A 54104-nucleotide genomic window follows, 5' to 3' on the forward strand; every position below is an offset into this window, starting at 1 on the left:
TGCAGGTCCCGGAGTACACGCTCGCTCTCCGCGAAGCGGCGCACCGGTTCGTCAACCCGAAGGTTCCCGCCAGCCGCACCGTCGCCGCTCGGCAGAGCTGCCAGATGCGGCTACACGGAGACGCTCCGCTTCAGGCGCACTTCCTGATCGACATCGCGGCTCTGCGCCGCGCAGTCGGAGGACCTGCTGCCATGTACGCACAGTTGCTCCACCTGATGGCGGCCGCGGCCCTTCCGAACGTGACGATCCAGGTGATCGGCGAGGACGCCGGCGCCTACGCCATCGACGGCGTGACCATCCTGAGCTTCGATGACGAGGACTTCCCCGACGTCGTCTACCTGGAGACCAGGGGAGGTGGTCGATGGGTGGAGAATGACGTTGACGTAGACAAGTTCCGCAAGTCGTTCAACGAGATCGCGGAGGAGCTGGCCTTCACGCCCGAAGAGTCGCTCCAGGTCATCCGCGAACAGGCTGAACTCTTCAAGGAGAGACTCCAGCGACATGACGAACCCTGAGAAGACGTGGCGCAAGTCCAGCTACACCGCACCCGACAACAACTGTGTCGAGCTTGCTGTCAGCGAGATGGAGACCGCGATGCGCGACAGCAAGGATCCAGATGGCGGGTCGTTCGCCGTCGGCGCGGGCACATGGCTCAGTTTCCTCGTGTACACCAAGGCTGATGGCTTCAAGTTCTGAGCATGCGCCGCCCCGCTGCTGCATAAGCTGTTGTAACATGGAAAGGAGTCGAACAGGGGTGATTCGGCGTGACGGCTGTCAGCTTATGAGGCGGCGTACGTGGCCCAAAATCCATTTCCACGTACCGACTCGGTGTCTGTCAGAGTTGGGCAAGCTTGAGGTCGGTTCGACCGCATCGGTCCGTTCATCGGCTAGCTTTTCGTTGTCGCCGTATTGTCCTTCAAGAAGGATGCGATCGTGCACCCTGTTTCGCTCAATCTCGCGTTCAGTGAAGCTCCGGGCCCAACGGATTCTGCCTCGGTCCACGATGTAATGGGATCGACACGGCAGGGACCAGTTGCCAACTGACGGCCATATTGAGATGTTCTCGCCGTCGTATGTGATTGACCACTGCGCTGGTGACAAGGGCGTGATTACCTCTCGACCGCACCCGCAGGCGCAGAGGTGTCCGCAGCTGTTGTACTCGATTGACACGTACATCACTCCGTGCTCCATGGGAGTGGGAAATGATGTGACGAACTCTGGTCGAAGATGAGTCTCCTTGGTCATTGGGCAACCTCGTTGGAGAGCTCGTTGACGTAGATGGAGTAGGTCATGGAGGTCTCCTCGGACCCATCCGCGTAGAAGTTGAGCCAGCGCTTCCATCTACCCACGGCGAAGGTTGCATTCAGAGCATTGAGATCTGCGATCTGGATGTTGCGGCTGTAGTCGTCCTCGTCGACATCGCCGCGCTTCGTTGGGATTTGAGCGTCAGTGGCGGTGGAGTCGGGCAGGCTCAGGGTTATGCGAAGCAAGCCCGAGAGCTTTCCGTCAATCTCCTCAACCCCCATTCCTACATCAATGAACGGGATCTTTCGTTCCCTGAGATGTTCGATGATGGCGGGCTTGGCTGAAGTGTTGTCCATCGACAAAAAGACAAAAGTGCGATCATCGAGCAGTGCGAGGTTGCTTTCATCGATGAAAACCGGATAGGCGGTGACGCCGGTGTGCATGTGCCCGTACACCTGCGCGAAATACTCCGCCTTATTAGGTCGAGCACGAAGAACCTCGATGTCGGCAGCGCCGGGTGCGCGAAATGCATTGTGGTTGTCGAAGGTGTCCCCATCATACAGTGCGATTTCGGCGACCGGTGTCTTCGCCACCAGATCGACGACATAGCCGCCCGTACCACCCGTGCCGACCACGCCAATCTTTTGGTTGAAGAAGACCTTGTTCAGCGCAGCTAAGCCAGCGCGAGCGGTGGCGGTGTCCCGGTAGCGGAAGGGCAGGTCGTCTTCGACCTCCTGCCACGCTGCGCCTGGGGTCGGGGTAACTGAATCGTCTAGCGCGACGGCTGGGTGGGACAGGATGCGGACGTACGCGGTCACCTTCTCGTATTCGCTGGCGTACCCGTTGGGCCTCGGCTTGCTCGACAGCATGAAGGTGGCGCGCATGTTGGAGGTGACCGCATGTTCTTCCGCGTTCGCGCACTTGATCGGCTGGCCGTGCTCGTCGCATGGAGTACTGCCGCCGAACCAGATGCGGTGATCGGTGCCGGACACGATGCGGTCGCCAGCAACCGTGACTGGGTACGTGAGGAAGCCGTACGCAACGGCTGCTTCGGTTGTGACGTATGGGATTTGGCGAACAACCAGGTGGCCCTCCTGGACGACGACGTCGTAGCCGTCGTCCAGAAGACGCCCCAGGTCGGTGTCACGAACGAGTGGTGAGGTAGACATCGAAGACCATCTTGTTCTTGACCTTCACGCTGTGGTTTGCAGTGAGCGAGCCCTTGGGCTTCTCGTTCGGGCCGCGTGAGTACTGGATCGTCACGGTCTCGCCGTCCGCGAGTTGGTGACCGGGGTAGGCGAGCTCGAATACCTGCTCGAACGAGATCTCCTTCTGGTCCCACGAGTGCTCGCGGGTGTTGACCACGATGGTCACGGTCTTGTCGTCGTGATCGGGGTGCTGCGTGTCGACTTCTGCGGTCGTCATTGACTTCTCCCTGCTGATGCTCGACGGCTCACGAGCCGTCGTGATGTGGGCTACTTGGTGTCGCGCGGGGGAAATGGGTCGCGGCCGGGCGCGATGGTGTCGGAGTCGCGGATCCGGCCATCGCGGCCATGAGTGACGACCTCGCCGCCGCCGGCGTTCTGGACGATCTCGCGGGCACGGTCGATCGCCTGCTGCTGCGTGGGTTGGTGGCTACTCGACCGTTGCGCGCCGGGCTTCTTGACGTCCCAGCCGCCGTCAGGGTTCGGCACGACATGCCGGTTGGTGCTGCTCATCTGGCTCTCCTTGCTCCAGACCCGCTTGGCGGATGCCGTCGGGCCAGGTCCAGTATATCATCGGTTTCATTGTGCACCGTGAAACCGAGTCCAGAGGAGGGTAGCTGTGAAGGTCTGTGAATCTCAAGGAGACTGGAGACATGGAGCTGAGCCTCATCGGAGACAAGCCGTTGGCTACGGCGGCCATGCTGAACTACGTGACGAGTCCCGGGGTTCTGGTGATCGACGCGAGGAAGATCGGTTTCGTCTGTCCGCTGGACCTGGCTGGCGTGCTTGCCATAGCGCACTGGGCGTCGGCGGCAGCGATTCCCGTGATCTTCCGCCTGCCTCGGGAGCCTGACACGGCCTCCTACCTCCAGCGGATGGACGTCCTGCGTCGAATGCCCCCGCGCACGCAGATAGTGGGGCGCAGCGCGTCTGAGAAGCGGGTGGACCTGGGTCACCGCTTGCTTGAGGTCTCGCCACTGACGCGAGCCACAGTGGACGATCTGGCTGAGAAAGTCGGATACCTGATTACTGCGTTCTACCCACCTTCTGTGGGGCCGGCTCTAGTGCGAGCATGCAACGAGCTTCTCGACAACGCCGTCGAGCATGGGGCGAGCGATGAGGGGGCCTTCATTGCGGCGCAGGCTTACACGGGCGCGACCACTAGGCAGCCGCGGCTGGAGTTGGCTGTCTGTGACAACGGGATGGGAGTCCTGCAGCACCTGAGGCAGAACCCGCTGCACCAGCACCTCAACACCGATGTCCATGCGCTAGAGGAAGCCATGAAACATGGCGTTACGGGCACCTCGGATACGCGGGGCAACGGTCTCGGCGATCTCATCGACAGTGGGCAGAAGCACGGCAAGATCCGCTTCCACATCCGGTCTGGCGCAGGTGAGATCACGGTGACTGCATGCGAGCAGTCTCGAACCGTGTCGCGCAGCCCTCGTCCAGACCAAACTCGTGGCACTTGGGCGTGGCTGTCCCACGAACTTCCGCAACACCCGTAAGGATGGTTCAATCGGTACAATGAAACCGGAGAAACCATGACGCAGGCAGTCGTCTTCAATGTCGTCCAGCTGGGAGAGTTCCCCGCTACGCGCAGCAAGGCACGCGAGGGGCGCAGTCTGCTTGAGGAGATCCTCGCAGGCAAGTCTGGAGTCGACCTCACCATCGACTTCACCGGTGTGACGGCGATGACTATCAGCTTCGCTGACGAGTTCCTCGGTAAGTTCCTCGCCTCCCTTGAGGCTGCAAGCCAGGACATGACGCTCAAGGTCGCCGGGTTGAACATCGAGAACGCCGAGGCGGTCACCATCTGTCTTGAGCGCCGGGATGCTCAGGTGGTTGTCCTCGACACCGACGGGGCGCTCAAGCTTGATGGTGCGTCACCACTCCCTGAAACTTTCGATGCAGCCCTGGAGCTAGGTGAGTTCAAAGCAAATGACCTTGCTCAACGTCTAAGTATCACTCCCCAGAATGCCAACAACCGACTAAAGCGCCTTGCAGCCGTGGGCGCGCTTCGCAAGACGAGGACGGTTGGTTCTCCGCGGGGAGGGAAGGAGTTTTCGTACGCTGCCGTCACGGCGAGTGTCCCCGATACGGACGGCCTTTCGACTGACGTGCCGCTTCCCGTTACATGACCGCATCCTGATCTTGTATTCACCTCGTGCGGTAGTGACGCGGTGTCGACGGCGTGTGACTGATCAAACACCTCGTCGTTGACCATTAGGGAGCATGTGCGCGATGAAGTGGTTCCGGGTGACCGCTGTGGTACTCGTGCTGGTCATCGGCGTCGGTTCCGTCTTCTTTTACTTCGTGGCCGCCAGGTTGGTAAACGCGCAGCCAGAGACCCAGCCGTTCGACGGCTGGGTGGCAGCTCTCCAGATGAGGGATGAGGCAGAGCCTGAGCAGGTTGTTCTGTGGGCGCAGCCGGCCGGAACAGGCGTTGCGGGAGACCGTCCGCTCTTGGAGTACTCCCTTCTTGTTTGCGGGAGCCGGCCGTTCCGTGGGGTGCTCCTGCTAGGAGGACAAGCCCGTCTGGACCAGCCTGTAGTGACGTCCTCGCGGGACCGGACCGCAGCCAAGTTCGTAGAGCTTGAAGGTGGATCGTTGACAGACACCCAGCGGACGATTGACCTTGGTCCGATTCAGATTGCAGAGGTCAACATCGCTCCCGCAACACCTTGCATCTCCGAGCCGGGAAGCAAGGACTTTGCAGGCTCTGGCTACTCGGTCTCAGGTCGCGTACGAGCGCCGATCCAACGCCCGGCGACCTATCTAGGATTCGAGACTGGGCGGCATAGCCAGGTTTGGCCTCGTGTGGGCGGGCTTCCTGGAGTGGCGGACGGACATCGTGGCCTCTTCGAGGGGAACGGGACTCTTCGGGGATCTTGGCTGATACCCATACGGTTACGTTCAAAAGTGACTGTAGGTCCTCTTCTCCCCAGAGCAGTCGTCGACGTTGCCGTTCCACCGCTGTCTAACACTAGTTCGATTGCCTGGGACCAAACTAGCCCGATCGCAGCGACGGTTCGGATCACGAATGTCGATGCAATGGCTGGTAAGCAAGACTTGCTCGCTGTTGCGGGCATCGCGTTGGGGATCGGCGGGTCCTTGTTCGCGAGCATGCTGTTCGAGGTGGTTAAGGCTCATCTCGGAGTAGCTGTGCCCTCTCCTGCCGCTGGTTCGGTCCCGAGCCAAGAGCAGTTGCCACGCGCGTCCGTATCGGGGCTTCCCAATAGCGCGCGGTCTCCCCGATGGGGCGCGTTCGCCGCCTTGCTCGGCTTATTGCTGCTCATTCGTGAACTCTGCCGTCGCTTTGGTAAGCGTTAGGGCCTGAGGGCCCATCGCCTGTGTACTTCACCGGGCGCACCCCTGCTTGATCGACTCCTCGTGCCCGCTGGCGATCGTTGACGCCCCGCAACTGGCGGATCAGCGGGCCTCGCGCACGTGAGTACAAGAACTACAAAAACTTGTATGATCCCGATGTGTCGGAGCCGCACGGGCCAATCAAGATCAGCGTGAATCGCCAGATTGCGCTGCCCAAGGCGCTAACCGACCGTGTGAGGTTGCAGCCAGGCGACCAGGTGTATGTCCTGGAAGACGAGCGAAACCCCGGAGTTCTGGCGATCGTGCCGGTGGAGCGCATCACTGAGTGGCTTCGCCTTGGCCGCGAGACCGAGGAGCGGCTCGACGTGGACGAGCGGGAGAAGGCATCACGCGATGACTAAGCAGCGGACCGCGATCGAGTGGACCGAAGTCACCTGGAATCCGACGACCGGTTGCGACCGGGTGTCCCCAGGCTGCGACAACTGCTACGCGTTGACGCTTGCGAAGCGGCTGAAGGCCATGGGCGCCGACAAGTATCAGAACGACGGCGACCCGCGTACCTCGGGACCTGGGTTCGGCGTCACGATCCACCCTGAGTCGCTCCAGGAGCCCTATCGCTGGCGCAATCCGCGGACCGTCTTTGTGAACTCCATGAGCGATCTCTTCCACGCGAAGGTTCCTCTGGGCTTCGTGCGCGATGTCTTCCAGGTGATCGCCGAGACCCCGCGTCACACTTACCAGGTGCTCACCAAGCGTTCAGTGCGCCTGAAGAAGGTTGCGGACAAGCTCGACTGGCCCGCGAACCTGTGGATGGGGGTGTCAGTCGAGAGCGCCGATGTCTTGTCGCGAGTGGATGATCTGCGAGCGGTGTCGGCTGAGGTGCGCTTCCTCTCCTGCGAGCCGTTGCTTGGCGCGCTGGACGGCATCAACCTCGATTGCATCGACTGGGTCATTGCCGGAGGAGAGTCCGGACCTCGCTACCGCCCGATGGAACTCGCCTGGGCGCGTGGGATCCGTGACGCGTGCCAAGACGCCGGAGTGCCGTTCTTCTTCAAGCAGTGGGGCGGGAGGACGCCGAAGGCGCTAGGGCGCGAACTTGATGGGCGTCTGTGGGATGAGATGCCTGGTGCCTTCGCTCTGTGAGATCTAGCCGATTAGCCAATCTCGGAGCTGCTTCGGCTTCGCATCCACTGCAACGCCCTCTGTCTGCAGCTCACGCATCGCCTTGCGGACTGTCTTCTCGAGCGCTGTTCCGTAGAAGCCTTCGAACACGGCCGTCGTGTGGTCGACCAGCTTCTGCCTGCGGCCCTGTGCCGCCAGTTTCCTCAGGTTGTCCTTGATCTTGACGAAGGAGGCTTCGGTCTCGGACTCGATCTGGTCCGCAACCATGTCGAAGAGCATGCCTTCGACCTCTTCGTCGCTGGGGCCTAGGACGTCGAGCCACTTGTGGCGGGCTTTAGCAGCAGCGTCCGCGAAGACCCAAAGCCCGTAGTTCATCCTCGTCAGGAAGACCAGGTGATACACGGGTTGGTGGTGTGCTTTGCGGCGCACTGGGGCAACGACGGCCTTCATCCGACATGCCTGCGCTAGGCGTCGTGCGTACTCGTCAACGACGGCCTCGGCGGCTGACTCCCAGTCAGAGGTTGGCGAGGTCGAGTGTGCCTTCAGCGCTGTTTCTTGCCACCAGGCTCCGCCGCACATGGCGTTCATCACGGGGACCGCGTCGTGGTCAGTGAGACCTTTGGCAACCGCGCCGGCAGCTCGGCGAGTCAGTTCTGCGCTTATGTTGAGCAGCGCCTCGGTCCGTGGCCACTCGGTGCGCCGGTCATGGCTCAAGATCTTGCTCAACGTCTCGAACGGCAAGTTCGCGCCGCAGGGATCGAGGAATAAGAACAGTGGGGCACCCGTCGCCCGTGTGAGTACCTCTTGAAGGTGGTCCTGAACGACGCCCTGGCGTGACTCGACCGCGACGCCGCGCTGCCGGTACTCGTCGGCGACGGCTGCGAGGAGCTTGAAGTCCTTCCTTGATCGCTCGACCAGGAACACCTCCACCTTCGTGGAGTTGCTCACCGATTCGGCAGCCCGCAGCAGATACTCCGCAGACGCGGGTCGGCCGTCGTCGTACCGTCCGCGGCCAGCGAATCCGTCGAGAAGGACAGCTCGTCGGTCAGGAATTTTGGAGGCGGTCATCACCGCGAAGGGAATGACGTAGCCATCGAGGATCGCGTGCTTGAAGACGGACTGTGCCTTCGGCGTGTCGAGTAGGCCTGACGTCGTGCCTTTCGACATGGCGCACCACCTTCACAAGGAGTACAGGCCGCTGACCACCTCTTTGACCATGACACGACACTGTCCGTGTGTCGTTCGATCCCGCAAGGGATCGCCCAACAAGTGCAACCGATGCACCGAGTACTTGCTCACACGTTCGAGTGGTTCTGAATCGCCGGTGTGCAGGCGTTCTCTGCGCGGCCGTCTTCCTTCCAGCGGCGGAGCAGCTTTCGGCCGTAGTTGTTGGTCCCGACAATGCGGTCGAGTTCGGCACCGCTCGGCCAGCGGCCACGGGCGCGCTGGATCTGGAAGTAGGCCCACATCTGCTCTTCAGCGGTTGGTTCGCGAACGGGGTCCGTGTCCGAGCCGTCTGCGAGACGCACCACCGGATCTGTCTCGGTCGTCTCGTCGCCGGTCTCGGTCAAGATCTCGGCTCGCCGGCGCTTGAGCGAGCGGTTCAGCAGTTCGACCGCGAGCAGCAGGGCCAGAGGTGGGCAGGCAGCAACCGCGACTGCGAACACCGTCAGTTCGGGAGCCGAGGCGATATTGGCGCACAGCGACAGCACGATGCCGACCCCGAAGGCCGACCACGCCTTCCAGCGGGAGCCGGCACTGCTCTTCCACAGCTCGACCGTCGCCGAGGTGAGCAACCCGTCCAGGATCAGCGGCCAGATCGCCGCGGTTGTCGCATCGGCGCCGTATCGGAGCGCGAACTCCCGACCATGGCGATACGACGCGTACGCCGCGCCGAGTGTCACCAGTCCGGTACATGCGCACTGGAGCCAGAGCGACCAGTCTTGGCACCTCATCGAGCACCACCGCGACGGCGCCGACGGCGATACGTGATCGGAACGGTGGCAGATATCTGCAGTTCACGGCGGGTGCGACCCCTCAAGGATTCAGTGCATACCGTGTCAGGGGCACTCCGTTTACCTCATAGATTCACCCCCTGAACAGGCACAACCCGGTCAGGGGGTGATCTTCTAACTCCCGGTGATACCCGGCTGTTCCCGGTGATACCCGGCAGTCCGCGCCCAACGGGCGCCCAAGTTAGGAGAGGTCGCCGCTCCTCGTCAGCTGCAATGTCAGCTACACAATACCCCCGTCGATGTGGGGTATTGTGTTAGTCATGCCTGGTGAGAGGCGTCGAGTTGACGGTGCTGACCAAGGACGGAGCGAGAAGGTCGAGTCGCCGGTCCGCGTTGATGGATGGCTGACAGTTTCCGAGGCTGCGACGGTACTCGGTGTTCAACCAGAGCAGATCCGTGACCTCGTGAGGGCTGGTGTGCTGTCCGCGGCCAGGCCTGCGCGCGGCATCGTGTTGGTGAGCCAGGAATCGGTGCGGAAGCGGCGTGCCTCGTCGCCTTCGGCTGGTAGGCCGTTGTCGGCGAAGAACGCGTGGGCGATGTTGTGGGTCGTAGGGAACCGCAAGCCCCAGTGGGTGAGCCCGGAGGAGTTGGTCCGTGTTCGCCGGTACGCTCGCCGACCGCTGTCGCAGTGGCCTGGGATGCTGGCCCGTCGCGCTCAGGTGCACCACGTACGCGTACCGGAGTTCGTCGCGAATCGCATCGCGGGCCTCAAGGGGGTAGGTGTGGGAGGCACCGACGCGGCGATAGCTCACGGCGCTCCCCTGGTGTCGAGTGACATGTACAGGCGGTGGGAGTTCTACCTCACCGCAGCGGCATTGGGACTGGCCCGTGAAATGCGCGGAGTCGGCTGGAATTCCAGTAGCCCCAACCTCATCCTGCGCGAACTGCCTCCTGAACTTCCTGGTGATGCGACCGGTGTGCTGACCGCCGCTAATGTGGTGCCGCGCGAGGTCGCTGCTGCCGATCTTCTGGACCAAGTCGACGAGCGCGCCCATCGCGTCGCTGCCGAACTGTTGCACCGCGACGACGACTAATCTCTGCGCAGTGTCGGCATCCATGACCTCCGAGCAGTGGCCAGATCTTCCTGTCCTGGGTAGTGCCACTTTGACGCCCCTCGCCACTCCGGTCGGCGAGTTGTGGCAAACGGTGCTCACTGTTGCTACGAGTTTGCCCGCAGATCACGTGCTGATCGGCGGAGTTATGACGTTCCTCCACGGTGCTGTTGTCGGTCGGCAACCAACGCGTGTCACCCGTGACGTCGATGTACTGTGTGACGTCGAAATCGCAGCCAGCTCCATTCGTGACACTGTCGCCGCACTACAGCAGCTCGGATACACCATCGCGGCGGAGGCCCCGAACGATTCGAGTCACCGGTACCTCGGGCCGAATGGTGAGCAGGTCGATGTCCTTGCCCCGTTGGGGGTGAAGCCACCTCCGGACCTGACCACGACACCGCCTGGTACGACCATCGAAGTGCCAGCTGGTCGTGAAGCGCTGCGGCATCGGGTCGTTGTTCACGCCACTTTCGGCGAACAGAGTGCCGAGCTCGTGATCCCGGACATGGCGCGGGCGCTGAAACTCAAAGCGGCGGCCTACAGTCAGCAGTACAACACTGCTCCCGCTAAGGCGTGGAACTCCCGCCACCTCGAAGATCTCGCGTTCTTGACCTCGTTGATTGCCGACCCCACCGAGGTCATCGAAGGCTTGAGCGAGGCTGGGAGCAACCTTCACCTCGCCGCAGTAATCGATGCACGGGGCCACGATGCCTGGGCTGCCGCCGGTGAGCGCGCCGAAGACGCGCACCTGATGTGGGATGTACTCAGGAACACCATCTGAACGTTGCGGCACCGCCGCGAACACGAGACCTGCGTCGCTGCTGATGAGCTTGGAGTCGTCAGCGCGGCAGGAAGTTTGTCGCATACAGATGCTCTCGCTCCGGAGTGAACCGTCGAGATGCTTCATCGGCCGCTACCCATACGGCGCCGACGGCGATGCGTGATCGGAAGGGTGGCAAATATCTGCAGTTCACGACGGAGGCGACCCCGCAAGGATTTAGTGCGTACCGTGTCGGGGGCACCACGCGCGTTTTGGTGCCTGAACAGGCGTTTCTCTCTTCACCAGCACGGCTTCGCCGACCCGTTCGGCCGTGTCCGACACCTCCGAAAGGTGCTCGGAGGGGAGCCGGAGAGTAACCAGAAGTTGATCTTGGTCATCGTTCAGGTGGTCGCTGAGCTGAGTGATCATGAACTGCGGTCGTCGCAGCAGGTCAGGGCCTTGCCGAGCGCTGCGGCGGTGGGTGGTGGCTCAGGATCGGCTCGTTCGGTCCCGGCGTGTCGCGCGGTGTGGGCTTCGTCACCGGTGGACGACCCTTGCGTGACAAGCTACTGTGTGTGGCGTGAGTGAGGAGCCCGTCACGACAGCGCTGCTCCGCGGCACGCTCGAGTACTGCGTTCTCGCCCTCGTGGCCGAGGAGGAGCTGTACAGCACGGAGCTGCTTCGCCGGATCAGTGACGAACTGCAGCTGACGGCCAGCGAGGGCGCGATGTATCCGTTGCTGTCGCGGCTGCGCAAGTCGGGGAAGATCGCCAGCGGATGGCGCGAGTCTGCGAGCGGTCCGCCGCGCCGCTACTACACGCTGACGCCCGAGGGTGCGTTGGCGCTCAACCAGTTCCGGGCGCGATGGGCGACCTTCCGCGCTGGGGTCGATCGGATTTTGGGGACGGAGACCGCATGACCGAGCGCAACGACTCACTGGTCGCCGATTACCTCGCGCGCGTGTCGCGGGCGACGGCGGGTCTGCCCGCGGATCGGCGGGATGAGCTGGCTCGCGACCTTCGCGAGCACATCGAGGCGAGCCGGGCGGACCTGCCGGCCGAGACGGAAGCCGAGGTGCGCGGGATTCTCGACCGGCTCGGTGATCCCGCGGTCATCGCCAGGGCCGCGGCGGAGGAAGCCGGACTGTCCGTTGCGCCGGCTGCTGTCGATGGTCGTTCGCCGCGCAGGCTCCGCTTGTGGCTCGTCGCGACGATCGTGGGTGTTGTCGTGTTGCTGGTGCTGGTCGCGGTCTTCCTCACGCGGGATTCTCAGGGCGGTGCGGCGATGATCGCGGGCTTCTAGCGCGTCAGCTGGATCGTGGTTTCGAGCGGCCGCACGCTCACCCGCTGGAACGTCTCCGGTGGCTTCCCGGGCTCGCCGGAGTCGGCTGAGCGAACCACCAGCACGACCAGCACCGCCACGGCGATCACCATCAGCGCGGCCAGCAGTGGCCTCATGCCGGCTCCTCACGCCGCTCAGGCAGGGCTGCGGTCGATGATATCCGCGGACGGGCCGACCGCCTCCTCCACCAACGAGAACAGCGTGCTGGTCAGCTCGCACGGCGTGCTGCCGGTCACCGTGCCGCTCAACAGGTACGTGTCGCTCGCCTCGTGGACCGGCGGGGCCAGCGTCAGCAGCAGGAGCGCGGCATCGGCGTCGCAGAGGTGCACTCCTCGGCCCAGTCGCCTGGTCAGGAAACCGAGTGCGCGCGCTCGGTTGAGCACGGCGCACATCACCGCGTGGGCCTCCTCTGGTCTGGCCCGAAACCTCGTCACCACGGTGCCCGTGCCGCCAACGAACATCTCCGCATAGTGGATCGTGGCGGGCGTTCGCGCGTGCCGGGTCAGCCCTTCGAGCTACCAGGTCGGGCGGGCCGTGACGCCGCCGTCCACCACCAGGTCGTGGCCGGTGATCCACGACGCCAGGTCCGAGGCCAGGAACACGCAGGCGTTGCCGATGTCCTCAGGAGTGCCGAGGCGGGTGAGCGGGGCCGCTACCTGCCACCGCGCAACGCCTTCCGGCCACTGCGACTCGATGCCGGGCCGGGTGATCAGGCCGGGCGAGACCGTGTTGACCCGGATGCCGCGCGGGCCGTACTCCAGGGCGGCCGCCCGTGCGTGCATGATCAGCGCGGCCTTCGAGGCGGCGTAGTGGGCGTGGCCCGGTGCCGGGTGCGAGCCCTCGATCGACGCGATGTGCGTGACCGAACCGCCCGCGGGCAGGTACGAGGCGGCCGCCTGGGTGACGGCGAACGGGCCGGTGAGGTTGATGTCCACAACGGACTGCCACTGCGTCACCTCCATGTCCGGCAACGGTTCCACGGGCTGCACGCCCGCGTTGTTGACGACGGCGTCCAGCCTGCCGTGGCGGGCGAAGGCCTCGTCGACCACGCGTTGGGCGGAGGTGCGGAGGTCGCCGTCCGCGACACCGTTGTGGCGCACGACGAGCGCGCCCGCGTCCGAGAACCGGCGGGCGATGCCGCCACCGATGGTGCCGCCGGCGCCGGTGACGAGCACGACCTTGCCGCTGAGATCGATCACTTGACGATGTCCTCCAGTCGATCGCGAAGCCAGTCGACGATCTCACCTCGACCGGCCGCGAACCCGTCGCGGCCGACCTCGTGGAACACCCCGCCCGCCTCGCGGACCAGCACCGCGCCCGCCGCGACATCCCACGGGTGGATGCCGAGGTTCGCCGCCGCGTCCGCCCTGCCCGTCGCGACCCAGGCGAGCGAGAGTGCCGTCGAGTAGACGCGGCGCACGTCAGCCACCTCCATCAACGAGCCCAGCAGCGCCAGCTCGCCGTGGTACGGGCTGCCGGGCAACGGGATGTCGGTCAGCACGAGCGGGCGCGGGCTGACGCCGGGCGTGATCGTCAGGCCGGTGGAGCGGACGGTGAACGGGACGCCCGCGGCCGCGGTGAACAGCTCGTCGCGGAACGGGTCGAGCACGCAGCCCGCCACCAGCACTCCGTCCACGGCCGCGGCGACCGAGAGGCACGACAGCGGGAGGCCGCGGACGAAGTTGCGGGTGCCGTCGATCGGGTCGACGTACCAGGTGATCGGCGCTGACGCGGCGCCGAGCTCCTCGCCGACCACCGCCGAGCCGGGAGCGCCGGCGGTCAGGCTCGACCGCAGGAACGTCTCGATCTCCAGATCCGCGGTGCTGACCTGATCGAACGCCCCTTTCGCGGAAACGTCGACCCGAAGCTCGTGCAACAGCTTCGCGGCGTCCACGCACGACTGCGCGGCGAGCGCGAGAAGATCCCCAGGAGTCACGGGCCCATTGTGATCGGTCACAAACACGACCCGCTGACTCTGGGCAACGTCCAACCCGCGGCAGTGAGCTGAGCCACCACGATGAGCAGACCTGACAGCGACGTTGGAGGTTCGGGATGCGAATCGTGGCCGGGTTGGCGGTGCTCGCGGCATTGGTCGCGGGGACAAGCCCAGCACAGGCGGACACCCTCGAGTACGTGGCGCTGGGCGACTCGGCCGCGGCGGGTCCGCTGGTGCCGAACCCGGATCCCGCGCTGTGGTGCCTGCGCTCGGACCACGACTACCCGCGGGTGGCGGCCGGTCTGCTCCAGGCGCGTCTCACCGACGCCACCTGTTCCGGTGCCGAGACCGACCACCTGACGAGCCGGCAGTTCGGCTTCGTGGCGCCGCAGCTGGAGGCGTTGAAACCGTCCACCGATCTCGTGTCGCTCACCATCGGCGGCAACGACATCGACCTGTTCCAGACCGCGTTGAGCTGCGTCAACCTCCTGCCCGAACCGGCGGGCGTCTCGTGCCGGGACCGCTACACGACGAACGGCGTGGACCAGCTCGCCAGGGCGGTCGACGCGTGGGCGCCTGAGCTGGGTGCCGCGCTGGACGAGATCAAGCGCCGGTCGCCGCACGCGAAGCTGCTGGTCACCGGCTACGGCACCTACAGCAGGCCGGGTGGCTGCTATCCGAGTCAGCCGGTGTGGGCACGGGACGCCGACTACCTGCAGAGCGTGCTGAACAAGATCAGCGCAACGGCCAGGACGGAGGCGGCGAAGCGGGGTGCGACGTTCGTCGACTTCGCGGCGGTGACGGTGGGGCACGACAGCTGCGCGGCACCCGCCGACCGCTATCTGGAGGGGGTGGTCCCGACGACGCTCGCCGCGCCACTGCACCCGAACGCCGCGGGCATGGCGGTGTTCGGCGCTACGGTCGCGCACGCCGCGCAGTCAGGGCAGCTGTCAGCAGCGTGACGTGCTCGATCCGCGTCGGGTCCAGCCCGGTCAGCTCCGCCACCCGCCGCAACCGGTAGTCGACGGTGTTGGGGTGCACGTGCAGCTCCGACGCCGCCGGCCGCCGTGACCCGCGCCGGAGGTAGACCTCCAGCGTCTGCACCAGCTCGTCCGTCAGCGGCGCCACGATCGCGGCCAGCGGTCCGAGCGCCGCGCTCGGGCGGGACAGCTGGTACTCCAGCAGCACGTCGTTCAGCCGGTACAGGCCAGGACCCGACCGCAGCGCCACGGCCAGCACCTCGCGGGCGAGCTTGGCGGCGGCCGCGACCCCGGGGGGAGGGGCCGCGACCGCCGCCACCGTCAGCGGCACGCCCGCGGCACGGGTCACGTCCGCCACGATCCGGTCCACCGGCAGATCCTCGCCGGGCAGCAACGCGAGACCGCCGTCCACGCCGAGCGACGACAGCACCGGCTCCCGGCTGTGCCGTTCCAGCTCGGTCCGCAACCGGCGCAGCTTCCTGCGCCCGGCGATCGCGGCGTCGACCTCGGTCGACAGCTCGTCCGGATGCGGCGGCACGTGCAGCGCCAGCGCCACGTACGGCCCGGACGCGATGATCGACCCGTCGAGCAACCCCGCCAGCAACGCGTGCCGCGCGGACCGCTCGTCGTCGAACATCGTCTGCCGCTCGTCGAGGTAGCCCGCGCTCACCGCGGGCGTCACGAGCTGCAGGTACCGCAGTGCCAACGCGTTGAGCGCGAGGACGTCCGCGACCTCCTCCGGCCGCGCGACCGGCACCAGCGCTTCCCACACGACCTGGATGCCCACGTGGTACGCGGTCAGCACCACGTCGATCGGCACGCCCTCCTCCGCCCGTCGCGCCGCCGACTCGCGGACGAACCGCAGTTCGTCCGCGGACGGCAGGTCACCCGTGCCGAGCACGGTGGCGAACGCCCGCAACGCGTGCTCGGTGACGCGCGCGATGTCACCGGACAGCTCCTCCGCGGGCAGCTGCCGGTACTCGGGCACGCGTTGCAGCAGCTCGTCGAGCACCCGGCGCACGAACGCGGGCAGCTCCGCGACGAGCCGGTCGGCCAGCGGCCGGCCACCGATCACATAGGGCATCAGCCGATTCTGGCGGCTGAACCCGGTGTCACGGCCCGTCGGCGCACCGGATCTTGCCGGGGCAGCCGCGCAGCAGCTTCACCGCGGGCGGCTTGGTGATCCGCGCCGGCGCGTGCGAGGCACCGCCCGGCCACTTGATCGAGATGGCCATCGACGACGCGTTGTTGTCGTAGTTCTTCTCCAGCAGCACGCGGTCCGGGTTGGCGACCGTGACGACGTCGTAGGTCCCGGAGGCGACCTTGGTGATGTCGAGCCACTGGAACTCGACCTTGTACTTGTAGTCGTCGCCCATGCCGACGGAGATCCCGAAGAACACGTCCAGTGCTTCCGGGTTGTGGTGCTCGCACTTGTGGCCGTCGAGCTTGTGCGCCAGCTCGCCGGTGGGGGTGTCGCGACCGCCGGGGCGGTGGGCCAGGCCGTCCGCGTCGGCGTTGACGTAGCGGTCGCCGAGGCAGAAGCCGTTCTTGCGGTCGGTCACGACCGTGTCGCCCGCGGGGGTGCGCAGCTGGAAGTACTCGAAGTTCATCAGGTGCCAGTGCTCGTGCGCGGCCGCCGGCTCGTAGTACGCCCACGACGAGGTGCGGTGCTGGGACTCGCTGAAGGACATCGGGATCGTTCCGTCCACACCGGACTGAACCGCCTGCCGGACGGCCATCCGCGGCTGGGCGGTGCTGTCGCGGTGGGCGTGCACGAGGAACGGTCCGTCGCCGATGTTGTCCACCGATGTGGTGAACCTCAGGCGCACGGCCTTGATGTCACCCTCGTCGACGCACGGGCCACCCGGTGCGGACGGATCGGTGACCATGCAGACGTCCCAGGAGTCGCATTTGCTTGCGTCGCCGTCATATCCGCCGGCGCAGCCCACCGGAGCCTGGCGCAGATCGGGCAGCGCGGGCTCGGCGGCGTGTGAGGACGCGGTGAGTGCGGCAGCGGTGATCGCGGCGACCACCACTGCGACGGGTCTTTTGAACACCGCCGCACATTAGTGACGCCACAACGGTTTTGTCGTGCCAGACTCCAGGCGCCTCACTCGATCGACTGACGCTCGGGAGGGCGCGTCGCGCCGAGAACTAGTGTGCGGCCGGTGAAAAAAGGCGTCATCACCATGGTGTGCGGCACCCGGCCAGAACTGATCAAGCTCGCCCCGCTCATCCGGCGGTTCGGCGACGACGCCGCGGTCGTCTACACAGGACAGCACTACGACAGCTCGATGTACTCGCGCATCCGCCAGGACATCGCCGAACCCGGCAGCTTCGTGGAGCTGGGGCTGGGCGGCGCGCGGAGCAGGGGCAGCCAGCTGGGCAACGCCGTCGCGGCACTGGACGCGCACTTCGCGGCAGAACCACCCGATGTGGTGATCGTGCAGGGTGACACCACCTCCGCGCTCGCCGGGGCGCTGGCCGCCAACGCGAACGACGTGCCGCTGGTGCACGTGGAGGCCGGGCTGCGCAGCTACGACCGCGCGATGCCGGAGGAGCACAACCGGGTCGCCATCGACCACCTCGCCGACCTCTGCTGCGCGCCGACCTCGGTCAACCGCGCCAACCTCCTCGCGGAGGGCATCGCGGCGGACCGGATCACGGTCACCGGCAACACCGTCGTGGCGGCACTGGAGGAAGCGCTGCCGGGTGCGCCGGAGTCGCTGCGGCTGATCTCGTCGCTGGGCCTGACGCCCGACTCCTACGTGCTCGCCACCGTGCACCGGCCGGAGAACGTGGACTGCCGCGAGAACCTGGAGACCATCCTCGGCGAACTCGCCCGGCTGCCCCTGCCGGTCGTGCTGCCGCTGCACCCGCGCACCGCGAAGCAGGTCGCGGCCTTCGGGCTGGAACGGCTGCTCGACCGGCTGCGGGTGGTCGAACCCCAGTCGTACCCGGGCTTCCTGTCGCTGGCCAGGTGGGCCGCCGTGCTGGTGTCCGACTCCGGCGGTGTGCAGGAGGAGGTCAGCGTGCTCAAACGGCCCGTCGTCGTGGTCCGCCGCAGCACCGAACGGCCCGAGATCGAGGGCACGTTCGGCACGCTGGTGCCGCCGGGGCCGCGGGTGCGGGCCGAGGTGCTCAGGTGGCTGGACGACGTGAGCGGGCACCGCACCCGGCTGGCGGGCATTCCGTCGCCCTACGGCACGGGTTCGTCGTCCGGGCTCATCGAGACCGCGGTGCGGGCGATGATGTCCGACACCCGGTTCGCCAGCCCGACGCTGGAGTTCCAGCTCGTGACCGAGGGGTAGACGTGGGCGGTGGTGGCGAGCAGCAACGGCGTGCCCGCCACCTCGACCGGCGGCCGTTGGGCGAGATAACCCAACGGGTACACGGGTTCCACGAACGGTGCGCGGAACACGTGCACCTCCTCGACGTCCTCGGCCGCCAGGCCGTGCAGCGATCGCAGCTGTGCGGTCCACCTGGCCGCGATGTCGCGAGTGTCCTCTTGGAACAGTTCGGAGTCGCGGCCGGTGTAGCGCATGACGTACGCGAGGTGCCGTCCGTCGACCGGGCCGGTCAGCGGTGACATCTCGACCACGCCGTCGAACTCGGTACCGGAGCGCAGCACCGGCGTCCAGTAGTGGCCCGACAACGGCCGGCGCAGCACGAACAGCGCGTTGACGACGCCCTGGTAGCGCAGGTCCACCTCGGGCAGCAGCGGTGTCAGTGCGGCGTCGGCGACCTGCCGCAACGCGGGCAACGGCAGCGTGGACACGACCCGGCGCGACTCGATCGTCTCGCCGCCGTCCAGCTCGACCTCGGCCCGCCCGCCGGACACCCGCAACGCGCGCACCGGCGCGGAGGTGCGGACCACCCCGCCGTGCGACTCGATGGAGCGGCTCAGTGCGTCGATGATCGACTTGTAGCCGCCGCGCGGATAGCCGCGCACGGCGACGTTGCGTTCGCGGCCCAGGCGCTGCCACAGGTACAGCGCGGGCACGTCACCGAACGCCGCGCCGAACTTCGACCCGAACAGCGGGCCGAAGAGGTTCTGCCACACCTCGTCGCCGTAGAGGCCGCGCAACCAGTCCTCGGTGCGCAGGTTGTCGAGGTCCTTGCCCCTGCCCAGCCGGCGCAGCAGCACCGAGACCACGCCGAACCGGACGCGGTCCGGCAGGCCGAGTGCGGTGAACCGCAACAGGTCCAGGCCCGAGTTGAACGGGTAGTGGCGGCCGTCCACGATCATGCCCATGCTGGTGCGCTCCCAGCGGACGTCGTCGCGCAGGCCGAGCTCGTCCAGCAACGGCAGCAGGTGCTCGTCGGTGGGCATGACGCAGTGGTAGAAGCGCTCGACCCACCGGTCGCGCCACGGGAAGAACGTGCCGAGCCCGCCGAGCTGACCGGTGGCCTCCACCAGCGTCACGGCGGTGCCCGCGCGGGCGAGGCGGTGTGCGACGGCGAGGCCGCAGATGCCACCGCCGATCACCGTGACGTCCGTCGTCATCACAGCTCCCGGTACGGCGCGGGGGTGAGCCGGTCGCGGACCAGCAGCCGGACGTACTGCACGATCGTGCGGCGCAGCTTCAGCTTGCTCGGACCCTGCTTGCGGTCGTAGCGCAGCTCCAGCGGCACCTCGGTGATCACCGGGTGGCAGTGCCGCAGCTTCAGCAGCAGCTCGACCATGCAGGCGAAACCGCGTTCCTCGACGAGCCGTTCGCCCCAGTGCGCGCTGGCGCGGGCGAGCAGGCTGATCCGGTAGGCGCGGAAGCCGCTGGTGAAGTCGTGCACGTCGACCAGGCCGAGGACGCGGCGGAACAGCACGGCCGCGCTGCGCGACAGCATGCGGCGGAACAGCGGGGCCGTCCGGTCGTCGCCGCCGGAGACGAACCGCGAGCAGATCACGACGTCGGCACCGGAGAGGATCTCGTTGCCCAGCCTGGTGATCAGCGCGGGGTCGTGGGTGTCGTCGGCGTCCATCACGACCACGAAGTCGTCCTCCGCGGCGTCGGCCAGCGCGGCCCGCAGCCCGGTCTGCACGGCCTGGCCCAGGCCGAGGTTCACCGGATGGCGGACCAGCCGGACGTCCAGGCCGGGCACGCCGGTCACGACCTCGCTCGTGCCGTCGGACGACCCGTCGTCGACGACCCAGGCGGTGACCTGTTCGGTGCGGGCGACCTCGGCGATCCTGCGCAGCAACGACGGCAGCGCGGCGGCCTCGTTGTAGGCGGGGAGCACCACGTGCGCCCGCCCCCGCACCGGCGTTGCGAGTGCCGTGGCGGGTCTCGGACCGGCCGTCGGCGAGGCCTTCGCCTCGCGTCCGTCGAGTGTCATGGAGCCCCCATTTCATCGGGCATCAGAGCGGCGGCGAGAATTATTCGCACGCCCGCCCGTAAATTCGGAGCGCCCCCTGGCTGGTTTTCGCTCTGCAGCGGGGGAGCGGAGCGCCCGACCGATTCTGGATGTAATTCGAAAGGGGTACGAATGTTCCTCGAACGGGTGACGACGGGGCTCGCTGCCGTCATTCTCGGGACATTTTCCTGCCAGATGAACTCGATCGGGTGATCTCGAATGGGACGTGGTGCTGAGGTGGAGACGAGCGTGGGGCTTCCCCTGGAAGAGTGGTTCGCCGGCGAGCTCACCGCGCCGTTGGCGCCGGTGCGCGACGACCCGCGGCCGCGCGGTCTGCTGGGCCGGGTCAACGGAGTGGCGGTGCTCCTCGTCGGGGTGGACGCGCTCGCCCTGGTCGTGATGGCGTCGCACGCCGGTGTGGGCCGAGGGTGGGCGTTCCTGCTCGCCTGCGCCCTGCTCGGGGTCCGCGCGTCCGGGCGGATCTACCGCCGGCGGCTGTGGCTGTCGTGGTTGCAGGAGCTGCCGCGCTCGCTCGCCACGACGGCGATCGCGGTCGCCGCGCTGGGTGCCGCGGTGCTGGCCCTCGGCTGGTCGCCGGACGTGTTGCTGCAGCTCAAGGCCGGCGTCGTGGCGTTCGTCGTGGTGAGCGAACCGGCACGGGCGGCGGTGTTCGCGTTCGGGCGGTGGTGCCGCCGCCGGTTCGACCGGTGCGACCGGACGATCATCATCGGTGCCGGTGAGGTCGGCGCGGACCTCGCCGAGGCGATGCTGCGCCACCCCGAGTACGGCCTGCGCCCGGTGGGGTTCATCGATCCCGAACCGCCGGGTGACCGCAAGCTGCCGGTCGCCCTGCTGCAGGAGGACCTGGCCACGGCCATCGACCGGCTCGGCGTCGGCACCGTGGTCGTCGCGTTCTCGCACGCCCGCGACTCGCCGTTGGTCGACGCGGCCGTCACCGCACACCGGCGCGGTTGCTCGACGCTCGTGGTGCCGCGGATGTTCGAGCTGCACCAGGACGGCCCCGACGTGGAACGCCTGCGCAGCTACCCGTTGCTGCGTCTGAGCACCGCGCCGACGAACCGGCCGACGTGGCACGTCAAGCGCCTGGTGGAGCGGTCGCTCGCGGCCCTCGCGCTCGTCCTGCTGTCGCCGGTGATCGCGCTGTGCGCGCTGGCGGTGCTGTTCGAGAGCGGCCGGCCGATCATCTTCAAGCAGGTCCGCGTGGGCATGGACGACCGCAAGTTCGTGATCTACAAGCTGCGCAGCGTGCGCCAGACCGGCCTGGACGACTCGGACGTGCGCTGGTCGGTGGAGGGCGACTCGCGGGTCGGCCCGGTCGGCCGGATCCTGCGCCACACGTCGCTCGACGAGTTGCCGCAGCTGTGGAACATTCTGCGCGGCGACATGTGCATTGTCGGACCGCGGCCGGAAAGGCCGGGTTTCGTTCGCCAGTTCTCGGCGATCCACGAACTATACTGGGCGCGCCACCGGGTCCCCACCGGTTTGACCGGCCTCGCGCAGGTGCACGGATTGAGAGGCGACACCTCGATCGTGGACAGATCTCGATACGACAACTACTACATCGCGAACTGGTCGCTGTGGCTGGACGTCAAAATCGTGCTGTTGACGGTGGGAGAGCTGTGCCGGAGAAGGAATCGCTGACGACCCGCGTGCTCGCGGTGGTGCTGCTGTCGTTCACGGCGGCGTGCACCTTCGTGCCGGTCTCGGAGAAGGCGGCCCAGGAGAGCCTCGGACCCACCGAGCCGTCGATCGTCAGCGCACCCCAGCCGAAGCCGCTCGCCCCGTGCGCGTGGTGGTACGGCATCGGCGGGAAACCCTCGGCGCTGCAGCTGAAGTTCGCCGCGGAGCACTACAGCCTCGTGGTGCTCAACGCGTGGGAGACGGCGGCGCTGCGCCGGTTGCGCCAGCTGAACCCCAAGGTGAAGGTGCTGGTGTACAAGGACTTCGCCAGCACCCGCAACTACCCGGGCACGGTCGACAACGGCGTGGACGCGAGGTACCTGCCGACCGGGATCGGGTACGTCGCCGCCGAGAAGACGAATCCGGAGTGGTTCGCCGTCGACACCGCGGGCGCGCGGATCGAGTGGAAGGGCTACGAGAAGCACTGGCAGATGGCCGTGTGGAACGAGACCTACCAGCGGGCCTGGACGACCGCGGTGGTCGACGAGGTCGTCCGCGAGGGCTGGGACGGTGTGCTGGCGGACAACGACTTCAGCTCGCTGCGGTTCTACTCGCCGGCGGTGCTGAAGGGCACCGCCGACGTCGAGGCCACCGACCGCGTGCTGCGCGACGGGTTCGACGCGTTCCTCGGCATCGCGGGTGACGAGCTCGCGAAGAAGGGCAAGATGCTGATCCCCAACGTGTCCGAGTCGCACCTGCGGCCCGGCCGGTGGACCGCGCACTCCCGCTACGACGGCGCCATGGAGGAGAACTTCGGCCTGCGCGACGGAGGCGGCACGGGCGACCTGCTCACGTTCCGCGGCAACGAGTGGAAGGAGCTGCGCGGCCAGGCCGCCCTCGGCGAGTCGTGGCTGCTGCTGGTCACCCACACCTCCGAGCCGCGCGAGGAACGCGTCGGGTACGCCACCGCCGCCCTGCTGGCGAGCCCGCACACCTGCTGGAACGGCGCGACCCCCGACTACCGCACGCCTGCCTGGTCGCAGTACCAGGAGGCGGCGCTCGGCGAGGCGGTCGAGGCCGCGAACCGGCTGACCAACGGCCTGTGGACGCGGAGTTTCAGCAACGGCTGGGTGGTGGTGAACCCGACGGCGACGACCGTGCAGGTGACGCCGCCGCCGGGGATGGTGGACATCGCGGGGACCCCGGTGGTGGCGCCGTTCGAGCTGCCCGGTGCGGACGCGAAGGTGCTCATCAAGGCGAAGGTCGGGCCGGTCGTGACGACGACGAAGCCCACGACGACCACGACCAAGCCCACCACGACCAAACCCACCACGACCACGACGACCCCGAAGCCGACCGGGTGAGTCCACCGGTCAGAGCAGGCTGCGGTACAGCTCCACGTGCCGCTGCGCGCACACCTCGGGGCTGAACCGCTCGCGCGCCCGTGCCGCCAGCAACCGGCCGGTGTGCGCGGGATCCGGATCCGCGAGCAGGGCCAGCAACTGCGCGGCCAGCGACCCCACGTCGCCGGGGGAGGCGAGGCGCAGTGCGGCCCCCGGCACGTCGAGCATGTCCGCGACCCCGCCGGTGTCCGTCGCCACCACCGGTTTCCCGGCCGCCATGGCCTCGGCGACCACGAGCGGCTGCTGCTCCATTGTGGACGGCAGCACCAGTGCGTCGTGCTTGCGCAGCAGTTCGGGCACGTCCGAGCGGAATCCGAGGAACTCCACCGGAAGCCCGGTGGCGAGCCGTTCGCACTCCGCGCGCAACGGGCCGTCGCCCGCCACGGTGAGGGTCGCGTCCGCGGGCAGGACGCCGGACAGTGCCTCCAGCAGCGTCGGCAAACCCTTGCGCTCCACCAGAAGCCCGGCGAACAGCAGCCGTCGTACCGGCGTGGTGGGCGGTTCGGCGTCACCGATCGGGACGCAGTTGTCGATGTGCGTCACCCGCTGGGCCGGCACGCGCAGCCGGTCGCGGAGGAACCGGCCCATCGCGGGCGCGGGGACCACCGTGCGGTCGACGCGCCGGGCGACCAGGGCGTCGGCGGCCAGGACGGTCATCGTGTACCTGGACGGCCGCGGTGCCCTCGGCGCGCCGCGGAACCACGGTTCGGTCACGTCGTCGGGCACGCCGTGGTAGGTGTGCACGACCCGGATGTCGCCGCCGAGTCCCACGCACACCAGGCCGCTGCGGCGGTCCTGCGCGTGCACGACGTCCGGGCGCCACGCGCGCAACGCCGCACGGGCCTGGCGGCCGGCGCGGAGGTCTCCCTTGCGCGGTACGGAGATCTCTTCGTGCAGGCCGTCGAGCAGATGCGCGTCCCTGGCGGGCTTCGGGCCGAACACCCGCACCGCCGTCCCGGCCGTCCGCAACGCGACGGCGAGCCGGACGGTGACGTCGACCGGGCCACCCCGGTCCTGCGTCAGCAGAAAAGCGATCCTCATCCTGCCTCTCCCACGAGCTTCTCCACGAGCGTGGTGATCTGATCGGTCACCCGGCCGCGGTCGAACAACGTCTCGGCCCGGTCGCGTCCGGTGCGTCCCTCGGCCTGAGCCAGCCCGGGATCCGCGAGGCGTGCCGCCACCGCGTGGGCCAACTCGGTGACGTCACCTCGTGCCACGACCGCTCCGGCGGTGCCGACGCTCTGGCGCACGCCGTCCACGTCGAACGCGACGACGGAACGTCCGCAGGACATGGCCTCCAGCGGCACCAACGCCATGCCCTCGGCGCGTGACGGCAGCACGACGACGTCCGCCGCCGCGTAGAAGTCCGCGACGTCGTCGCTGTGACCCCACCAGACGACCGACGTGTCGTCGCACGACCAGACCGTCCTCATCGGACCGTCGCCGACCAGTACGAGTTGTGCGTCCGGCACGGCGGCGCGTACGGCCGGCCAGCCGGCGAGCAGCAGGTCCTGGCCCTTCTGCGGGGCCAACCTGCCCACGCACACCGCGGTCGGCCGGTCGGTGAGCCCGAGCCGGGCGCGGGCCTCCAGGCGGTCCACCGGCCGCAGTCGCGCGGTGTCGACGCCGTTGCACACGACCTCTGCCGGTGCGTCGACGCCCGCAGCCCGGCCGGAAGCGAGCTCGTCGTCGCTCACGCACACCAGCTGGTGCGTCCACCGCGACGCGAAGGACTCCCAGGCCGCGCACACCCGTTGCAGCAGCCCAGAAGTCAGCCGGAACGACCACAGGTGCGGCTGGAAGATCGTCGGGATCCGGCCGCGCACCGCCAGCCTGCCCGTCAGCCCGGCCTTCGAGCTGTGCAGGTGCAGCACGTCCGGCCGCAGCTCCCGCACCAACGCGCGCAGCCGGACCGTTTCGAGCAGCGACCGCGGACCGGGAGAACGGGTCGCCCGCCACGCGCGCACGTCGATGCCCTCCGCGCGGAGCCGATCGGGCAGCCAGCCTCGCGGAGGGCACACGACGGCGACCGTCCAGCCGTGGTCCCGTTGTGCCACGGCGAGATCCAGCACCACCCTGGCGACGCCCGCCTCCACCGGCTGCGTCACGTGCACGACCTTCACGACAGACTCCCGCGCAGTTCCCGCACGGCTTCGCGGTTGAACGGCACCGCGACCGCCGCGTACACCCCCAGCAGCACCAGACCGGCCAACACGGCCCCGGCCACCCCGCCGCCCGAGGGCAGCAGCCGGGCCGCGAGCCAGCAGCACGCACCGGCGCCGATCACCCCGGCCGCCGCGCGTCCCAGCTCCCGCAGCCGGAACGCGAGCCCGTGCCGTGCCAGCACCCACCACGTGACCGGAACGAGCAGCCACACGATCACCGCCTGCGCGACCGCGACGGCGAGCACACCGTGCCGGGTGGTCAGCACCAATGCGGTGAACAGGGCGACCAGATGGGTGACTTCGAGAGCGAGGTACCAGCGCGCATGCCCACCCGCCCGCACGACCTGGTACCACGTGTGCAGCAGCCCGAGCCCGAACCCGTAGGCGCACAACGCGACCAGCACCACCGCCGCGGGCGCCCACCTCTGTCCGAACAGCACCACGCGGTCCGCGAGCAGCGCGGTGACCGTGTAGAGGCAACCGGTGACGAGCAGCGTCGCCTTGGTGAACCGCAGCACCGCGCCCGACACGTTCTGTCCACTTCGGACCAGTTCGGCGCACACCGGGAACAGCACGCCGCCCAGCACGACCGCCACGAGGATGTACGGCATCCAGGCGATCCGGAACGCGAGCGAGTACACGCCCACGGCGGACGGCCCGAGCACGCGCCCGATCGCCAGGTAGTCGACGTTGATCAGCAGGGTCGCGACCACGGCTCCCGGCCCGACGACGGCGGTCCAGCGCAGCGCCTCCGTTGCGGCACCGCGGTCCCAGCCCGGTCGCAGCCGCACCCCGGCCACCACCGCGAGCACCGGCTGGGCGACGGCGGTGCACAGCAGGCCGACCGCCATCGAGAGCGGCCCGAACCCCAGTGCCGCCAAGGTGATCGTGACCAGTGCGCCCAGCACCATGCCGCCCGCGTCGGGCAACATCCGGCGGCGGAAGTCGAGATCGCGGTGCATCAGCGCCATCTGCACGCCACCGATCGCGCTGAACGGCAGGCTGAGCGCGGCGATGCGCAGCAACCCGGCCGGCGCGCCCAACGCGGCACCGAGCGGTTCCGCGGCCAGCAGCAGCACCGCCGTGAGCGCCAGCCCACCGCCCGCGCTCAACGTCAGCACGGTGCCCGCGAGCACGCGCGGATCGCGGCCGGTGCGGCTGATCACGTCGTAGACTCCCGCGGACTGCACGACCTGACCGATGTTGACCAGTGACACGACGAGCGACACCGTGCCCAGGCCGTCCTCGGTGAGCAGGGCCGCGAGCACCAGCGTGACCGCGACCTGACAGCCCTTGCTGACCACGTTGACCGCGAACAACCACAACGAACCACGCACGGCCCGTTCGCCGACCCGGTTCGTCACGCGCGTTTCCTGGCCGCGACGACCAACAACACCCACGCCACCACGACCGCGACCCCGTCCACCGTCACGTCCACGCGTTGGCCGAACGCCCCGGCGACGTTCAGGAAGTACAGGTGCGCAAAGGGAACGACGAGCGCGGCGGTGGCGAGCCCCGCGAGCCGCCAGTCCCGTTCCTCCCTGCGGCGCCAGCAGATGACGCCCAGCGCGGCCATGGCGGGCACGGCGATCAGCACGTCACCCGGCTGGTGCACCATCGCCACCACCACGCCGACACACGTGAGGAGGTCCGCGATCGCCCGGTTGTCGTGGTCGCCGCGGTCGAGCCTCCTCGCGAGCACCGCCGTCACCGCGAGCACCCCGGCCAGCGCCACCAGTTCGGCGGCCGGCGGCAACCAGTCCGTGACGCGGAAGAACACGGCGGAAAGATCGACCCGTTGCGCCGTCATGGAATCAACCGCGCCGTAGCTCGTACCGCTCGCGTACTGGAGGTTCGCCCCGATCACGTCCAGGAACGGCCCCACGCCGCCACCCCGGTACACCAGCAACGCCACCACCGGCAGACTCGCGATCGCCGCGATGGCCGTGCCGCCGAGCGCCACCCGCCTGGACCCGCGGGCGAACAGCAGAACCGCCAGTGGCAACCCGAACTGCGGCTTCAGCCACGCCACCGCGAGCCCGAGCGCGGCCACCCGCGGATGACTCGACCGCGCCAGCAACGCCCCCGCGACCCCGACCGCGATCAACGGGTTCACCTGCCCCACGTACAGCTGCGCCTTGCCGACCTGACTCGTCACCAGCAACGTCCCGATCACCACCGTGCCGAGCACGAGCGGCAGATGCGCGCGCCGTGCCGCCAGCAGCGCCAGAACTCCCAGCAGCAGCAAGGAGGCCAGCGTGAACGCGACCGCGCCGACCCGGTAGCCGGGCAGCGCGAACGGCAGGTGCAGCACGAGGTGGTACGGCTGGTAGAGGTTGAAGTTCTGCCGCACCGGCCAGTGCGCGAACATCGCCGCCGGGTCGTACGGGTTGCCGCCGGCCAGGAACTCGCGGATCGGGAAGTAGGTGGCGTCGCGGAAGTCCTGCAGTCGTTCTTCCGGGAGGTTGGCGGCGGTCGGTGTGGGGACTTGCCAGGACGGGAGGAGTGCGCGGGCCGCGCTGAAGGCGCCTGCGGCGGCCACCAGGACGGTGATCAGCGTGCGGGTGCGCGGTTTCGCCTTGGCCGGCACTGCCTCGCCACCGTCGCTGGCAGCGCCGCCACCGCCACCGGCACTGGCACCGGCGCTGGCACCGGCGCTGGCACCGGCGCTGGCTTCGCCACCGCCACCGCCACCGCCGCTGGCACCGCCACCGCCACTGGCACTGGCACCGCCACTGGCACCGGAACCGGCGCTGGCACCGTCACCGCGACCGCCTCCCGCACCGGCCTCTCCGCGGGCGGCGGGCTCATCCGAGATGTCGTTCGTCGAGGTGGTCATGTCAGCACCACCGCCACCAGCACCGCACTGCCCGGCAACACCGACAGCGCCGCCGTCAGGTCACCCGGCCCGTTCTCGCCGTCGGCCACCGCGATCACCGCCGAACCCTCGCCGGGCTCGCCCGCCTTGTCCGGCAAGGCCCCCGCCAGGTACTCCGCCTGCACCGCGAGCCCCGGATCCGCCGCGATCACGCGCACCGGGCGCGCCGCCGCCAGGCACAGCGCGGTGAGCCGGTCGATCATGCCGGGGTCGTCCTCGCGCACCAGAGCAACGGCCCGGCGCACCCCGGCGGCCTCGATCGCGGCGCGCACGGCGGCCTCTCCGGTGCGCGGGCGGCGCAGTGCGCGGAGGGCGAACACCGCGATCGCCGCCGCGAGTGCCGCGGCCAGGGCCAGTCCCGCGGCCAGCTTCCAGTCCGGGACGACCCGGATGGTATCCGGGCGGTCGTCGAGGACCCGCAGCCGGCCCGCGGGGGCGAGGAGGTTCGCGTCCGCCACGGCCTTCGCCACGGCGGCCACGGCGGCGCTCGCCTGGGCGGCGGAGTCCGCCCGCACGGACAGGCGCGCGAGGCCGGACGCGGGCACCAGTTCGACGTTCACGCCCGCGTCGATCTCGCGGGGCGTGCTGGAGGCGGCTTTCGCGGCCGCTTCCAGCACGGACGTCGTGTGCACCAGCTGGACGATCGCGGGCATGGCCAGTGAGGCGACCTCGCCGTACTGGGCGGCCGAGTCGGTCTGGGTGGCGGGGACGGCCAGCACGGCGACCCTGCTCTCGTACCGCTCGCCGCGCAGGGACGTCACGGCCAGCACGAGCACCGCGACGACCAGTGCCACCGCGGCGGCTTCCAACACCGTGCGCTTGCTCATCCTCGGCCTCCCGCGATGGTCCTGAGCAGCTCGTCGTAGGACTTCATGAAGGTGTGCGGGTCGTGGTCGCGCTCGACGGCGGCCAGACCGGCGGCACCGGCGGCGGTGCGGGTCGCGCTGTCGAACAGGAATCCCGCCACCGCCGTCGCGGTCGCGGCGGGGGAGCGGCGCGGCACCAGCACGCCGCCGCCGCCGGCGAGCAGCTCGCGCACACCGTCCACATCGGACGCGACGACCGGGCGGCCCGCGGCCAGCGACTCCAGCAGCGCGATCGGCATGCCCTCCCAGTCGCTGGTGAGCACCGTGACGTCCGCTGCCTCCAACAGGTCTCGCACGTCGCAACGGGTGCCGAGGAAGCGCACGCGCTCGGTCAGGCCGAGCTCGGCCGCCTGCTGTTCGAGCTGAGCGCGCAGGCTGCCGTCGCCTGCCAGCAGCAGCACCGCGCCGGACACCATCGTCCACGCCTCCAGCAGCACGTCGTGCCGCTTCTGCGGTTCGAGCCGGGCCGGGCAGAGCGCGACGGGCACGTCGGGACCGATGCCGAGCAACCCCCTGACGGCGGCCCGGTCGACCCGCGGCGGCTCGGGGAAGACCGCGTTCGGGATGACCTCCGCGGTGAGTCCAGCCGCCCGCAACCGGTCCGCGCTCGCCTCGGCGACCGCCACCACGGCGCGCGAGGTGCGCCGCAGAATCCGTGCCGCACCACCGAGGTCCGCCTCGGCGACCCCGTGGAACACGGTCGCGATCGGTGTCCTCGTCGCAAGCCGGGACACGAGGCTCGCGGACACGTTGTGCGCCAGCACCACGTCCGGCCGGAACGCGCGGACCGCCGCACGGGTCGCGGACGCGGCGCGCAGCACACCGGTCGCCCTGCGGCGCGCCACCGGCACGTCGAAGGTGCGGAAGCCCAACGCCCGCAACGCTTCGGCACGGTGGCCGCCGCCGCTCGCGACGCCGGACTCCCAGCCGAAGTCACCGCCGGACCGCACCATGCCCGCCACGACGGCCTCGGCTCCTCCGGCGCCCATCTCACTGATGACGTGCAGCACACGCATCGCGCTCACTCTCCTCACGGCGCAGGTCAGCAGCGGCCGCCACGGCGACCAGCGACCAGATCGGCAGGTAGTACTGCTCGGACAGGAAGGTCGACGCGACCAGTGCGGCGAGCAGCGAGGCCTGAACCGCTAGTGCCGCGACCGGCAGCGTTTGCCCCGTATTTCGACGGTCAGACGGGTGCCGCGAGGCGCCCTGCTGGACGCCGGAAGACGCGGTGGAGGTTGCCGGTCGCGGCACTGGCATCGGCCTGAGGTCCCTGCGCGTGCGCAGGACCCGTTCCGACGCCACGAACGCCATCGCGACGGCACCGAGGAAGCACGCGAGGCCGGGCAGGCCGAGCTCCGCGCCGATCTCCAGGTAGATGTTGTGCGCCACCGGTGTCTGCTCGTCGATCTCGGCGTTGCGCGAGGCCGCCGCGTAGGAGCTGCGGAACCCGCCCAGCCCCACGCCGAGCACCGGGTGGTCCGCCAGCATGCGCGCGGCGGCCTGCCAGCGCAGCTCGCGAGTGTCCACATTGGTCCCCGCGATGTAGGTCTTCTCCGCGAGCGCCTTGTCCAGCACCGGGCCCGCGAACACGACGGCACCGAGGCCGATCACCGCGAGCCCGGCCACCGTCACCGCCACCGCGCGCACCGACACACCGCGCCGCACCACGAGCCACGTCGCGGCGCAGGCGAGTGCGATGCCGCCGCCGCGGGAGAACGTCGCCGCCGCTCCCGCCGCCAGCAGCGCGCCGACCGGCATCAGCAGCTTCCTGGCCGGCAGGGCGATCAGCAGCGGCATGGCCACGACCAGGAAGTAGGCGAGGTCGTTGGGGTCCTCCAACGGGCCGGTCGCCCGCGTGTCACCGCCCACGACCAGGCTGAACAACGCACCGACCGCCGCGATCACCGCGCCGCCGACGGCCGCCCCGAGCACCGCCCGGACCGGCACCTCCCGCGCGACGACGTCCACCAGCACCGCGGTGATCACGAGGAACGGCAGGAACCTCTGCGTGTAGTCGAGCGTGAACACCCCACCCGCGTGCACGGCCGACGACACCAGCAGCACCGCGGCGAACACGGCCAGCAACGCGTGCAGCGGATGCGCGGCCGGAAGCCGGCGTTCCCGCACGCGTTGGGCGGCCCACGTCAGCACCAGCAGCCCCGGAGCCACCTTCGCGAGGTGCGGGTGCACCTCCTGCAGATAACCCTCCAGCGGGGCCAGTGCCACCGTCGCGCACGTGAGCACCCGCAGCAGCAACGTCATCCGCACAGCTCCACCCGGCGTTCCCGGAGCAGTCCGGCGAGCCGGTCGACGTGCTCGCCGGTGCCGACGACCTCGAAGTGCCGTCGCAGCGCGGAGAGCACCCAGCCGAGCAGGGCCGCCTTCTCCGCGCCCGGCACGGCCATGCCGGGGAAGAACTCCATTCCCGGGGCCTCCGCACCGCTCAGCACGTCGGTCGGGTGCAGCAGCAACGACGGCGAGGTGCCGGTGAGCAGGCACAACCGCAACGCCGCGCGGAAATAGCCGCGGGCCAGCCGGGGCGAGACCTGGTGCAGCTGCAGCAGGTACGCGCCGTGGATCGGGACGCGCAGCAGCGGCATCGTCGTCACCGGCAGCTCGACCAGTCCGGTGTCGCGCCAGCGGTACGGCGTGTTCGGCGACATCACCTTGCCGAAGCCGCCGAACAGGTCGTCCTGGCCCGCGGCACGATGGCGCGTGGTGCGGTTGTGATAGGCGCGGGCGAGCGGACCGATCCACGTCGGCAACGTGCTCGCGTCGTAGCGATAACCCCGTGCCGCCAGGATCTTCAGCAGCTCGGGCGTGACGCTGTAGCCGGGGCCGCGGAACCCGCGCGGGCGGGGAGCGCCGGCGGCCACGATCGCGTTCTCCGCGCGGACGATCTCGGCCTCCAGCTCGGCCGGCGAGTAGCGGTGCAGCCACGGCTCGTGCCCCCACGAGTGGTTCGCCACCTCGTGCCCCGCCGCCGCGAAGTCCGCGACCGCCTGCGCGCCGTCATCGCGTTCGGCGTCGGCCCCGACCACGAAGACCGTGGTGGTGAGCCGGTGTTCGCCGAAGACGTCCAGCAGCCGCGGCACCGCCGTGGCGAGAAAACTGGGCCTGCGTTCCCACTCCGGGTCGCCGTGGGTCTTGAGGTACGCCCACAGGTTGTCCAGGTCCAGCGAGACGCTCGCGGTTCTCACCCGGCCGCCTCCGGCACGGGTGCGGCGCTTCGGACCGGGACGCCCAGCGCCAGCACGCCGAACACGACCAGGGTGATGCCGAGCCCGACGGCCCACTCCCATCCCGGCGTGATCCGGTCGCCCAGCAACGAGAGTCCGATGATCGACGTGAGCACCACGGTGGTCGCGTCCATCGACGCCACGGACGACGTGGCGGTGCCGCGTTGCAACGCCGTGGCGAGGCACGACTGGCCGACCAGCGCCGCCACGATCATCAGCCACGTCAACGGGTTGCTCAGCAGGTCGAGCACCGGCTCGTCGGCCACCGACCGGCTGATGATCGCGACCACGGCGAAGGCGATGCCGGCGAGCACCGAGACGGCCACGGCGTTCGACCCCTGCACCGCCCGCGTCGCCACGACCACGACGAGCAGCGGAAGCCCGAGCAGGACCAGCCCCGGCGTCACCGGGATGTTCTGCGCCACCGACGGTTCCGATGCGGCGGCGAGCAGCACGAGCCCGGTCGCCATCACGGCGAGCACGGCCACCTCCAGCGGCCGCACGCGCCACTTCAGCACCAGCAGGCCGAACGCGGTGGCCAGACCGACCGCACACGACGACCCCGCCTGCACCAGGTAGAGCGGCAGCGACGCGCGTGCGAGAAAAGCGAACCCGAAACCACCCACCTGACCGGCGAACCCGAGCAGGTAGAGGCGGTCCTTGGCCAGCCGGGCCAGCAGTCCCAATCCGGTTCCCGGCTTCTTGTCCGCCCGCTGCGCGGCGACGGTCTGGGCGACGATGCCCAGGCCGTAGAGCGTGGTGGAGATCGCGAGCTCGGGATATCCGGACACGGAGAACCTCCCTCGTCAACGGCTCGAAGAATACGAAGCCGCAATGGCGCTACCCATTGGAGGGATATGTGATCACTCAACGCCGAAAACGGCGGCGAGATAGATACACGAAAGTGGTCGAATATAACCGGAAAGGGTGACGAATTAGAGTTCGATGACCGTGCCGTCGAGCGGCACCTCGACACCCGCGGCGCGCACCTCCGCCGCCTCGGGTGACGCCGGGTCGAGCACCGGGTTGGTGTTGTTCAGATGCGTGTAGATCCGCCGCACGTGAGGGAATCGCCGCAGCTCGGCAAGGCTTTGCGTGATCGGCAGGTGGCCCATCGCGGCCTGCCCGGACGAGCTGCCGGTCGCCGACCCCATCTCGGACTCCGCGTAGAAGGTGCCGTCCAGCACCAGGCAGTCGGCGCCGGCCACCACCTCGTCGAACCCGGTGGGCCACGACGCGAGGCACGGCGCGTAGACCAGCACGCCACCCGTCATCAGGTCCTCGAAACGGTAAGCCACGACCCAGCGCCCGTCCACAGTGGACGAACGCGCGTATTTCGGGCGTTTGTCGCTGATCGCAATCGCCGAGACGCGCAACCCGCCGAGTTCGAACGGGTCCGCGTCCACCGAACGCCACGCCACGGGCGCGTAGCCGTCGATCACCGTGCGGAGGTCGAACTGGTCCTTCAACGCGTGCAGCACGGTCTCGGGCGCCCACACCGTCAGCCCCGCACCGCCGCGCAACGTCAGCAGCCCCAGCGTGTGGTCCAGCTCGGCGTCGGTGAACAGCGCGCCGCGCAACGGGGTGTCCCGCGGCCCGGGACCGGGGTCGAGCAGCGCGCAGGACGTGATCTGCGTGCGGATGTCCGGCGAGGCGTTGACCAGCCACCAGCCGGTGCCGTCACCGCTGATCGCCAGGCAGTCCTGCGACCGCGACGGCAACGCGCCGGAACGCGCGCGCACGCAGAGAGCGCACGCGCAGTTCCACTGCGGGAAACCGCCACCGGCCGTCGTGCCGAGCAGAACGGCCTTCAAGACATCTTCCTCATGGCCATGGCGGGCACCTCGGCGGGCGTCATCTCCGCCGCCAGAATCAGGTCCACTGTGGACCGATCAGGCGACAGCGAGCACACGGGGTCGGTGGCGGCGGCGTCGCCGGTCAGCTGGAACGCCTGGCACCGGCACCCACCGAAGTCGATCTCCTTGCGCGGGCACGAGCGGCACGGGTCGCGCATCCACTCGAAGCTGCGGAACGCGTTGAACGACGGTGAGTCGTGCCAGATCTCGGACAACGACGAGTCCCGCACGTTCTCGATCCGCAGCGATGTGATCACCGTGGCGGCGGGGCAGGGGAGCACGTCGCCGTTCGGTGCCACGGTCAGCTGCCGTGCACCCCACCCGTACATGCACGGCTTCGGATGCGCCTCGTGGTAGTCGGCGATCACGTAGACGATCTCCATCCGCCCGCGCAGCCGTTCCTGCGCGGCGGCGACGATCGGGCCGGCGTGAGCGAGCTGCTCGCGAGTGGGCAGCAGCACCGCCCGGTTGCGCAGCGCCCAGCCGTAGTACTGGGTGTTGGCGAGCTCCAGCCGTTCGGCGCCCATCTGCTCGGCCATCGCGATGATCCCCGCGATGTTGTCGAGGTTCTGCCGGTGCAGCACGGTGTTGACGGTGAGCGGCAGGCCTTCCTCGCGAACGAAGGCCGCGGCCTCCACCTTGCGGTCGAACGCCTTGATGCCCGCGATCTGGTCGTTGCCGGCACGAGTCGCGTCCTGCAGCGAGAGCTGCACGTGGTCGACACCGCGAGAAGCCAGGTCCCGCAACCGGTCCCGGGACAGGCCCACCCCCGACGTGACCAGGTTGACGTAGCAGCCCAGGCTGTTCGCGTGGGCGACCAGCTCCGGCAGATCCGTTCGCAGCAACGGTTCGCCGCCCGACAGGTGGATCTGCAGACAGCCCAGTGAACGGGCCTGGTCGAAGACGCTCAGCCAGTCCTCGGTCGGCAGCTCGGCGTCCCGGCGCACCAGCTCCACGGGGTTCGAGCAGTAGCCGCACTGCAACGGGCACCGGTGCGTCAGCTCGGCCAGCAGGCCGAAGGGCGCCTCAGCCATCGACGTCCACCACCCTCCGCTCCACCAGGCGCGCCACCAGCTCGGCGACGTCCTCCGGTCGCACACCCGCGTAGACGTCGCTCAACGTCAGCGCGATGTCGCCGACCGACCGAGCCCCGTCGCACAGCCCCACCACCGAGGCGGCGGTCTCGTTGAGCACGAGAACGCCTTCGGGGAACAGGACGACGTGCGCCTCGCGGATCTGGTCGTAGGTGCACTTCACACCGCGCCGGATGTGCGGCACGGCCTCCAGCGCGATGACCGGCGTCACGGCTTGCCCTTGCCCGAGTAGTAGTCGACCGCGTCCAGCACGGCTCGCAGCACGTCGCACTTGAACGACAGCGCGGCAACGGCCGCGAGCTGCTGCTCACGGGTGCGCGAGTGCTCGACGACGATGTCCAAAGTGGCCCGTCCCTCACCGGCGACCGCCTGGATGCGGTTGGTGAAGTAGGCGAACCCTTCCTCGGCGATCCACGGGTACTGCTCCCGCAACGCCGCCAAACGCTTGCGCATCAACGCACCCGAGAACATCTCGGTCAGTCCGGAGGCGATGGCCTCTACCCACGGCTTGGTGCGCGCGAAGTTCACGTAGGCGTCGACCGCGAACCGCGTGCCGGGCAGCACGTGGCGTTCGTCGAGCACCTCTTCTCTTGTCAGCCCAACGGCTTCCGCAAGGCGGATCCAGTTCTCCGCGCCGCCCTCGCCGGGCCGCGTGCCGTCGTGCCAGATGATCCGTTCCCGCCACTGCCGGCGGATCTCCGGCAAGGGGCAGTTGGAGAGGATCGCGGCGTCCTTCTGCGCGATGCAACGCTGGTAGTACCAGCGGTTCGCGGCCCACGCCTGCAGCTCGTGCTTGCTCAGCTGACCCGCGTGCATGCGCAGGTGGAACGGGTGGCTGTCCCAGTACCGGGGGGCTAATGCGCGGAGCTCGGCGACGAACTCCTGCGGTGCAACGGCAGTCATGGGCGGAACTCCTCGGACCTCAGGGACGCGCGGGCCGGGGTTCCCGGTGTGGCCGGGAACCCCGGTGAAAGCCGTACGTCAGCTGCGCGCTGCGTAGGCGGTGACCTCCATCGGCGTCTCGAAGTCGCGGAAGTCGGGCTTGACCCACTCGCGCTTGACCTCGGGAAGCCTCTGCTCGGGGGCGGTGACGACAACGTTCATGGCGCAACTCCTCGGGTCCTCGGCCGGGCGAGCCCGAAGCGGGCACGCGCGGCGCTCTTCCGTGGGGCGCGGCGGCGAACCACACGTTATGTCGTCGGGGCCGCCAAGGTCTAGACCGTACACGAAGTTACCTAAAGTCATCGGATGGGTGACCGCTTTGGTGACCCTCTGGAGTCAAGAGCCCATGCAAACATCGGGTCACCGTTGTGGGTTACTCCGAGCTGTGATTGGGTAACCACGCGCTGCAACACCGCCGCCGCCGCAGACCAAGTCACGAGCGGACCCAAAAGGAGAGCACACATGCGTGCTCGTCGTATCGCGGCGGCGGCAGCCTGCACTGCCGTGGCCGCATCCCTCTGCGTGATCCCGGCCTCGGCACAGGAAGGTCCGGCCGCACAGGCCGTGCGGACACTCGCCACGAAGCTCGACATCCCGTGGGACATCGAGTTCGCGCCGGACGGCAGCGGCATCTTCACCGAACGGGACACCCACAAGATCAAGCAGCTCAAGGGCACCACCGTCACCGAGCTGGACACCGTGGAGCAGGCGCAGACGACCGGCGGTGAAGGAGGCCTGCTCGGCCTCGCCCTGTCGAAGAGCTTCGCGACCGACAACACGGTCTACATCTACTACTCGACGGCGACCGACAACCGCGTCGGCCGGCTGAAGCTGGGCGGGACGCCGGAGCCGCTGGTCACCGGAATCCCCAAGAACAGGTACCACAACGGCGGCGGACTGGAGTTCGGCCCGGACGGCTACCTGTGGGCCACCACCGGCGACGCCCAGAACAAGCCCAACGCCCAGAACTGGAACTCGTTGGGCGGCAAGGTTCTCCGGTTCGACACGAGCGGGAGGCCCGCGCCCGGCAACCCGCGCTCGGGCAGCGTCGTGTACTCGATCGGCCACCGCAACGTCCAGGGCATCACCTTCGTCGGCAACACCGCGTACGCCACGGAGTTCGGCGACGCCACCACCGACGAGCTCAACCGGATCGAGGCCGGCAGGAACTACGGCTGGCCGACCTGCGAAGGCAACTGCAACACCGCCGGCATGACCAACCCGGTCAAGACCTGGCGCAACAAGGACGCCGGGCCGTCCGGCATCGACTTCTACAAAAACGCCCTCTACATCGGCGCCGTCACGGGCAAGCGCGTGTGGAAGGTACCGGTGAACGGCACCTCGCTCGGCACCCCGGAGTCGGTGTTCACCGGCTACGGCCGCGTGCGTTCGGTGGCCGCGGCACCGGACGGCACGTTGTGGCTGGGCACGTCCAACCAGGACGACAACGGCTCGCCCGGCGCGTCCGACGACCGCATCCTCTCCACCGACGGCTGACCCACCAACGGCTGACCCACCACCCGTTCGAGTGCTGCCGCACAGGCACGCGGGGCCCTTTCGTACTGCACGAGAGTACGAAAGGGCCCCGCGTGCGGCCTGCGAACACGGACGGGTGAGGGGTTAGTTGCGCGCTGCGGGCATGCGGCGGAGCTGGTCCAGCACCGCCGGATCCTGCAGCTGCATCCACTGGATCACCTCGGTGTAGGTGGCGCACACCGTTTCCGGCTTGTCGCACACGTAGGCGAGGAACTGCTCCATCGCGTTGGAGAACGCCGACCCGTTCCACTCGTTGAAGTGGTTGCCGACCACGATGGGCGCGCGGTTGCCGTTCAACGCGGCCTGGTGCACCGACTTGTAGGTGTCGAAGACGATCTGGGCGAACTCGGGCGCGCGCTCCGGCTGCTCCTGAGCGCCGTTCAGCGAGTACCAGAGGTTGAAGTCCATCATGACGACCTGCTTGCCGAGCGCGGGAACCTTCACCTCGGGCATCGGGAACTCGTACAGTCCGTTCTGGACGGACGGCCACTGCACGCCCAGCGCGACCTTGCTGGTGTCGTAAACCATCCCGTGCGCGGCCATCGCCGGGAAGGCCTGGTCCCAGATGCCTTCCAGGCAGGGCGTCCGACCACCGCGGACGGCGCCGTCGGGCAGCTTGAACCCGGCGGCCCGAGCCTTGTCCACGATCTGCTTGAACTGGTCGAGCTCGTCGTTCCACGCCTTGTTGTTCCACTTGTCGACCGACGGCTGGGTGCCGCCGGAGCAGAAGTGGCCGTTGTAGTGCGTGCCGATCTCGTGGCCCTCGTCGAGCACCTGGTTGAGGTACTGGATCCGCGCACTGATGTCCTGCCTGGTGCCGCCGAACGAGATGTCGGACGTGCCGCGCTGGAGGCCGGCCGGTGGCTGGTACTGCATCTTGTCCTGGTCGGACAGCATGTACACACCGGACAGCAGACCGGTGACGTGCGCGCCCTTCTGCCGCGCGATCGGCAGGACCTTGTCCCAGTGCTGCTTGGACACGGCGCCGTCGAAGGAGAACAGCACGAACTGCGGTGGCTTCTCACCGGGAGCGAGCTTGTGCATCCACGGCTGCTTCTGCAGCTGCTCGGGGGTGGGGACGGGCACGGTGGGCGTCGGCCCCGCATCCTTGGGGGCGGGCAGTCGCGGCGCCATCGGCAACGGACCGGACTCCGCCTGGTTCTGCTCGTCCTTGTTCGGACCGAGAGTCATCACCAGCACGAGAGCCAGCGCGAGCGCCACACCCGTGGTCAACCATCCCCACCGTTTCACACTTAAGGAGACGGATGGTCGCTCAAACGGGTTGCCCTCAGAAATTAACTGATTACGGAACGGGTTCGGCTATGACCACTCGGTTAGCTTCGTAACCCTGCCGGCCACCGATCCACGTGCCGCCGCAGGTGACCAGCACCAGCCGGTGCGGGCCGCGCGGGCCGAAGAACTCCACCGCCCTGGCCGGGAGCTCGTCCTTGCGGACGGTCTCGATCTGCGTGATGCGGAACCTGAACTCGGTGCCCGCGCTGTCGGCGATCACGACCTCGCGGCCGTTCTGCGCCTGCCACAGCTCGGCGAAGGGACCCTTGGCGCCCTTCCAGTCGACGTGCCCGGCCAGCACCGTCGCGCCCTCCGAACCCGTGAGCTCGGTGCCCCACCAGGTGGCCTCGCCGATGCCCTCCGGAACCGGCAGCACGCCGTCCTTCACCTCACGGCGGACCAGCGTGGCCGTGCCGCCCGCGGGCAGCCGGACCGAACCGGGACCGGCCTTGGGCGGCGCGGGTTGCTGCTGGGTCGGCTCGACGGGTTTGGCGTTGGCCGTGTTCGCCCCGCCGACCAGTCCGGTGAGGTCGGCACCGCGACCGGTGCTCAGGCTGTCCGCGACCGGTCCGGGACCGACCACGGGGATCTCGTCCGCGACCGCCAGCCCGGTGACGACCTCGGTCTCGGTGTTGGTGACCAGCACGCTGGTGGCGGCGACACCCGCCACCAGCACGCCGGTCAGAAACGCCTTGGGACTCACTGCCTGCGCCACACCAGGAAGCCTGCCAGCGCCGCACCCAGCAGCACCAGGCCACCCACGCCGAGCATCAGACCGGGACGCAGCTGCGTGTCGAACGACGCGGTCGCGACGGGCGTGCTGCCCTCCTGACCGGCCGGGATCGTGCTCGGCACGACCGGCTTGTTCGGCTTGTTCACCAGTTCGAGCGCGAGCGTCTGTCCTGCCGCGACCGTTCCGCACGACGCGGGCGGCGACTTCGGGTCGAAGAACTCCTCGTAACCCTTGGGCGCGGCGACCTCGACGAGGCAGATCTCCTGCGGGGTGCGCAGGTCCGGCACCTCGACCGTGCCGTCGGCGCCGGTCTGCAGCACCAGCGGCTTGCCGTCGGTGCCGACCAGGTCGGTGTCGTCCTGCTTCTTCGCGGCGCTCGTCTGGTCCTTGGCCGTGACGCGCAGGGCGACACCGGCGATGGGCTTCTTGGTCTCCGAGTCGATCTTCGTGATCTTCACGGCGCCGGGCGCGGTCTTGGCCTGCCCGTTGGCGGCAGCGGTCAGCTTCTTCTCGCCGCCCGTCGTGACGATGCGCTGCATGTTGTCCGTCGAGATCGGCTGGTGCACGACCGGCTTGTCGGCGGGGGAGTCCGCGACGGCCGCGATCGAGGGCTTCGGGCCGGTGGGGACGATCTTGATGGTGGCCGGGCTGCCGTCCGCGCCCGTGGTGGCCTTGCCGCCGACGCTGCCGTCGGCGAGCGTGGCGTCGTTCAGCGTGAACTCGATGGGCGCGTTCGGCACACCCTTGCCGTTGCTCTTGACCAGCGACACCGTCCAGGCGGACTCGGTACCGATGATCAACGGGTCCGCCGGTGCGGCCGCGCTGAGGGTCCACGGGCCGCGGTTGGCCTCGGCGTCGGCCTTCAGGCGCGCGACGGCGTCCATGACGGGCTGCGGCAGCCGGGCCGCGTAGAAGGCCGAGTCGTAGGCGAGGTACCTCGCCTCGGTGGCGTCGAGGTTCACCGCGCCGTCGACCGGGGAGGTCCAGGTGTGCAGCAGGTGCGCGAGAGCCGCGGCCTCCTCCGCCGACTGGGTCGTGGAGTAGCGCAGCAGGAGGTAGGAGATGTTCGCCGCGATGGCGGGGTCGAGCTTCTTGCCCGCCTTCGTGAGCAGCTCGTCGCCGTCCTTGTAGTCCACCTTGCTGTCCGGCGCCGGCAGCGCGTATTGCACGCACCACACCTGTTTGTTCTGCCAGATGTATGACCCGTGCCACTCACTGCCCTGCGTGGCGTGGGGCTGGAGCCCTGACGCGTTGTAGCCGATGCCCTTGACGCCGACCGCTGTCGCCGTCGTGGGCGCGGTCAGGAGCGCGAGGCCCGAGACCACCGCCACGGTGGCAAGACGTTTCCAGCCCATGTCGAATCGTGGTCCCCTCATGACCTGTGGTAACTCCGCGTGCGAGCCTGGCGGTACCCCACATCGGGGACAAGCCGCCACGAGGGGGAAGTGTGTCGTCACTCTGGGTGTGAACGTGATTGAAATGTGACGCGGCTTACTCACTTTGTGCAAGACACGCCGCGACACGCCGTAGTCTCATCACGCTCCGGAGTTAGCGCAGTATTTGCGCACGTGTGATCGTCGTCGGGGGTAAAGTCGCCTTTACCGACGGGGAACCCAGCACCGAACGTGCTCGTTGTACCCGTGACGGCGCGTAAAGCAACGCCCAGGAGGACCAGGTGCGCTCGAGCAGCAACCCGGCTTTCCGTAACCTGCCGACCGGCGGCGGGTACGGAGGCTACGCAGGCTTCGGCCAGCCACAGGCTGGCTACCAGCAGGCCCCGCCGCCGCTGACCAGCGAGCGGCCGATGACGATCGACGACGTCGTCACCAAGACGGGCATCACGCTCGGCGTCGTGGCAGTCGGTGCCGTCACGACCTACGTGACCGGGCTCGCCGGTCTCGCGTTCCCCGCGGCGATCGTCGGCCTCGTGCTCGCGCTGATCATCATGTTCAAGCGCGTGCCGAGCCCGCCGCTGGTGCTCGCGTACGCCGCCGCTGAGGGCATCTTCCTCGGGGGCATCAGCTACTACGTGGGCAAGGCGCTCGACAAGTACGTGCCGGGCAACGGCATCGCGGTGATCGGTCAGGCCGTGATCGGCACGCTCGGCGTGTTCCTCGGCATGCTGGTCGTCTACAAGACCGGCGCGATCCGCGTCACGCCGAAGTTCACCAAGTGGATCACCGGCGCCATCATCGGCGTCGGCGTGCTGATGCTGTTCAACCTGATCCTGAGCTTCTTCAACGGTGGCGGCGGCATCGGCATCCGCTCCGGCGGCACGATCGCCATCATCTTCAGCCTCGTCTGCATCGGCCTCGCGGCGTTCAGCTTCCTGATCGACTTCGACGCCGCCGACCAGGCGATCCGCGCCGGCGTGCCGGCCAAGTACGCGTGGCAGATCGCGTTCGGCCTCACCGTGACCCTGGTGTGGCTGTACACCGAGATCCTGCGCCTGCTGTCGTACTTCAACTCGGACTGACGTCCCGGGGGAGTCTCGGAGGGCGTTCCGCCGCGGCGGGGCGCCCTTCGGCGTTTCCGGGTCAGGCCCGCCAGCGCACGTCGGGAAGCTGGGTGCCCACCTTGATCAGGCAGGTCGTGCAGAGGGCGCCTGCCTGCGCACGCGACACCCGTTCGTCGGGGACCGAGTGCTCGCAGACGGCCTCGTAAAAGGTCCGCGAACCATTCGCCTGGTCGAGGGAGAAAGCATGGCATTGCAGGTCGTATTCGCTTTGCCACCACACGTACGGCATGTCCGACCCTCCTCGTTCATCGCTAGGGACGGACTCACCCTCGCCTGATGACGCCGTTGCGCGACGATTTACGTCATCGGCAGAAAGGTGGCTGACAAGTAGCTCCGTTCGGGTGAAGCGGAGCTACTTGCAAGCGTCAAATTGCAGATCTTGTGGGGAATGCCAGCGTCAGCTGAGCCGCTCGATCACCATCGCCATGCCCTGACCGCCGCCGACGCACATGGTCTCCAGACCGAACTGCTTGTCGTGGAACTGCAGGGAATTGATCAGCGTCGTGGTGATGCGGGCACCGGTCATGCCGAACGGGTGGCCGACCGCGATGGCGCCGCCATTCACGTTCAGCCGGTCCAAATCGATACCGAGGTCCTGATAGGACGGGATCACCTGGGCCGCGAACGCCTCGTTGATCTCCACGAGGTCGATGTCCGACACGGAAAGGCCGGCCAGCGCCAGCGCGCGCTTCGAGGCCTCGACCGGGCCGAGGCCCATGATCTCCGGCGACAGGCCGGAGACGCCGGTGGAGACGATCCGGGCGAGCGGCGTGATGCCGAGCTCGCGCGCCTTCGTGTCGGACATGATCACCAGCGCGGCGGCGCCGTCGTTCAACGGGCAGCAGTTGCCGGCGTTGATCCGGCCGTCGGGGCGGAACACCGGCTTCAGCTGCGACACGGCCTCATAGGTGACGCCGGCGCGCGGGCCGTCGTCGGTCGAGACGACCGTGCCGTCGGGCAGCGTCACCGGGGTGATCTCGCGCGCCCAGAAGCCGTCCGCGATGGCCTTCTCGGCCAGGTTCTGCGAGCGGACGCCGAACTCGTCCATCTCCTGGCGCGAGATCCCCTTCAGCAGAGCCAGGTTCTCGGCCGTCTGGCCCATCGGGACGTAGACGTCCGGCAGCACGTCGAGCGTGCGCGGGTCCACCCACTCCGAAGCGCCGGTCTGCGCGACGGACGCGGTGCGCGCCTCGGCGTCGGCGAAGAGCGGGTTGTGGGTGTCCGGCCACGAGTCGGAGCTGCCCTTGGCGAACCGCGACACGGTCTCGACACCGGCCGAGATGAAGACGTCGCCCTCCCCCGCCTTGATGGCGTGCAGCGCCATGCGCGTGGTCTGCAGGGAAGAAGCGCAGTACCGCGTGACGGTCGTACCGGGCAGCGAGTCCTGGCCGAGCAGCACGGCCACCACGCGCGCCATGTTGAAGCCCTGCTCACCGCCGGGCAGGCCGCAGCCGAGCATCAGGTCGTCGATCTGCGCGGGGTCCAGCTGCGGGACCTTGTCGAGCGCTGCTCGCACCATCTGCGCGGCCAGGTCGTCCGGCCGCACGTCCTTCAGCGAGCCCTTGCCCGCGCGGCCGATGGGGGAGCGGGCAGCGGAGACGATCACGGCCTCAGGCATCACGAAACTCCTCGTTGAGAGTCAAGGTTGCCGTCGAGCGTAGTTAACGCCCGCTCACCCCGGCCAGCGCACGTGACGGGAATTTCGAAACTCAGGCGTGCCGCCTTTGCAGCCATCCGGGCACGCGGGACGGGCGGACCGCCAGCGCCGCCGCCGACCGCAGTGGCACCGCGGGTGTGACCCAGCTCGGCCACAGCCCCGCCACCTGGCACAACGGCGCGAGCAGCACACCGGTGGCCGCCTCGTAGCCGACGGCGCTGGGGTGGAAGCGGTCGGAGCTGAACATGTCGACGTGCCGGGCCGTGAACTCCGGCGCCAGCAGGTTCGCGAGCGACACCGGCACACCGCCGGCCCGCCGCACGGCCTCGGTCTGCGCCGCCGCGAGCCGCAGGCTGTAGTGGTGCCCGACCGACCGCAGCGGCTGGGGGATCGGCCGCACGGTCCCGAGATCGGGACAGGTGCCCACGACGACACCGCACCCGACGGCGCGCAGCTTGCGGACCTGCTCGGCGAGCAACCGGGCGGACTCGCCGACGGCCATCCGCGACGTCACGTCGTTCGCGCCGATGATGATCAACGCCACCTGGGGTGCGTCGAGCACGGCCGCGTCGACCTGCGGCACGAGGTCCCGGGTCGTCGAACCGCTGACGGCGTAGGTGGACAGGCGCACCGGCCGTTCGGCCTCCTCCGCCAGCGCCTGGGCCAGCAGCGCGCCCGGCATCTGCGAGGGATGCGTCACACCGACGCCCACCGCCATCGAGTCGCCGAGCACGGCCAGCCGCAGCGGATCGCGGCCGTCGTCGCGGTAGACGCCGTCCGGTGCGGGCCAGAGGTGCTCCAGCACGCCGATGGCCACCCGAGCCCGCCTGCCCTGCTCGGTCAGCAACCCCACCAGCGCGCCGGAGAGCCCGCCGAGCGTCGCGGCGGTCATCGCCACCGCTCGCAGCGTTCTCAGTCCGATCATCCGCAACACCCCCTTTCCAGTGGAATCGTCGGTACCGCTGTTCGAATTAACCTCCGCTGCCACTAGAGCTAGGCTTCGTTTCGCTATCTCGGAGAGTGGGAGTGGGGAGTAGATACCGGTGGAGTACGTCGAGCACGTCATCGACCTGGTGGGCAACACGCCGCTGGTCAAGCTCAACTCCCTGACCTCGGGCATCAAGGCCACGGTGCTGGCCAAGGTCGAGTACCTGAACCCCGGCGGGAGCGTGAAGGACCGCATCGCGCTGCGCATGGTCGAGGCGGCCGAGCGCTCGGGTGAGCTGCGGCCCGGCGGCACGATCGTCGAGCCCACCTCGGGCAACACCGGCGTCGGGCTCGCGCTGGTCGCCCAGCGCAAGGGCTACAAGTGCGTCTTCGTCTGCCCGGACAAGGTCAGCGAGGACAAGCGCAACGTCCTGAAGGCCTACGGCGCCGAGGTCGTGGTGTGCCCGACCGCCGTCGCGCCGGAGCACCCGGACTCCTACTACAACGTCTCCGACCGCCTGGTCCGCGAGATCCCCGGCGCGTGGAAGCCCAACCAGTACGCGAACCCGGAGAACCCGGCGAGCCACTACCACCAGACCGGCCCCGAGATCTGGCGTCAGACCGAAGGACGGATCACGCACTTCGTCGCGGGCGTCGGCACCGGCGGCACGATCTCCGGCACCGGCCGCTACCTCAAGGAGGCCTCCGGCGGCGCCGTGCAGATCATCGGCGCGGACCCGGAGGGCTCGGTGTACTCGGGCGGCACCGGTCGTCCGTACCTGGTCGAGGGCGTCGGCGAGGACTTCTGGCCGGAGACCTACGACAAGACCATCTGCGACCAGATCGTCGAGGTGTCCGACGCGGACTCGTTCGACGTCACCCGCCGCCTCGCCCGCGAGGAGGGCCTGCTCGTCGGCGGTTCGTGCGGCATGGCCGCGGCGGCCGCGCTGCGCGTCGCGAAGGACCTGCCCGAGGACGCCGTCGTGGTCGTGCTGCTGCCCGACAGCGGCCGCGGCTACCTCTCCAAGGTCTTCAACGACCGGTGGATGGCCTCCTACGGCTTCCTCCCGCCGGACTCGACCGGTGCGACCGTCGGCGACGTGCTGCGCCGCAAGGGCGGCCAGCTCCCCGACCTCGTGCACGCGCATCCGAACGAGACCGTCGGTGACGCCGTCGCGATCCTGCGCGAGTTCGGCGTCTCGCAGATGCCGGTCGTCAACGCCGAGCCGCCGGTCATGGCCGCCGAGGTCGCGGGTGCGGTCAACGAGCGCGACCTGCTCGACGCGCTGTTCACCGGCAAGGCGCAGCTGTCGGACCGCCTCGACAAGCACATGGGCGCGCCGCTGCCCACGCTCGGCGCGGGTGAGCCGGTCGGCGTCGCGATGAACGCGCTCTCGAACGCCGACGGCGCGCTCGTGCTGGAGGACGGCAAGCCCGCCGGCGTCGTGACGCGGCAGGACATTCTGGGCTTCTTGGCTGGTCGCTGAGCGTAGAAGCCCGTGCGTCCGATAGCGTGACGCCCCAGATCAACCAGTCTTACTCGCACACGGCCCAGCCAAGGGGGTTGGAAACCGGATGAACGCTCCGCAGCCGCCAGGAAATCCGTTCGGCGGTCAGCCGCAGGAGCCCAACGCGGACGCCACGCAGGTCGTCCCGGGAGGTGGCCAGCCGTCCGCGGCGAACCCCAACCCGGACGCGACGCAGGTCGTCTCGCCTGGTCAGGTTCCTGCCGCACCGCAGCAGAACGCGGACGCCACCCAGGTCGTCAGCCCGGGGCAGGTGCCACCGGCAGCCCACGGTTCTGGCGGCTTCCCCGCCCAGGGCCCGGGCTCCGGCGGGTTCCCCAGCCAGCAGCCGCCCCCGTACGGCGCTCCGCAGCAGCCCGCCTACGGCGCACCGCAGCAGCAGCCCTACGGTGCTCCGCAGTCGAACCCGTACGGCCAGCCGCAGCAGCCGGCCTACGGTCAGCCGCAGCAGCCCTACGGTGCCCCGCAGTCGAACCCCTACGGCCAGCCGGCTCCCGGTGGGTACGGCCAGCCCGGTGGCTACGGCGCGCCCGGCTACGGCATGGCGCCGCCGCCTCCCACCGGTTACGCGGAGTGGGGCTCGCGCTTCGTCGGTTACCTGATCGATGTTCTCGCGCCGCTCGTCGTGGTCTACGCGCTGGTCTTCGTGTTCAGCATCATCGGTGCGAGCAGCGGTGACGCCGGAGCTGTGATCTTCAGCCTGCTGGGCCTCGTCCTGTGGCTGGGCTACGTCGGTTTCATCATCTGGAACCTGATCATCAAGCAGGGCCAGACGGGCCAGTCGATCGGCAAGAAGATCGCGAAGATCAAGCTGGTCTCCGAGGAGACCCAGCAGCCGATCGGTGGCGGCACGGTCTTCGTGCGCCAGCTGTGCCACGTCGTCGACGCCCTGCCGTGCTACGCGGGCTTCTTCGCCCCGCTGTGGGAGCCCAAGAAGCAGACGTGGGCCGACAAGATCATGAAGACCATCGTGGTCAACGCCCCGGAGACGGCCTCCCCGATGGGCGGCGGCGGTTACCCGCAGCAGCCCGGTACCGGTGGCTACCCGCAGCAGCCGAGCACCGGTGGTTACCCGCAGCAGCAGCCGGGTGGCTACGGCCAGCCGCCGCAGCAGGGTTACGGACAGCAGCAGGGCTGGTAAGCACCTCCAGCGAGCCAGGCCCCCGGTCACGTTCAGTGGCCGGGGGCCTGTTCTATTCCCGGGTTCACTGGCTGGACTCGTGCCGTCGACCGCCAGATGGGTGAGTACCCTTCGAACATGAGCACCCCATACGGCTTCGCCACCAGGGCGATCCACGCCGGTCAGGACCCGGACCCGACCACGGGTGCGGTGAACGTGCCCATCTACGCGACGTCGACCTACGCCCAGGACGGTGTGGGCGGTCTGCGTGAGGGCTTCGAGTACTCGCGCACCGGCAACCCGACCCGCCGCGCGCTGGAGACCGCCCTCGCGTCGCTGGAACGGGGCCGTTACGGCCGCGCGTTCTCCTCCGGCATGGGTGCGACCGACGCGGCGCTGCGGACGTTCCTCAAGCCCGGCGACCACATCGTCATCCCGAACGACGCGTACGGCGGCACGTTCCGGTTGATCGACAAGGTCTTCTCGCAGTGGGGCGTCACCCACTCGCCGGCGCCGGTCACGGACCTCGACGCCATCCGCGCCGCCGTGCGTCCCGAGACCAAGCTCGTGTGGATCGAGACGCCGACCAACCCGCTGTTGAACATCGGTGACATCGCGGCCATCGCCGAGATCGTGCACGCGGCGGGCGCCAAGTTCGTCGTCGACAACACCTTCGCGTCGCCGGCCCTGCAGACGCCGCTGGAGCTCGGCGCCGACGTGGTCCTGCACTCGACGACCAAGTACGTGGGCGGCCACTCCGACGTCGTCGGCGGCGCCCTGATCACCTCCGACGAGGAGATCGACGCGGCGTTCGGCTTTCTGCAGAACGGCGCGGGCGCGGTGCCCGGCCCGTTCGACGCCTACCTGACGTTGCGCGGCCTCAAGACCCTTGAGCTGCGGATGGACAAGCACTCGGACAACGCCGAGCTCGTCGCCGAGGCCCTGGTGCGGCACCCCAAGGTGAAGAAGGTGCTGTACCCCGGCCTGGAGTCGCACCCGAACCACGAGGTTGCGGCCAAGCAGATGCGCCGGTTCGGCGGCATGGTGTCGTTCATCGTCGACGGCGGCGAAGAGGCGGCACTTGAGGTGTGCGCGCGCACCAAGCTGTTCACGCTCGCCGAGTCGTTGGGCGGCGTCGAGTCGTTGATCGAGCACCCCGGCAAGATGACCCACGCCTCCACGGCGGGTTCGATGCTGGAGGTCCCCTCGGACCTGGTCCGCGTCTCCGTGGGCATCGAGTCCGGCGACGACCTGGTCGCCGACCTGCTCGAAGCCCTGGGCTGAAAGTCACGCGGGGACCTTTCGTACTCTCGGTGAGTACGAAAGGTCCCCGCGTGCGTTACCGCTAAGGCTTCTTGGAGCCGCCGAACCTGTCGACGTTGTCGGCCTCGGCCGCGGGCGCCGCCGGAAGGTCGGCGCCGTTGACGCAGCCGCCGACGAACTCGATCGACTCGCCGGTGCGGACGAAGCGGCCGGCTTCGTCACACCCGGCGTGCGCCACGGTCAAGAACGCCGCTCCGGTCAGTGCCGCAGCCGTGGTCACGGCTCCGACCAGCGGAATCACCGCGGCCACGCGTCGTGCGAGTGCCATGCCACCTCCCCACGATGTGTATCCCCCGTTAAGCACCTTACCGGGGGATCGCCATCAGAGGTTGCCGCGTCGCTCCTGTTCGCGCTCGATCGCCTCGAAAAGGGCCTTGAAGTTGCCCTTGCCGAAGCCCAGCGAGCCGTGCCGCTCGATCAGTTCGTAGAAGACGGTCGGGCGGTCGCCGATCGGCTTGGTGAAGATCTGTAGCAGGTAGCCGTCCTCGTCGCGGTCGACCAGGATGCGGTGCTCCTTGAGGACCTCGATCGGCACGCGGACCTCGCCGATCCGGGCCCGCAGCTCCGGGTCGTCGTAGTAGGAGTCCGGCGTGTCCAGGAACTCGACACCGGCGTCGCGCATGGCCGTGACGGTCCTGATGATGTCGTTGGTGGCCAGCGCGATGTGCTGGACGCCCGCGCCCTCGTAGAACTCCAGGTACTCGTCGATCTGCGACTTCTTCTTCGCGATCGCCGGCTCGTTCAGCGGGAACTTGACCCGGTGGTTGCCGTTGGAGACGACCTTGGACATCAGCGCCGAGTAGTCGGTGGCGATGTCGTCACCGATGAACTCCGCCATGTTCACGAAGCCCATGACGCGGTTGTACCACTCGACCCAGTAGTCCATCTTGCCGAGCTCGACGTTGCCGACGCAGTGGTCGACGGCCTGGAACAGGCGCTTCGGCGCACCCTCCGGCCGCTTCACCGTCGACGTCCTGGCGACGTAACCGGGCAGGTAGGGGCCGTTGTACCGGGAGCGGTCCACCAGCGTGTGGCGGGTCTCGCCGTACGTGGCGATGGCCGCGAGACGGACGGTGCCGTGCACGTCGGACACGTCGTGCGGCTCCTCCAGCACGGTCGCGCCCTGCTTGCGGGCGTGCTCGATGCACCGGTCGACGTCGCCGACCTCCAGCGCCAGGTCGACCACGCCGTCGCCGTGCCTGCGGTGGTGGTCGAGCAGCGGGGAGCCGGGCTGGACGCCGCCGTGGATCACGAAGCGGGCCGAGCCCGACTTCAGCACGAACGACTTGTGGGTGCGCTGGCCGGTCTCGGGACCCGCGTAGGCCACGAGCTCCATGCCGAACGCCACCTGGTAGAGCCAGGAGGTCTGGGTGGCGTTGCCCACGACGAACACCACGGCGTCCATGGCGCGCACGGGGAAGGGGTCCTTGGTCGCGTCGTAGTCGACCAACCCCACGAGCTGCCGGAGCTGGTCGTAGCTCACGTCGTCAAGCTGCTGCGTCATGCCTCACAGCATGATTCGACCTAGCAGGGTGAGCAACAGTCAGCGAATTCGCTGTGCATTTTGTACAGTGATCTGTGCCTTCAGATCAACAGAGTGAGCACTCTGACCAGCCGGTGGACGAACTCGACGCCAGGCTGTTGCTGCTGTTGACGGACGAGCCGCGGCTCGGCGTCCTCGAATGCTCCCGGCGGCTGGGCGTCGCCCGCGGAACCGTGCAGGCGCGCCTCGACCGGCTGGTCGAGCGCGGCGTGCTCACCGGGTTCCCGCCGGCGCTCGATCTCGGCGCGATGGGCTACGGGCTGACGGCGTTCGCGGTGGTCGAGATCGCGCAGGGACGGCGGACCGAGGTGTGCGAAGGGCTGGCCGCGATCCCCGAGGTGTGCGAGGTGCACGCGACGACCGGGCAGGGCGACCTCTTCATGAGGATCGTCGCGAGGTCGAACGCGGACCTGCAGCGGGTCGTCGACCGCGTGGTGGACGTGCCGCACGTGCGCCGGCTGTCGACGTCCATCGCCTTGTCGACGCCGGTGCCTCCACGGGTGCGGCCGCTCCTGGAACGCGTGAAGGGCGGTCACCGACCTCGGTGACCGCCCTTCGCAACGTCTGGAGAACTAGCCCGCGTACGGCAGTGCCGTGATCAGCGTGACCTTCTGGAGCTTGCCGTTGGGCAGCTCGTACTCGACGGTCTCGCCGTCCTTCGCGCCGTTCAGAGCCTTGCCGAGCGGCGAGGACGGGGAGTAGACCTCCATCTCACCGTGCGCGCCCTCTTCACGCGTCGCCAGCAGGAAGGTCTCGGTCTCGTCGTCGCCTTCGTAGCGGATCGTCAGCACCGTGCCCGGCGCCGCGACACCCTTGGTGGTGGGGGCCTCGCCGACCTTCGCGGCCTGGAGCAGCTCGTGCAGCTGGCGGATGCGCGCCTCCTGCTTGCCCTGCTCCTCGCGGGCGGCGTGGTAGCCACCGTTCTCGCGCAGGTCGCCCTCCTCGCGGCGGGCGTTGATCTCGGCAGCCATGACCGGGCGGTACGCGATAAGTTCGTCCAGCTCCGCCTTGAGCCGGTCGTAGGCCTCCTGGGTCAGCCAGGTCACCTGGGTGTCGCTCACGGTCACCAACTCCTCGTCTTGCTCCGGCGCACGTGTGTGCACCAGATAGTTCCCGGGCCGTGGGCCCGGAACGGAAAAACACGGCCCGCGCCGGGGCCGTGCTTGAGCCTCAAGAGTAACACGTGGACAACGTTCAGCGACGGCGATTTGTTCCCAGTCTCGCCGCTTAAACCGCAGATCACCCGCTTGGCCGCTAGCTCGTGGACAAGTAGGGGGGAACCTGGTAAGAGCACCCGAACACCTCGCCGGTGACCGGCGGCTTCGAGGTGCGGAGAACTGTTGTCTCGACGACGACGGAATTCCCCGGAGGCACCAGAACTTCGCGTCTGCCGCCTTCGTCCCCGTCCTTGGAACGGGCCCGAATGATGCAAACCGCTGGTCGCTCCGGTTGATCTCGGGAAACCTCGAAACTGACCTTCACGCTGTCGTCGCCGAGGATGATGAACGCCGTCTGCTTGGCCTCGATCGGCTTTGTGCCGAGATTTCGGTAACCGACGAAGGCCACCGCGGCACCGACGGCCACGGCTACAGCGAGTAACCCCCACCGTGCCCACTTGTTGAGCGGCTTGCGGCTGCTGTTGCCGTACCGCCCCTCTGGAAGCGCGCGTTGCGACACTTTCCCGCGCCCTCCTCAGTGCCTGGGGAACAATGGTGCCCGACGTTCGGTTGTTGAGTGTCGCAGGACCGTTCACACAGGAGGACCACGGGGGTCATGGCCGACAAGCTGCGCCTTATGGCAGTGCACGCACATCCCGACGACGAGTCGAGCAAGGGCGCGGCCACGATGGCCCGCTACATCGCCGAAGGTCACGACGTCATGGTCGTGACCTGTACCGACGGTGGCGCGGGCAGCATCCTCAACCCGGCGATGGACAGGCCGGACGTGCTCGAGAACATCATCGACGTTCGCCGCGAGGAGATGGCCCGCGCGGCCAAGATCCTCGGCATCCAGCACCGCTGGCTGGGCTTCAAGGACTCCGGCCTGCCCGAGGGCGACCCGAAGCCGCCGCTGCCCGAGGGCTGCTTCGCCCTCGTGCCGCTGGAGGAGTCGGTGCCCGCGCTGGTGGAGGCGATCAGGGACTTCCGCCCGCACGTCGTGGTGACCTACGACGAGAACGGCGGATATCCGCACCCGGACCACATCCGCACGCACGAGGTCTCGATGGCCGCGCTGGACGCCGCGGCGGATCCCGACTTCGAGCCGTCGCTCGGCAAGCCGTGGGAGACCCAGAAGGTCTACTACTCGCACGGCTTCTCGCGCGCCAAGCTGTCGGCGTTCCACGAGGCCATGGAGGCCCGCGGCCTGGAGTCGCCGTACACCGAGTGGCTCGCGAACTGGGACGCCAACCGCCCCGACGTGATGGAGCGCGTGACCACGCAGGTCGAGTGCGCGGACTACTTCGACGTCCGCGACGAGGCCCTGAAGGCGCACGCCACCCAGATCGACCCGACCAGCCGCTGGTTCGCGATCCCGCAGGACCTGCAGCGGGAGGTCTGGCCGACCGAGGAGTACGAGCTGGTGCGTTCGCTGGTCGACTCGACGCTGCCGGAGAACGACCTGTTCGCCGGAGTTAAGGTCTAGGGGTGAACCCCTGGTACGACACCGTCGCGATCGTGGCTGTGCGGCAGCCGTCGAACTCGAACGAGAACGACAAGGGCGGTCAGGGGGAGGACTTCGGCAAGTCCTCCCCGGTCGGCCTCGTGCTGCTGATCGTCTTCTTCATCGCGGTGTTCTTCCTCGTCAAGTCGATGAACAAGCACCTCAAGCGCGTGCCCGCGTCGTTCGACGAGCCGGCCGCCGAGGAGAAGCCCGCGGAGTCGGCGGAGAAGTCGTCCGAGAAGAAGGACTAGCTCAGCCGGGTCGCGATCACGAACTCGTGCACCGCCTCGAACGCGGGCGGGTGCTCGGGCAGATCGCTCGCGGTCCGCGCCTTCTGCAGCTCTTCCTGCCAGTGCGCGAGGTCCGCCTCCAGCCGTTCGGGAGCCGGTCGTGCGGCCACGCCCGCCAGCGCCCGGTGCTCGCCGAGGATCTTGGCCTCGATGAGCGCGGTCAGGTGGTCCGGGCCATCGAGCTTCTCCAGCAACGTCGGCAGGTGCGCGACGACCTCGCCGGTGCGCATCAGGTGCACGCCGGTCAGCAGCGCGCGGAACGTGTAGAGCAGCGGCTTGATCTCGCCGGTCCGCTCGAACAGCCGCCACTGCGTCACGGCGAATCCGCGGTAGTGGTGCCCGTGCCGTGAGGTCAGGCACCCGGCGGCCAGTTCCGCGAGCTCGCGGTGACCGCCGGTGGTGTGCACGACCAGCGGCGAGAGCAGCTGTTCCAGCACGTAGCCGTTCGGCCGGGTGAGCAGCCGGCAGAACTTCTCCACGTCGTGCGTGACGAGGTCGATCTCGACGCCGTCGCGCACCCACATCCGCTCCTTGGTCTCCGGACCGCGC

The 54104-nt window shown here is 68.6% G+C and carries 61 protein-coding genes and 1 pseudogene (1 of these 62 only partly in view); 23 read left to right on the plus strand and 39 right to left on the minus strand.

Annotated features, from left to right (window positions below; genetic code table 11):
- A partial coding sequence (locus ACWEIJ_RS27275; RefSeq protein WP_449840079.1) for a DUF5753 domain-containing protein occupies positions 1 to 515 on the plus strand: 515 nt, incomplete at its 5' end.
- Positions 502 to 696: a DUF397 domain-containing protein gene (locus ACWEIJ_RS27280; protein ID WP_449840080.1), complete on the plus strand. Its 195-nt coding sequence runs from the start codon at positions 502 to 504 to the stop codon at positions 694 to 696. The genes ACWEIJ_RS27275 and ACWEIJ_RS27280, both read left to right, overlap by 14 nt.
- 78 nt (positions 697 to 774) lie before the next feature.
- On the opposite strand, the gene ACWEIJ_RS27285 is transcribed toward ACWEIJ_RS27280, so the two are convergent.
- From ACWEIJ_RS27285 to ACWEIJ_RS27300, 4 genes are read right to left on the minus strand one after another with little or no spacing between them, the layout of a single operon-like run.
- Positions 775 to 1341 (minus strand): DUF6527 family protein, encoded by a 567-nt coding sequence (locus tag ACWEIJ_RS27285; RefSeq protein WP_449840081.1) that lies wholly within the window; start codon positions 1339 to 1341, stop codon positions 775 to 777.
- On the minus strand, positions 1242 to 2414 hold the full coding sequence (locus ACWEIJ_RS27290) for a ThiF family adenylyltransferase (RefSeq protein WP_449840082.1): 1173 nt from the start codon (positions 2412 to 2414) through the stop codon (positions 1242 to 1244). Before ACWEIJ_RS27290 ends, ACWEIJ_RS27285 begins: the two co-directional genes overlap by 100 nt.
- On the minus strand, positions 2389 to 2670 hold the full coding sequence (locus ACWEIJ_RS27295) for a multiubiquitin domain-containing protein (protein ID WP_449840083.1): 282 nt from the start codon (positions 2668 to 2670) through the stop codon (positions 2389 to 2391). The genes ACWEIJ_RS27290 and ACWEIJ_RS27295 overlap by 26 nt, the downstream gene beginning before the upstream one ends.
- Before the next feature lie 50 nt (positions 2671 to 2720).
- Positions 2721 to 2963, minus strand: a complete 243-nt coding sequence (locus tag ACWEIJ_RS27300) for a DUF2188 domain-containing protein (protein WP_449840084.1) — start codon at positions 2961 to 2963, stop codon at positions 2721 to 2723.
- Between the two features lie 140 nt (positions 2964 to 3103).
- On the opposite strand from ACWEIJ_RS27300, the gene ACWEIJ_RS27305 reads away from it, so the two are divergent.
- The 4 genes from ACWEIJ_RS27305 to ACWEIJ_RS27320 all read left to right on the plus strand — a co-directional run bounded on the left by ACWEIJ_RS27305 (position 3104) and on the right by ACWEIJ_RS27320 (position 6923).
- The gene (locus ACWEIJ_RS27305; protein ID WP_449840085.1) at positions 3104 to 3958 is read left to right on the plus strand and encodes a hypothetical protein; all 855 of its coding nucleotides are present in this window, start codon (positions 3104 to 3106) and stop codon (positions 3956 to 3958) included.
- Positions 3959 to 3994: 36 nt separating this feature from the next.
- Positions 3995 to 4591 carry an STAS-like domain-containing protein gene (locus ACWEIJ_RS27310; protein ID WP_449840086.1) on the plus strand — a complete coding sequence of 199 codons (597 nt, stop codon included), beginning with the start codon at positions 3995 to 3997 and terminating at the stop codon, positions 4589 to 4591.
- Positions 4592 to 5938: 1347 nt separating this feature from the next.
- Positions 5939 to 6181, plus strand: a complete 243-nt coding sequence (locus ACWEIJ_RS27315; protein ID WP_449840087.1) for a hypothetical protein — start codon at positions 5939 to 5941, stop codon at positions 6179 to 6181.
- Positions 6174 to 6923, plus strand: a complete 750-nt coding sequence (locus tag ACWEIJ_RS27320; protein WP_449840088.1) for a DUF5131 family protein — start codon at positions 6174 to 6176, stop codon at positions 6921 to 6923. The genes ACWEIJ_RS27315 and ACWEIJ_RS27320 overlap by 8 nt, the downstream gene beginning before the upstream one ends.
- Positions 6924 to 6926: 3 nt before the next feature.
- Here the strand turns inward: ACWEIJ_RS27320 and tcmP are convergent, their stop codons facing one another.
- Positions 6927 to 8069 carry a three-Cys-motif partner protein TcmP gene (gene tcmP / locus ACWEIJ_RS27325; protein WP_449840089.1) on the minus strand — a complete coding sequence of 381 codons (1143 nt, stop codon included), beginning with the start codon at positions 8067 to 8069 and terminating at the stop codon, positions 6927 to 6929.
- Positions 8070 to 8197: 128 nt separating this feature from the next.
- Entirely contained in the window at positions 8198 to 8857 is a 660-nt protein-coding gene (locus tag ACWEIJ_RS27330) for a DUF2637 domain-containing protein (RefSeq protein WP_449840090.1), read from the minus strand.
- Between the two features lie 320 nt (positions 8858 to 9177).
- On the opposite strand from ACWEIJ_RS27330, the pseudogene ACWEIJ_RS27335 reads away from it, so the two are divergent.
- The 5 genes and pseudogenes from ACWEIJ_RS27335 to ACWEIJ_RS27355 form a co-directional block, all read left to right on the plus strand.
- Positions 9178 to 9381, plus strand: a pseudogene (locus ACWEIJ_RS27335) (helix-turn-helix domain-containing protein); the annotation flags it as partial.
- A gap of 258 nt (positions 9382 to 9639) precedes the next feature.
- Positions 9640 to 9951, plus strand: a complete 312-nt coding sequence (locus ACWEIJ_RS27340) for a hypothetical protein (protein WP_449840319.1) — start codon at positions 9640 to 9642, stop codon at positions 9949 to 9951.
- A gap of 22 nt (positions 9952 to 9973) precedes the next feature.
- Complete coding sequence (locus tag ACWEIJ_RS27345) at positions 9974 to 10753, plus strand: hypothetical protein (RefSeq protein WP_449840091.1); 780 nt, start codon at positions 9974 to 9976, stop codon at positions 10751 to 10753.
- 559 nt (positions 10754 to 11312) lie between these two features.
- Complete coding sequence (locus tag ACWEIJ_RS27350; RefSeq protein ID WP_449840092.1) at positions 11313 to 11651, plus strand: PadR family transcriptional regulator; 339 nt, start codon at positions 11313 to 11315, stop codon at positions 11649 to 11651.
- A complete protein-coding gene (locus tag ACWEIJ_RS27355) occupies positions 11648 to 12034 on the plus strand; it encodes an HAAS signaling domain-containing protein (protein ID WP_449840093.1) in 387 nt (128 codons plus the stop codon). The genes ACWEIJ_RS27350 and ACWEIJ_RS27355 overlap by 4 nt, the downstream gene beginning before the upstream one ends.
- Here ACWEIJ_RS27355 and ACWEIJ_RS27360 read toward each other — a convergent pair.
- From ACWEIJ_RS27360 to ACWEIJ_RS27375, 4 genes are read right to left on the minus strand one after another with little or no spacing between them, the layout of a single operon-like run.
- Positions 12031 to 12189: a hypothetical protein gene (locus tag ACWEIJ_RS27360; RefSeq protein ID WP_449840094.1), complete on the minus strand. Its 159-nt coding sequence runs from the start codon at positions 12187 to 12189 to the stop codon at positions 12031 to 12033. The genes ACWEIJ_RS27355 and ACWEIJ_RS27360 overlap by 4 nt on opposite strands.
- A gap of 18 nt (positions 12190 to 12207) precedes the next feature.
- Positions 12208 to 12534, minus strand: coding sequence for a hypothetical protein (locus ACWEIJ_RS27365; protein ID WP_449840095.1), 327 nt, complete (start codon positions 12532 to 12534; stop codon positions 12208 to 12210).
- Positions 12535 to 12588: 54 nt separating this feature from the next.
- Positions 12589 to 13272, minus strand: a complete 684-nt coding sequence (locus ACWEIJ_RS27370) for an SDR family NAD(P)-dependent oxidoreductase (protein WP_449840096.1) — start codon at positions 13270 to 13272, stop codon at positions 12589 to 12591.
- Positions 13269 to 14009, minus strand: coding sequence for an inositol monophosphatase family protein (locus ACWEIJ_RS27375; RefSeq protein WP_449840097.1), 741 nt, complete (start codon positions 14007 to 14009; stop codon positions 13269 to 13271). Before ACWEIJ_RS27375 ends, ACWEIJ_RS27370 begins: the two co-directional genes overlap by 4 nt.
- Positions 14010 to 14125: 116 nt before the next feature.
- On the opposite strand from ACWEIJ_RS27375, the gene ACWEIJ_RS27380 reads away from it, so the two are divergent.
- The gene (locus tag ACWEIJ_RS27380) at positions 14126 to 14971 is read left to right on the plus strand and encodes an SGNH/GDSL hydrolase family protein (RefSeq protein ID WP_449840098.1); all 846 of its coding nucleotides are present in this window, start codon (positions 14126 to 14128) and stop codon (positions 14969 to 14971) included.
- On the opposite strand, the gene ACWEIJ_RS27385 is transcribed toward ACWEIJ_RS27380, so the two are convergent.
- Together ACWEIJ_RS27385 and ACWEIJ_RS27390 are read right to left on the minus strand one after the other, a co-directional pair.
- Positions 14925 to 16073: a PucR family transcriptional regulator gene (locus ACWEIJ_RS27385; RefSeq protein WP_449840099.1), complete on the minus strand. Its 1149-nt coding sequence runs from the start codon at positions 16071 to 16073 to the stop codon at positions 14925 to 14927. The genes ACWEIJ_RS27380 and ACWEIJ_RS27385 overlap by 47 nt on opposite strands.
- 28 nt (positions 16074 to 16101) lie before the next feature.
- Positions 16102 to 17046: a lysyl oxidase family protein gene (locus ACWEIJ_RS27390; RefSeq protein ID WP_449840100.1), complete on the minus strand. Its 945-nt coding sequence runs from the start codon at positions 17044 to 17046 to the stop codon at positions 16102 to 16104.
- 111 nt (positions 17047 to 17157) lie between these two features.
- Between ACWEIJ_RS27390 and wecB the strand changes: the two genes are divergently transcribed.
- Positions 17158 to 18300 carry a non-hydrolyzing UDP-N-acetylglucosamine 2-epimerase gene (wecB, locus tag ACWEIJ_RS27395; protein ID WP_449840101.1) on the plus strand — a complete coding sequence of 381 codons (1143 nt, stop codon included), beginning with the start codon at positions 17158 to 17160 and terminating at the stop codon, positions 18298 to 18300.
- On the opposite strand, the gene ACWEIJ_RS27400 is transcribed toward wecB, so the two are convergent.
- Both ACWEIJ_RS27400 and ACWEIJ_RS27405 read right to left on the minus strand, forming a co-directional pair.
- The gene (locus tag ACWEIJ_RS27400) at positions 18189 to 19496 is read right to left on the minus strand and encodes an FAD-dependent oxidoreductase (protein WP_449840102.1); all 1308 of its coding nucleotides are present in this window, start codon (positions 19494 to 19496) and stop codon (positions 18189 to 18191) included. The genes wecB and ACWEIJ_RS27400 overlap by 112 nt on opposite strands.
- Positions 19496 to 20323 (minus strand): glycosyltransferase, encoded by an 828-nt coding sequence (locus ACWEIJ_RS27405; protein WP_449840103.1) that lies wholly within the window; start codon positions 20321 to 20323, stop codon positions 19496 to 19498. The genes ACWEIJ_RS27400 and ACWEIJ_RS27405 overlap by 1 nt, the downstream gene beginning before the upstream one ends.
- A gap of 267 nt (positions 20324 to 20590) precedes the next feature.
- On the opposite strand from ACWEIJ_RS27405, the gene ACWEIJ_RS27410 reads away from it, so the two are divergent.
- Together ACWEIJ_RS27410 and ACWEIJ_RS27415 are read left to right on the plus strand one after the other, a co-directional pair.
- Positions 20591 to 22003, plus strand: coding sequence for an exopolysaccharide biosynthesis polyprenyl glycosylphosphotransferase (locus ACWEIJ_RS27410; protein WP_449840104.1), 1413 nt, complete (start codon positions 20591 to 20593; stop codon positions 22001 to 22003).
- Positions 21982 to 23346, plus strand: coding sequence for a putative glycoside hydrolase family 15 protein (locus ACWEIJ_RS27415; RefSeq protein ID WP_449840105.1), 1365 nt, complete (start codon positions 21982 to 21984; stop codon positions 23344 to 23346). Before ACWEIJ_RS27410 ends, ACWEIJ_RS27415 begins: the two co-directional genes overlap by 22 nt.
- A gap of 9 nt (positions 23347 to 23355) precedes the next feature.
- Here ACWEIJ_RS27415 and ACWEIJ_RS27420 read toward each other — a convergent pair whose 3' ends face one another.
- From ACWEIJ_RS27420 to pqqA, 14 genes are all read right to left on the minus strand, one after another.
- The gene (locus tag ACWEIJ_RS27420) at positions 23356 to 24426 is read right to left on the minus strand and encodes a glycosyltransferase family 4 protein (RefSeq protein WP_449840106.1); all 1071 of its coding nucleotides are present in this window, start codon (positions 24424 to 24426) and stop codon (positions 23356 to 23358) included.
- Positions 24423 to 25508, minus strand: a complete 1086-nt coding sequence (locus tag ACWEIJ_RS27425) for a glycosyltransferase (RefSeq protein WP_449840107.1) — start codon at positions 25506 to 25508, stop codon at positions 24423 to 24425. The genes ACWEIJ_RS27420 and ACWEIJ_RS27425 overlap by 4 nt, the downstream gene beginning before the upstream one ends.
- Positions 25505 to 26914: an oligosaccharide flippase family protein gene (locus ACWEIJ_RS27430; RefSeq protein ID WP_449840108.1), complete on the minus strand. Its 1410-nt coding sequence runs from the start codon at positions 26912 to 26914 to the stop codon at positions 25505 to 25507. Before ACWEIJ_RS27430 ends, ACWEIJ_RS27425 begins: the two co-directional genes overlap by 4 nt.
- Positions 26911 to 28389 carry a glycosyltransferase family 87 protein gene (locus tag ACWEIJ_RS27435; RefSeq protein ID WP_449840109.1) on the minus strand — a complete coding sequence of 493 codons (1479 nt, stop codon included), beginning with the start codon at positions 28387 to 28389 and terminating at the stop codon, positions 26911 to 26913. The genes ACWEIJ_RS27430 and ACWEIJ_RS27435 overlap by 4 nt, the downstream gene beginning before the upstream one ends.
- Positions 28386 to 29255: a hypothetical protein gene (locus ACWEIJ_RS27440; RefSeq protein ID WP_449840110.1), complete on the minus strand. Its 870-nt coding sequence runs from the start codon at positions 29253 to 29255 to the stop codon at positions 28386 to 28388. Before ACWEIJ_RS27440 ends, ACWEIJ_RS27435 begins: the two co-directional genes overlap by 4 nt.
- Positions 29252 to 30310: a glycosyltransferase gene (locus tag ACWEIJ_RS27445; RefSeq protein WP_449840111.1), complete on the minus strand. Its 1059-nt coding sequence runs from the start codon at positions 30308 to 30310 to the stop codon at positions 29252 to 29254. The genes ACWEIJ_RS27440 and ACWEIJ_RS27445 overlap by 4 nt, the downstream gene beginning before the upstream one ends.
- Positions 30285 to 31559 carry an O-antigen ligase family protein gene (locus tag ACWEIJ_RS27450; protein ID WP_449840112.1) on the minus strand — a complete coding sequence of 425 codons (1275 nt, stop codon included), beginning with the start codon at positions 31557 to 31559 and terminating at the stop codon, positions 30285 to 30287. Before ACWEIJ_RS27450 ends, ACWEIJ_RS27445 begins: the two co-directional genes overlap by 26 nt.
- Positions 31556 to 32497 carry a polysaccharide deacetylase family protein gene (locus ACWEIJ_RS27455; RefSeq protein WP_449840113.1) on the minus strand — a complete coding sequence of 314 codons (942 nt, stop codon included), beginning with the start codon at positions 32495 to 32497 and terminating at the stop codon, positions 31556 to 31558. Before ACWEIJ_RS27455 ends, ACWEIJ_RS27450 begins: the two co-directional genes overlap by 4 nt.
- The gene (locus ACWEIJ_RS27460; protein WP_449840114.1) at positions 32494 to 33327 is read right to left on the minus strand and encodes a hypothetical protein; all 834 of its coding nucleotides are present in this window, start codon (positions 33325 to 33327) and stop codon (positions 32494 to 32496) included. Before ACWEIJ_RS27460 ends, ACWEIJ_RS27455 begins: the two co-directional genes overlap by 4 nt.
- Positions 33328 to 33471: 144 nt before the next feature.
- Positions 33472 to 34350 carry a pyrroloquinoline quinone biosynthesis protein PqqB gene (gene pqqB / locus ACWEIJ_RS27465; RefSeq protein WP_449840115.1) on the minus strand — a complete coding sequence of 293 codons (879 nt, stop codon included), beginning with the start codon at positions 34348 to 34350 and terminating at the stop codon, positions 33472 to 33474.
- On the minus strand, positions 34347 to 35426 hold the full coding sequence (gene pqqE / locus ACWEIJ_RS27470) for a pyrroloquinoline quinone biosynthesis protein PqqE (protein WP_449840116.1): 1080 nt from the start codon (positions 35424 to 35426) through the stop codon (positions 34347 to 34349). Before pqqE ends, pqqB begins: the two co-directional genes overlap by 4 nt.
- Positions 35419 to 35697, minus strand: a complete 279-nt coding sequence (gene pqqD / locus ACWEIJ_RS27475; RefSeq protein ID WP_449840117.1) for a pyrroloquinoline quinone biosynthesis peptide chaperone PqqD — start codon at positions 35695 to 35697, stop codon at positions 35419 to 35421. The genes pqqE and pqqD overlap by 8 nt, the downstream gene beginning before the upstream one ends.
- Positions 35694 to 36389 carry a pyrroloquinoline-quinone synthase PqqC gene (gene pqqC / locus ACWEIJ_RS27480; protein ID WP_449840118.1) on the minus strand — a complete coding sequence of 232 codons (696 nt, stop codon included), beginning with the start codon at positions 36387 to 36389 and terminating at the stop codon, positions 35694 to 35696. The genes pqqD and pqqC overlap by 4 nt, the downstream gene beginning before the upstream one ends.
- A 78-nt stretch (positions 36390 to 36467) precedes the next feature.
- Complete coding sequence (gene pqqA, locus ACWEIJ_RS27485) at positions 36468 to 36590, minus strand: pyrroloquinoline quinone precursor peptide PqqA (RefSeq protein WP_449840119.1); 123 nt, start codon at positions 36588 to 36590, stop codon at positions 36468 to 36470.
- 300 nt (positions 36591 to 36890) lie between these two features.
- Here pqqA and ACWEIJ_RS27490 point away from each other — a divergent pair, with 300 nt between their 5' ends.
- Positions 36891 to 37925: a PQQ-dependent sugar dehydrogenase gene (locus tag ACWEIJ_RS27490; RefSeq protein WP_449840120.1), complete on the plus strand. Its 1035-nt coding sequence runs from the start codon at positions 36891 to 36893 to the stop codon at positions 37923 to 37925.
- A 123-nt stretch (positions 37926 to 38048) separates the two neighbouring features.
- Here ACWEIJ_RS27490 and ACWEIJ_RS27495 read toward each other — a convergent pair whose 3' ends face one another.
- The 3 genes from ACWEIJ_RS27495 to ACWEIJ_RS27505 form a co-directional block, all read right to left on the minus strand.
- A complete protein-coding gene (locus tag ACWEIJ_RS27495; RefSeq protein WP_449840121.1) occupies positions 38049 to 39197 on the minus strand; it encodes a polysaccharide deacetylase in 1149 nt (382 codons plus the stop codon).
- Positions 39198 to 39267: 70 nt separating this feature from the next.
- On the minus strand, positions 39268 to 39972 hold the full coding sequence (locus ACWEIJ_RS27500; RefSeq protein WP_449840122.1) for a class F sortase: 705 nt from the start codon (positions 39970 to 39972) through the stop codon (positions 39268 to 39270).
- Positions 39957 to 41366 carry an MSCRAMM family protein gene (locus ACWEIJ_RS27505; RefSeq protein WP_449840123.1) on the minus strand — a complete coding sequence of 470 codons (1410 nt, stop codon included), beginning with the start codon at positions 41364 to 41366 and terminating at the stop codon, positions 39957 to 39959. Before ACWEIJ_RS27505 ends, ACWEIJ_RS27500 begins: the two co-directional genes overlap by 16 nt.
- Positions 41367 to 41665: 299 nt before the next feature.
- Here ACWEIJ_RS27505 and ACWEIJ_RS27510 point away from each other — a divergent pair, with 299 nt between their 5' ends.
- Positions 41666 to 42466 (plus strand): Bax inhibitor-1/YccA family protein, encoded by an 801-nt coding sequence (locus ACWEIJ_RS27510; RefSeq protein WP_449840124.1) that lies wholly within the window; start codon positions 41666 to 41668, stop codon positions 42464 to 42466.
- Between the two features lie 61 nt (positions 42467 to 42527).
- On the opposite strand, the gene ACWEIJ_RS27515 is transcribed toward ACWEIJ_RS27510, so the two are convergent.
- The 3 genes from ACWEIJ_RS27515 to ACWEIJ_RS27525 all read right to left on the minus strand — a co-directional run bounded on the left by ACWEIJ_RS27515 (position 42528) and on the right by ACWEIJ_RS27525 (position 45090).
- Complete coding sequence (locus ACWEIJ_RS27515; RefSeq protein ID WP_449840125.1) at positions 42528 to 42737, minus strand: hypothetical protein; 210 nt, start codon at positions 42735 to 42737, stop codon at positions 42528 to 42530.
- A 168-nt stretch (positions 42738 to 42905) separates the two neighbouring features.
- A complete protein-coding gene (locus tag ACWEIJ_RS27520; protein WP_449840126.1) occupies positions 42906 to 44126 on the minus strand; it encodes an acetyl-CoA C-acetyltransferase in 1221 nt (406 codons plus the stop codon).
- A 91-nt stretch (positions 44127 to 44217) separates the two neighbouring features.
- A complete protein-coding gene (locus tag ACWEIJ_RS27525) occupies positions 44218 to 45090 on the minus strand; it encodes an SGNH/GDSL hydrolase family protein (protein WP_449840127.1) in 873 nt (290 codons plus the stop codon).
- 118 nt (positions 45091 to 45208) lie between these two features.
- On the opposite strand from ACWEIJ_RS27525, the gene ACWEIJ_RS27530 reads away from it, so the two are divergent.
- From ACWEIJ_RS27530 to ACWEIJ_RS27540, 3 genes are all read left to right on the plus strand, one after another.
- Positions 45209 to 46579 carry a cystathionine beta-synthase gene (locus ACWEIJ_RS27530; protein ID WP_449840128.1) on the plus strand — a complete coding sequence of 457 codons (1371 nt, stop codon included), beginning with the start codon at positions 45209 to 45211 and terminating at the stop codon, positions 46577 to 46579.
- Positions 46580 to 46667: 88 nt separating this feature from the next.
- Positions 46668 to 47759: an RDD family protein gene (locus ACWEIJ_RS27535; RefSeq protein ID WP_449840129.1), complete on the plus strand. Its 1092-nt coding sequence runs from the start codon at positions 46668 to 46670 to the stop codon at positions 47757 to 47759.
- A gap of 117 nt (positions 47760 to 47876) precedes the next feature.
- The gene (locus tag ACWEIJ_RS27540; protein ID WP_449840130.1) at positions 47877 to 49022 is read left to right on the plus strand and encodes a cystathionine gamma-synthase; all 1146 of its coding nucleotides are present in this window, start codon (positions 47877 to 47879) and stop codon (positions 49020 to 49022) included.
- A gap of 61 nt (positions 49023 to 49083) precedes the next feature.
- Here ACWEIJ_RS27540 and ACWEIJ_RS27545 read toward each other — a convergent pair whose 3' ends face one another.
- Together ACWEIJ_RS27545 and hppD are read right to left on the minus strand one after the other, a co-directional pair.
- Positions 49084 to 49329, minus strand: coding sequence for a hypothetical protein (locus tag ACWEIJ_RS27545; RefSeq protein ID WP_449840131.1), 246 nt, complete (start codon positions 49327 to 49329; stop codon positions 49084 to 49086).
- A 54-nt stretch (positions 49330 to 49383) separates the two neighbouring features.
- Positions 49384 to 50565 carry a 4-hydroxyphenylpyruvate dioxygenase gene (gene hppD, locus ACWEIJ_RS27550; RefSeq protein ID WP_449840132.1) on the minus strand — a complete coding sequence of 394 codons (1182 nt, stop codon included), beginning with the start codon at positions 50563 to 50565 and terminating at the stop codon, positions 49384 to 49386.
- Between the two features lie 113 nt (positions 50566 to 50678).
- Here hppD and ACWEIJ_RS27555 point away from each other — a divergent pair, with 113 nt between their 5' ends.
- Positions 50679 to 51152, plus strand: a complete 474-nt coding sequence (locus tag ACWEIJ_RS27555; RefSeq protein WP_449840133.1) for an Lrp/AsnC family transcriptional regulator — start codon at positions 50679 to 50681, stop codon at positions 51150 to 51152.
- Positions 51153 to 51176: 24 nt separating this feature from the next.
- Here ACWEIJ_RS27555 and greA read toward each other — a convergent pair whose 3' ends face one another.
- Together greA and ACWEIJ_RS27565 are read right to left on the minus strand one after the other, a co-directional pair.
- Complete coding sequence (greA, locus tag ACWEIJ_RS27560) at positions 51177 to 51674, minus strand: transcription elongation factor GreA (RefSeq protein WP_109632231.1); 498 nt, start codon at positions 51672 to 51674, stop codon at positions 51177 to 51179.
- Between the two features lie 184 nt (positions 51675 to 51858).
- Positions 51859 to 52281: a DUF4307 domain-containing protein gene (locus tag ACWEIJ_RS27565; protein WP_449840134.1), complete on the minus strand. Its 423-nt coding sequence runs from the start codon at positions 52279 to 52281 to the stop codon at positions 51859 to 51861.
- Positions 52282 to 52377: 96 nt separating this feature from the next.
- Between ACWEIJ_RS27565 and mca the strand changes: the two genes are divergently transcribed.
- Positions 52378 to 53247: a mycothiol conjugate amidase Mca gene (gene mca, locus ACWEIJ_RS27570; protein ID WP_449840135.1), complete on the plus strand. Its 870-nt coding sequence runs from the start codon at positions 52378 to 52380 to the stop codon at positions 53245 to 53247.
- A 29-nt stretch (positions 53248 to 53276) separates the two neighbouring features.
- The gene (locus ACWEIJ_RS27575) at positions 53277 to 53516 is read left to right on the plus strand and encodes a hypothetical protein (RefSeq protein ID WP_449840316.1); all 240 of its coding nucleotides are present in this window, start codon (positions 53277 to 53279) and stop codon (positions 53514 to 53516) included.
- On the opposite strand, the gene ACWEIJ_RS27580 is transcribed toward ACWEIJ_RS27575, so the two are convergent.
- Positions 53513 to 54104: the 3' portion of a nucleotidyltransferase domain-containing protein gene (locus tag ACWEIJ_RS27580; RefSeq protein ID WP_449840136.1), read on the minus strand. It continues 167 nt past the right edge of the window; 592 of the gene's 759 nt are visible here — the last part of the coding sequence; its start codon lies beyond the right edge, outside the window; its stop codon occupies positions 53513 to 53515. The genes ACWEIJ_RS27575 and ACWEIJ_RS27580 overlap by 4 nt on opposite strands.

The sequence above is a fragment of the Lentzea sp. NPDC004789 genome (assembly GCF_053601075.1).

What these genes read in the sequence shown, in the direction of transcription:
- ACWEIJ_RS27295 (WP_449840083.1), bottom strand. Translation starts at nt 2,670, where the DNA reads ATGACGACCGCAGAAGTCGACACGCAGCACCCCGATCACGACGACAAG.
- ACWEIJ_RS27520 (WP_449840126.1), bottom strand. Translation starts at nt 44,126, where the DNA reads ATGCCTGAGGCCGTGATCGTCTCCGCTGCCCGCTCCCCCATCGGCCGC.
- ACWEIJ_RS27305 (WP_449840085.1), top strand. Translation starts at nt 3,104, where the DNA reads ATGGAGCTGAGCCTCATCGGAGACAAGCCGTTGGCTACGGCGGCCATG.
- ACWEIJ_RS27300 (WP_449840084.1), bottom strand. Translation starts at nt 2,963, where the DNA reads ATGAGCAGCACCAACCGGCATGTCGTGCCGAACCCTGACGGCGGCTGG.
- ACWEIJ_RS27435 (WP_449840109.1), bottom strand. Translation starts at nt 28,389, where the DNA reads ATGACCACCTCGACGAACGACATCTCGGATGAGCCCGCCGCCCGCGGA.
- ACWEIJ_RS27405 (WP_449840103.1), bottom strand. Translation starts at nt 20,323, where the DNA reads ATGACACTCGACGGACGCGAGGCGAAGGCCTCGCCGACGGCCGGTCCG.
- ACWEIJ_RS27490 (WP_449840120.1), top strand. Translation starts at nt 36,891, where the DNA reads ATGCGTGCTCGTCGTATCGCGGCGGCGGCAGCCTGCACTGCCGTGGCC.
- hppD (WP_449840132.1), bottom strand. Translation starts at nt 50,565, where the DNA reads ATGACGCAGCAGCTTGACGACGTGAGCTACGACCAGCTCCGGCAGCTC.
- ACWEIJ_RS27330 (WP_449840090.1), bottom strand. Translation starts at nt 8,857, where the DNA reads ATGAGGTGCCAAGACTGGTCGCTCTGGCTCCAGTGCGCATGTACCGGA.
- pqqC (WP_449840118.1), bottom strand. Translation starts at nt 36,389, where the DNA reads ATGACTGCCGTTGCACCGCAGGAGTTCGTCGCCGAGCTCCGCGCATTA.
- ACWEIJ_RS27445 (WP_449840111.1), bottom strand. Translation starts at nt 30,310, where the DNA reads ATGCGTGTGCTGCACGTCATCAGTGAGATGGGCGCCGGAGGAGCCGAG.
- ACWEIJ_RS27345 (WP_449840091.1), top strand. Translation starts at nt 9,974, where the DNA reads ATGACCTCCGAGCAGTGGCCAGATCTTCCTGTCCTGGGTAGTGCCACT.
- ACWEIJ_RS27545 (WP_449840131.1), bottom strand. Translation starts at nt 49,329, where the DNA reads ATGGCACTCGCACGACGCGTGGCCGCGGTGATTCCGCTGGTCGGAGCC.
- ACWEIJ_RS27290 (WP_449840082.1), bottom strand. Translation starts at nt 2,414, where the DNA reads ATGTCTACCTCACCACTCGTTCGTGACACCGACCTGGGGCGTCTTCTG.
- ACWEIJ_RS27440 (WP_449840110.1), bottom strand. Translation starts at nt 29,255, where the DNA reads ATGAGCAAGCGCACGGTGTTGGAAGCCGCCGCGGTGGCACTGGTCGTC.
- pqqA (WP_449840119.1), bottom strand. Translation starts at nt 36,590, where the DNA reads ATGAACGTTGTCGTCACCGCCCCCGAGCAGAGGCTTCCCGAGGTCAAG.
- ACWEIJ_RS27420 (WP_449840106.1), bottom strand. Translation starts at nt 24,426, where the DNA reads ATGAGGATCGCTTTTCTGCTGACGCAGGACCGGGGTGGCCCGGTCGAC.
- ACWEIJ_RS27540 (WP_449840130.1), top strand. Translation starts at nt 47,877, where the DNA reads ATGAGCACCCCATACGGCTTCGCCACCAGGGCGATCCACGCCGGTCAG.
- tcmP (WP_449840089.1), bottom strand. Translation starts at nt 8,069, where the DNA reads ATGTCGAAAGGCACGACGTCAGGCCTACTCGACACGCCGAAGGCACAG.
- ACWEIJ_RS27280 (WP_449840080.1), top strand. Translation starts at nt 502, where the DNA reads ATGACGAACCCTGAGAAGACGTGGCGCAAGTCCAGCTACACCGCACCC.
- ACWEIJ_RS27505 (WP_449840123.1), bottom strand. Translation starts at nt 41,366, where the DNA reads ATGAGGGGACCACGATTCGACATGGGCTGGAAACGTCTTGCCACCGTG.
- ACWEIJ_RS27360 (WP_449840094.1), bottom strand. Translation starts at nt 12,189, where the DNA reads ATGAGGCCACTGCTGGCCGCGCTGATGGTGATCGCCGTGGCGGTGCTG.
- ACWEIJ_RS27515 (WP_449840125.1), bottom strand. Translation starts at nt 42,737, where the DNA reads ATGCCGTACGTGTGGTGGCAAAGCGAATACGACCTGCAATGCCATGCT.
- ACWEIJ_RS27535 (WP_449840129.1), top strand. Translation starts at nt 46,668, where the DNA reads ATGAACGCTCCGCAGCCGCCAGGAAATCCGTTCGGCGGTCAGCCGCAG.
- ACWEIJ_RS27365 (WP_449840095.1), bottom strand. Translation starts at nt 12,534, where the DNA reads ATGTTCGTTGGCGGCACGGGCACCGTGGTGACGAGGTTTCGGGCCAGA.
- ACWEIJ_RS27285 (WP_449840081.1), bottom strand. Translation starts at nt 1,341, where the DNA reads ATGGAAGCGCTGGCTCAACTTCTACGCGGATGGGTCCGAGGAGACCTC.
- ACWEIJ_RS27310 (WP_449840086.1), top strand. Translation starts at nt 3,995, where the DNA reads ATGACGCAGGCAGTCGTCTTCAATGTCGTCCAGCTGGGAGAGTTCCCC.
- ACWEIJ_RS27525 (WP_449840127.1), bottom strand. Translation starts at nt 45,090, where the DNA reads ATGATCGGACTGAGAACGCTGCGAGCGGTGGCGATGACCGCCGCGACG.
- ACWEIJ_RS27400 (WP_449840102.1), bottom strand. Translation starts at nt 19,496, where the DNA reads ATGACGACGGACGTCACGGTGATCGGCGGTGGCATCTGCGGCCTCGCC.
- ACWEIJ_RS27355 (WP_449840093.1), top strand. Translation starts at nt 11,648, where the DNA reads ATGACCGAGCGCAACGACTCACTGGTCGCCGATTACCTCGCGCGCGTG.
- mca (WP_449840135.1), top strand. Translation starts at nt 52,378, where the DNA reads ATGGCCGACAAGCTGCGCCTTATGGCAGTGCACGCACATCCCGACGAC.
- ACWEIJ_RS27320 (WP_449840088.1), top strand. Translation starts at nt 6,174, where the DNA reads ATGACTAAGCAGCGGACCGCGATCGAGTGGACCGAAGTCACCTGGAAT.
- ACWEIJ_RS27380 (WP_449840098.1), top strand. Translation starts at nt 14,126, where the DNA reads ATGCGAATCGTGGCCGGGTTGGCGGTGCTCGCGGCATTGGTCGCGGGG.
- pqqE (WP_449840116.1), bottom strand. Translation starts at nt 35,426, where the DNA reads ATGGCTGAGGCGCCCTTCGGCCTGCTGGCCGAGCTGACGCACCGGTGC.
- ACWEIJ_RS27385 (WP_449840099.1), bottom strand. Translation starts at nt 16,073, where the DNA reads ATGCCCTATGTGATCGGTGGCCGGCCGCTGGCCGACCGGCTCGTCGCG.
- ACWEIJ_RS27450 (WP_449840112.1), bottom strand. Translation starts at nt 31,559, where the DNA reads ATGACGTTGCTGCTGCGGGTGCTCACGTGCGCGACGGTGGCACTGGCC.